The organism is Vibrio sp. SCSIO 43086, from assembly GCF_051132235.1.
Lineage (GTDB): Bacteria > Pseudomonadota > Gammaproteobacteria > Enterobacterales > Vibrionaceae > Vibrio > Vibrio diabolicus.
Map to the genome: position 1 here is coordinate 2471374 of NZ_CP072677.1, position 57671 is coordinate 2529044.

Genomic DNA, 57671 nt, shown 5'->3' on the forward strand with positions numbered 1-57671 from the left:
CTGACGAGCAACCGTCCCTGTCTGCTTACGCTCATGGCTGATGGTGGTATCAAGCTCAAAGTTACGCGTGGATTCTTTACGCACCGAACCCTGTCCCATGACAGAACCGTCTTTCATCTGAGCCACATCTTGCGGAATAGAGGCATCCGCTGGAGGCTGATTACTTAACGCCCCCGGAATACCCGCTACCATATTGCCGTTATTGTAATCTTCTAATGCGTACTCACTGCGGGTTGCAGGGGTATTGGGATCAAAGCGTTTGCGAGTTTGTTCAACCGCGCTGAAATCCATTTGGATATCGACCTGCGCCGTGTAGTTGCCATAACCTAAAATAGGTAATAGCACTGAATCAATTTTTTCACGCAGCGCTTGTTCCTGGCTACGCTCTAATTCTTGCTCTTTGCGTCGCGCAGCAGAAGCAGGGTCTTGAGAGCCTGAACTGAGCAAACGACCATGCTGATCTGTGACGGTAATGCGGGAAGTTTTCATTCCCGGAACGGCACTCGCCACCATGTCGACGATAGAATCAACTTCTTGCTGTTTGAGGTTCGTACCAGTCGACAGTGTCAAAAATACGGACGCTGATGCTTCTTGGTTATGACGCACAAAAACACTGTGCTTTGGTAGCGCCAATAAGACTCGCGCTTTACGAACTTGCTTCATTTCCTCAATCGCTTGAGCCAACTGACGTTCTCGACTGAGTTTAAGGCGCTCTTGCTCTAAACGTTGTGATACGCCAAAGCCCATATCTTGCAGCAAAATATCATCGCCCGCCTCTGTGGCTTGGTTTACGCCCGAGCGAACCATGCCAAGTTTGATCGAGTTGTATTCGCTCGATTCAACAGAAATGGTATTACCATCAAGCTTGTAATTGATTTTTTGCTGGTCCAGATAATCCAAAACGGGGATCAACTCTTCGGTCTCATACGCTCCAAGCGGGCGCATCTCCGGCTCTTTGACCCAAAAGAACAGCATCACGATCAATGCAACACAGATGGAGATTGACAGCACAAGTACAACTTGACGAAGTAAATCAAGGTCACCCACTGCCATATCAAATTTTGACGCACTGCGCTCCTCTAGATCTGGATTTTGACTCTCCACATCTACGTCGGAACTTGCTACCAGTGCACCATCTGAGCCGCCTTCAGTGACGGTTAAATCTGTAGACTTGTCTGCCACACTTATTACCTAAATTACACTGGCATGTTCATGAGGTCTTTATACGCCTCAACGAGTTTATTGCGAATTTGAACCGTCGCATCAAAAGCGACACTAGACTTGTTACGAGCAATCATAACGTCAGAAAGGGAAACATCGGCATCACCACGATCAAAACGGGTTTGTAAGTCACCGGATGCTTTTTGAAGTGTGTTCACGTTATTGATGGCTTTAGTTAGGAGATCATTAAAATCTGCTCCAACTTTCGCCCCACTTGCAGTAGGAGCAGTATTGGTTGCTTCTACCATCATGGCGCGCATTTCTGCCTGAATACCATCAACTTTCATTAGCACCTCTAAGCCAAAAGATTGACTATTAACAAAACTGATTATTAACACAGCAATTAACGTGCCATAAGACATTAGTTAGCGGTTTGCTTACACTTTTTGTCTTATGGCGATTGCACATGTTAATTTGGGATATCTATACCAGCATCACGCATTTTGGCAAGTTTGTAGCGCAAGGTTCGTGGGCTTATGCCCAGTTTCTCCGCCATTTCTTTGCGTCGGCCGTTACACTCCACCAAGGTTTCCAAAATAATGGCGTATTCTTGGTCACGCAGCTCGCTGCCCAAGCCTTCCCCGCCAGATACCGGACGGTTCACACTCTCAGGTTGAGCGACTGGCTTAACATTAGGTACCACCATCTCTGCATTTTGCACCACATGCTGCAAGCTATTGGCATCTTGCCAATCCACCCCTTCTAGTAAAATGTGCTCAGCGTCGATATCACCATTCTCACTTAAGATAAGAGCTCGTTGCACCACGTTATCCAGCTCACGAACGTTACCTGGCCAAGGGTATTGCAGCAGTTTTTCTACCGCAACGGCTGAAAATTGAGGCACTGGCATCCCCATCTTGCTGCAATGACGCTCAGCAAGATGCTTGGCAAGTGGCGCAATATCGCCTTTGCGTTCGTTCAGTGCTGGCCACGCAATTGGGAACACATTCAGGCGGTAGTATAAATCTTCACGGAAGTTGCCGTCTGAGACGTACTGCTTGAGATCACGGTTACTGGTCGCGAGCACGCGTACATCCAGCTTGATGCTCTTACGACTGCCAAGGCGCTCCACTTCACGCTCTTGCAAAACACGTAATAGTTTCGCTTGCAGGTTTAAGTCCATTTCGCTGATTTCATCCAGCAAGATTGTGCCGCCTTGCGCTTGTTCAAACTTACCCGGACACGCTTGAACAGCGCCAGTGAACGCGCCTTTCTCATAACCAAATAGTGTCGCTTCCAGCATGTTGTCTGGAATCGCCGCACAGTTGATAGCAACAAATGGACCATCTTTACGGTTTGATGCGTTGTGAATATAACGCGACATCACTTCTTTACCTGAGCCACTCGGACCTAGCACCATAACATTCGCATCTGTACGTGCCACTTTATCGGCCAATGCAAGTAGGCGCAGACTTTTTTCATCTGCCACGACCGCGTCACCATTGTCATCGCTTTTGATCGGTGCATATCGACTGACCATGTTCAGCAATACTTCTGGTGCAAATGGTTTCGCCATGTAGTCAATCGCGCCGTCTTTCATTGCCGACACGGCATCCTCAATGTTGGCGTACGCCGTCATTAACAGTACTGGTAAGTTAGGCCAATTCTGCTTGATGTTTTTGAGCAGAGCCAACCCGCCCATACCTGCCATTTGCACGTCAGAAACGACGATATCGACAGTATTCGATTTGAGTTTTAGTAGTGCGTCTTCCGCACAGTCAGCTTCTAACCACTCATACCCTGCCAGAGCCAGAGTATCCACTAGGGCTTCACGAAGACCTTCATCGTCTTCTACGATCAGCACTTTGCTTTGCGCCATTCTGATTCTCCAGTAATTGTTATTACCAGAAGCTGCTTACTGCGCTTCTGGTTGCACTCGCTCTAGCGGAATGCACATGGTAAAGCAGGCTCCATCACCCTGCTCTGAAATAAGTTCCAATCGACCGTCATGGGCACGGCAAACCATTTGAACAACAGCCAGCCCTAACCCGGTTCCTTGAGAACGCGTGGTAAAAAATGGCTCCATAATTTTGGCTTGTAGTTCTTCAGGTACACCCGGTCCGCTGTCTTGCACTGAAATGCGCAACTCACCATTTACCGGGCGGAAAAAAATATCGACTTGCGACTCTTTACCAGACATCTGAATCGCATTCATGACAAGGTTGCTCAACGCGGATGCAATCGCATTCGCATTGCCTAGCAACTCAGTTTGTTCTTCTTCCACTTCTAGGCAGTAATCAATACCATTATTTTTTAGCGCGGTTTCGACCATCGGCTGATATTCCGCCACCAACTGAGCAATCGTAAATGGCTTAATGACTTTATTATCACCACCTTTAGCAAAAAGCAGCATATCATTAACCTGCTTTTCCAAATCGTGCAGTCGATCCATTAATTTGGTTTGAAAGCGATCCCTTGTCGCTGGTGGAAGGTTTGGCGCTCCCAAATTGGATGCATATAGCATGGCGCTCGATAGCGGCGTTCTTACCTGATGAGCAAGCGACGCTACCATACGCCCTAACGACGACAAGCGTTGTAAATCACTCACACGAGCTTGAAGTAAGCGAGTTTCGGTTAAATCGGTAATCAGGATCAATTGACCTGTCGTAGAAGCTGAAATGGCTAATCGAACTTTACGACCATTCCGCAGGGAAACTTCGTGACCATCATCCTCACGAGGATCAAACACCGCCTGAATAATGTTGAACCATTTTTCATTAACCAGTGGAATCTCAAGAATTCGGTGCGCCTCTGGGTTTGCTTCACGCACTATGCCGTACGTGTCGAGCAGAATCACTCCAGCAGGCATCACATCAAGCACCTGCTTATAGCGCTCAACCTGATTTTCTACGGAATCTAAATGGGATTGGTTGGTGTTGTTATCCATTACTGCCTGTCGAAATATCGCCGCTAAAACTAAAATAGCTTGGTAAGCAATTAGCGTACCAAGCTATTTTTTATATTTATCATGACGTTAAGTCATCGACAATAAGTTGACACCCTCAGATAACGGTTTTTGGTGTCAGAAAAACGATGCTAAATAGCCCAAATGATTTAGATATCGTCTTAAATCTCAACGCTGCCTAGCGTTGTAAGTTGTACTTACGCATTTTTTCCACCAACGTTGTGCGTCGCATACCCAGCATATCAGCGGCTCGTGCCACGACCCCACCTTGTGCTTCTAACGCTTGGCTGATCATATTAACTTCTAAATCAGCCAACAGCTCTTTCAGATTTACACCTTCAGGCGGCAGCGCTTGCGGAGCGTTCATGCTGTGGTCAAGATCGTCTTGATCATCAAAGCTAAAGTCTTCTGAGAAGATGTCTTGGAACACATCACGCTCTTGTTCTTCAACGGAAATAAACGGATTACTTTCTGGTTGGAACTCCGGGATATCACTGTAGCGATATTTGGTTGGTAAGTGGTTTACATCGACCAAGCTATTTGGGTACAGAATGATCATTCGCTCAACAAGGTTGGCTAACTCACGCACGTTACCCGGCCAGTTGTGCTCCATCAATGAATTGATCGCACGAGGGGTAAAACAGATAGGCTGGCCACCCTCCGCTTCCAGACGCGTCATCAACTCTTGCAGCAGCAATGGAATATCTTGTTTGCGCTCTTTCAGCGCAGGCATCTCGATTGGAAACACGTTCAAACGATAGAACAAGTCTTCTCGGAACGTGCCTTCTTCAATCATACTTTCTAGATTACGGTGTGTTGCCGCGACAACTCGAACATTGACCTTGATGGTGCTATTGCCACCCACGCGTTCGAAGCAGCGCTCTTGCAATACGCGAAGTAACTTCACTTGCATCGACATCGGCATATCGCCAATCTCATCAAGAAAGATCGTGCCACCGTCTGCGAGCTCAAATCGACCTTTACGCGCCGTTAACGCACCAGTAAACGCGCCTTTTTCGTGGCCAAACAATTCACTTTCTAGAAGCTCAGGCGGTATTGCACCACAGTTAATGGGCACAAAGGCACCACTGCTGTAGGACGAATGATAGTGAATGTTACGCGCAACGACTTCTTTACCAGTACCAGATTCACCCAAGATCAACACGTTTGCCTCAGTGTCTGAGACTTGCTCGATCAGGTGACGAACTTCTTGAATACCTCTGCTTTGACCAACTAAGCTGCGAAAAAGCGTGTTTTTTCGTGCACTGGCAACGACATTGACCCCTTTTCGACCCAGAAAGTCTTTGCAGTGGCGTAACGCCTCACTAAGCTGTGGGTAATTAAGAGGTAGTTCTAGCTCACCTACAAAATTTGGAAGATCATCCACGGGCAACGGAAATCGGCCCATGACTAAAAGTGGGATGTGGTAGGCGCTGTTTAAATGAGAGATAACCGTATTCGCCGCTTGACCTGCTGGAATGTTACCAACAATACAGCACGACCATACGCTAGACCAATCAACATCGCTGAGCTGATCAGAACTGACCGCTTCGCAATTTTCTCCAACAAATTCCAATATATTGCTTAAATTTAAACGACTTGATGCGTCATCATCAATTACAAGCAGCTTTGCCAAACCTTGCATAAGTAAGAATGATTGCCTTTATTTTAGGTGCGTTGCGGCCAAACCTTGATTTGCGCAATTGGGTGCTAAAAGAAGGCAGAACCACCACACTCAATTTACGATAGACAAAATAGGAAAATCAGCAACAAAAAAAGCCATTAGGGCTACTAATGGCTTCTATTTTATTTGAATATAAAAATAAGGCAACCAAGCAATAAAGAGGTGTGAGCTTGATAGAAACTTTGCTACACAACTCGTTGCGCAATTGACAAATATATTCCTCTAATATCTTAACGCGTTGTTTTGGTTATTAAATACCGACTTCAGCTGCTGTAAGATTATGAAACTCTGTAGGGATTTGGTCCCAAGCGGATTTGATCTCACGGATAATGTCGATAACGTCGTCGATCAGTTGAGGATCATTTTGATGGTTAGCAGCTGAAATTTGCGTGATCATAAACTCATAGAGTGAATCTAAGTTTGAAGCAATATCACCACCGTCATCCATCGATAGACAGCTACGTAGCGCAATGATGATGTCTAGCGCTTTACCTAAACGCTCACCTTTTGCTGGAATATTGCCTGCTTGCATGGCCGCTTTACCTTGAATAAGGCGCTCAATCGCACCAGCCATAAGCATTTGAATGACTTTGTGCGGAGAAGCCGCGCTTAGCTGGCTGTCGACTGATACCTTTTTGTATGCTTGCAAAGAACCGCGCATAGTAATCCTCTTTTAAATAAATTTTTTGTACTGCTGAAGCGAACGCTGGCCATAACGAAACTTATGAAGTTCTTTTCCGACCTTTGACGTTTCCGATTGCATCAGCTCGACAATTCTTTTGGTACGAGTAAGCAACGCTTGCCACTCTGCATCCTGCTTAACCAAAGGATTTTGATGAATAATTGGTAACAGGTTTTGCAATAACCGTTCCCTGATATCGACCAAGCGAAGAATTTCTTCAGTATTAAAGTCGACTTTTTCCAATTCTTGCGTAATTAGTTGATCTATATCACTAATATCTATGAGTTCTTTTTGCATTTATTAACCCAGCGCACTCATTAAGGCACCTAACTGACCTTGCATTTTGCCAGTCGCATCTTGCATGGCGGTAAACTTCGCGTGAGTGCGCTTTTCTAGGCTTTCCATGCGGCGATCTAATGCCGCTTGATCATCACTCAAACGATAATTTTGTTCTGTGAGACTTTTTTCTCGAGTACGAATGCTGCCTGTAATGCCTGTAATACCATGAATCGCGTCTTCGACTCGTTTAGCAAAACCTGTGTTGCCACCGAAGAACTTTTCTAGCTCGTTGAAGTTGTTGTTCAACTGACGATCCAACATGTCATAGTTGATTTCTAGGGTGCCTTGACGCGTGGTAGTAATGCCAAATTCAGTTAATGACTTTAGGTTTTCAGGCGCTTTATCAATTTGAGTGGAAAATACCGATTTTAATCGTGAGTCTGCGCTGCGTACGGTACTGTCACCCGACAACGGGCCTTTTTGACCAGTAACCGGATCCACACTCGCCAACGCTTGAGACGTTTGATAAAACGAGTTGTACGCCGCAACAAAGTTTTCGATGTCGTTACGCACACTCTGACGGTCGTATTCGACGCCAATTTCAGCAGGTGGCTTGTTCGGTTCTGATTTGCCTTTAAGCGTTAAATCAACACCTTCTATGGCATCTTCAATCACATTGTTGTGACTAGAAAGCTTTGCTACTCCATCAAGCAGAACTTCTGAATCTTGCCCTGCTTGTACCTCTGTCATACCAAGGTATTCTTCAAAAGCAGATTGCGCTTTTGCGATTTTCGCTTCTGCTTCATCAATTTTGTCTAAACGTTCACGTTCTTGAGGATCCAGCTTAGCGCGATGAATTTGTTTCGCTTGCTCTTCGGTCAATTCACCACGTTCAACTTTTGCGTCTAGCGCTTGTTTTTCACTCGCAATTTTTTGCTCAATTTCAGCTTTTTCTTGCTCAAGAAGCTGCTTGGCCTCTTTCGTCGTAACGTAAGAGTCGGTTAATGTGCCTGATGCCGCATTGCTCCAACCCGGAACATCTGGTGCCTTCTCTATTGCTTTCTCGTCGAGTTCGAGCTCTGGCTCTTCATAAGAATCCAGCAAAGTGCCTGACGCAGTTTCTGTCCACCCTGGAATTCGGTCTTCAGGGCGCAAACTTGCGCGTCGGTTGGCTTCATCAATCGCTTCCTGCCCAGCTTTAGCAGCTTCTGCACCCGCAGCAGAGATTGGCTCTTGGGAGCCATCATCTTGTCCATTTTCTGCCGCTTTTTGCTCTTCTGGAGGTAGAGGATTGCCGTTTGCATCCAGTTCCACTGGTTGCTCTGGGAATTGAAGAGGACCTAACACTTCTTCCGCCGCTGAACGAGCTTCTTCAAGCGCGTTAACACGGTCTTCAAGTGTTTGATATTCGAAATATTTTAGAGGGTTGCCTTTGTCGGCCTCCACACTGACTCTGATTTGATGATCCTTACCAGAGAGATTTGAGGCAAGGATAAGGCGTGGTCCTTCAACGTCGTTAATGAGAGATGCTCGAACACCGGGGTTGTCTTTTGAGCCGTTGATGCCGCGTACGACATCTGTGAGCTTGGAGCTCGAACGAACGTTCACGTTGAAGGTGTCATCACCAAGCGAAATCTGCAGCTTACCAGGGCCAAACTTTGCGTCTTCTGGCAGTACGTCAGAAGCGACTTTGTGGCTCTGGGCAAGCTGCAACACATCGATAGCATATTTGCCAGCGATAGCATCTGTAGTTGCAGTAGCAGATACGATATTGTCGTCTGTCGTTTCAACAGTACGAACGGCAAACGCTTTCTCTTGACGAAAGTTCGCCATGAGGTTTTTCATCGTATCCAGTGATTCTCTGAGTCGCCCGTAGGCACTGATACTGGCATTAATTGTCGTGCGCTCGTTGTCAATGCGTTGCTGCTTTGGTACGCGTTCGGCATCCACAATTTTGCTGACCATGGAATTGATATCCATGCCGCCAGACATCCCCAAAGGGCCTAAACTCATCAAATCACCTCTAAAAACGACTTACACTTTTTCAGTCAACAACCCGCTGTTGGCTGTGTGCTCAGCTAGGCGACGCAATACCACTAGCATTTCTTCATCAGGAATTTGACGAATCACGTCGCCCGTTTTGGCTTCGTAAATCGTCACCACATCTCTCCCGGATTCCTCATCCACTCGAAACGCGACTCCTTTGTTTATGGACGTCACAAACTCATTCATTTGCGCGACCAATTTTTCACGTTCTTCTTTGTTCAGCTCTTGACGGCTCTCTGCCATCTCGATCGCTGCTTGAACAGAGAAGTCGTATTCGGTGTCTTTCGCTTTTTGCGGCGAAACCTCACCATTTGAATTTGCTGGGCTAGACGTGCCTATATCATTGCCATTTTTATTTGCAAACTTTGTGCCACTTGGCGTGCCGTAAGGCTGGATGTTCGATGCGTAGGAGGATATATCCATTACAATCTCCCTTCCACCTTATGGGCTAACGATAGAACCTATCGCTTTGGTGCCCCAGCACTAAGGTGTTTACCTCAGGCTGGGTCAACCACTTAGCCCAACAAGCTTAGCGCTGCAGATGGAGACTGCTTCGCTTGAGCCAGGATTGAAGTACTTGCTTGCTGAAGAATTTGCGACTTAGTCATCGCAGTGGTTTCTTTCGCGTAATCAGTATCTTTAATACGGCTGTTAGACGCATTAACGTTCTCGTTAATGTTGTCTAGGTTGCTGATTGCGTGGTTGAAGCGGTTTTGGAAAGCACCAAGTGACGCACGTTGGCTGTCTACTGACTTCAGGGCACCGTCGATAACAGCCACAGCTTCTTGAGAGCCTGCTACTGTTGTTACGTCGATGTCTTTCACTGTTACGTCTTTCGGACCGCCAAAGCCGATCTCGTCCGCTAGGTTGCCAGAGAACTCAACATCACCTTGAACTTTTTGAGAAGAAGCAAATACTTGTAGCTTGCCATCTTCACCAACAGACGCTTTTACATCATCGTTTTGACCGTTGATGTACGTTGCTAGCTGCTCAATGTCGTCGCCTTGTTTTGCGCTGATCGATAGCTCTTTCTCTTCACCTTGTTTGTTGGTGTAGCTCATTTTGAACTCAGTTTTCTCACCAACAGTCCAAGATGCATCTTTACCCTCTTCTGCTGCGTAGCTCTTGCCACCCATTGCAGAAGTGTCTGAGCGCAAGCTACCCATAGACAGCATCACTGCTTCACCTGAGTCTGCACCGATTTGGAAAGATTGCGTACCGTATGTACCGTTCAGCAACTTGTTACCACCGAAAGAGGTAGTTTCAGCAATACGGTTTAGCTCGTCATTTAGCGCTGTTACTTCTTCTTGGATCGCAACACGTTCTGCTTTTGAGTTAGAACCGTTCGCAGATTGAAGCGATAGGTCACGCATACGTTGTAGGATGTTGGTAGATTCATTCATTGCACCTTCAGCAACCTGTGCAATAGAAATACCGTCGTTTGCGTTTTTCACCGCCATGTCTAGGCCACGGCTTTGTGCATTCAAGCGGTTTGAAATCTGTAGACCTGCAGCATCGTCTTTCGCGCTATTGATTTTATAACCCGAAGACAAACGCTCCATTGATTTTTGTTGACCGTCAGCTGCCTGGTTTAGGTAACGCTGTGCAGTCATCGCAGAAACGTTAGTATTAACGTTAATCGCCATAATTGATCTCCTTAAGGCTTTAGTGAATGTACCGTCGTGTCTCTCACCTCACTTAGGTACATCTCATTTCTCTCAGTCCCTTTAACGGCGACCGATGAATATCCTTTAGAAGAAATTTTCAATTTTTTGCGATTATTTTCTTTGGCTTACTGAAATGTTACGAAGCTCTAATGTCGTGATTCGCAGAAATTCTGAGTCCCAAAAAGACAGAAAAAAACCCAGCCGAAGCTGGGTTTACTCGCTCATCTCTCACCACGAGCCAATGAGGTTCTCGTCTTAGGTTTGAAATTAACCTAGCAGACTTAGCGCTGAGTTTGGCGCTTGTTTCGCTTGCGCAAGGATTGAGCTTGACGCTTGCGATAGAATTTGTGACTTGGTCATTTGAGTCGTTTCTTTCGCGAAGTCAGTATCTTTGATACGGCTCTTCGACGCATTCACGTTCTCGTTGATGTTGTCCAAGTTGCTGATTGCATGGTTGAAACGGTTCTGGAATGCACCCAGCTCTGCGCGGTGGCTGTCGACGTATTTCAGTGCCGCATCGATGATAGCCACAGATTCTTGTGCGCCACCAACTGAGGTTACGTCGATAGTATCTACCGTTACTTTTTTACCTTCGCCCAAACCTAGCTCGCCAGATAGGCCGCCTGAAAACTCGACTTCGCCTTCGACTTTGTTGTTGCCAGCAAAGATTTGCAGTTTACCGTCTTGGTCTACTGAGGCTTTCACTAGGTCAGTTTGACCGTTAATGTAAGTCGCAAGCTCTTCGATATCGTCACCTGCTTTTGCGCTGATGTTGATTTCTTGCTCTTGACCGTAGCTGTCCGTTAGGTTGATTTTTAGGTCGTTCTTACCTTCAGCAACGTTCCAGTCTTTACCTTTACCACTTTCAGCTTGGTAGCTCACACCGCCCATCATTTTGTTGTCTGAACGCATGTCTTTTAGCTCAAGCATCACGGCTTCACCGTTATCCGCACCGATTTGGAACGATTTCGCACCGTGTGTGCCGTTTAGTAGCTTGTTACCACCGAAAGACGTGGTTTCTGCGATGCGGTTTAGTTCGTCGTTTAGCGCGGTCACTTCTTCTTGAATCGCCACACGCTCTGATTTCGAGTTTGAACCGTTTGCTGATTGTAGAGACAAATCACGCATACGTTGAAGAATGTTAGTGGTCTCGTTCATTGCACCTTCAGCGGTTTGTGCAATTGAGATACCGTCGTTCGCGTTGCGAACCGCCACATCCAAACCACGGCTTTGTACGTTCAAACGGTTCGAAATTTGTAGACCCGCAGCGTCATCTTTTGCGCTGTTGATTTTGAACCCCGAAGACAAACGCTCCATAGAAGTTTGTTGAGCTGAGTTTGCGTTGTTTAGGTAACGCTGAGCGGTCATCGCTGATACGTTAGTGTTTACATTCACTGCCATGGTGATTTCTCCAATTGATTTTCCGGTATAGCGGTTTCCGACGTCTCGGAAAACCAAGTAGTTCTCTCAAAGTTACTTTTATTAACGGCGCTCAAACTGATTTCTTTAGGGAATTTTTTGGATTTTTTTGGAAAAAGTTCATTTGGAGAAGGAATCGTGATGAAGCAGATAAAAAAGCAAAAAAACGTCAAATTTTCGCTAAAGCTTCTTTTCGAGTTGTCGATACAGGCAGGTTTTACGTTAAATTCGAGCGAGGTCGATCATTAGCCAAGTAAGGTTAATGCTAGGTTTGGCGCTTGTTTTGCTTGTGCAAGAATAGAAGTACTGACCTGCTGCAAGATCTGCTGCTTCACCATTTGCGTGGTTTCTTTCGCGTAGTCAGTGTCTTGGATACGACTGTTGGAAGCGGCTAAGTTTTCGTGGATGTTATCCAGATTATTGATCGCGTGATTAAAGCGGTTTTGATACGCGCCTAACTCAGCACGATGGCTATCAACGTACTTCATCGCAGTATCTAGGACGGCCACGGCTTGTTGCGCACCACCGACAGACGTAATGTCGATGTTATCAACCGCATCGTAACCTTTTAGCTGTAACCCCAGCTCACTCGCTAAGTCACCTGAAAACGATAAAGTGCCTGAAGTTTCTTCTCCAGCCATAAATAGCTGTAACTGACCTTCTTCATTCACCGATGCCGTGACTTTGTCAGTTTGACCATTGATATAAGTCGCAAGCTCTTCGATATCATCGCCAGCTTTGGCATTAATTTGAATGGTTTCCGTCTCACCAAAACGATTCGTAAATGACATACTAAGATCATTCGCACCGTCTTTTACTTTCCAATCAGAGCTTGCACGTCCGTTTGCAATGTAACTAAAGCCGCCCATATCAATGCCATCACTGCGCATCGACTTTAATTCAACTTGCACAGCTTCACCTGACGCTGCACCGATTTGAAATGCCGACTTACCAAAGCTGCCATTGAGCAGTTTACGCCCACCAAAGGAGGTCGTTTCGGCAATGCGGTTTAGCTCATCGTTAAGTGCCGTCACTTCTTCTTGCAGTGCAGTGCGTTCCGCTTTGCTGTTTGAACCATTGGCTGACTGTAGCGACAAATCACGCATACGTTGCATGATATTGGTCACCTCATTCATCGCCCCTTCGGCGGTTTGCATGATGGAAATGCCGTCGTTCGCGTTACGTACCGCGACATCCAAACCACGCATTTGCGATTGCAGACGGTTGGAGATTTGCAGACCCGCAGCGTCATCCTTTGCGCTGTTAATACGCTTCCCTGAAGACAAACGCTCCATGGATTGGTTCAGCATATCCGTTGCACTGGTCAAATGACGCTGTGCGACAAGTGCTGCCACATTGGTATTAACGGTGATCGCCACGAATAAAGGGTCCTAAAATTAAGGCTTTGAGTATTTATCGACCAAGTAACAGAAAAGTTTAGTGTTTTTTGAAAAGAGATTGGAATAGAAATAGAAAACAAAAGCCCTCCAATTGGAGGGCTTAAGAAATAAAGTCTGAGAGCTTACTTGATGGCTAGCTCTGCTAGCATTTCTTGCGAAGGCGCGAAGAAGTACGCACCAGTTACCGCTTTTGTGAAACGAAGCATTTGGTCTGTTTTACCATCTGTCACGCCGTACATACTTTCTAGCATCACTTTAATGTTATGAAGTGTATTGCAGTAAGAAATAAACAGCAGGCCATGAGGCCCTGTTACCGTCCCGTATGGCAAGCTATGACGAACAATCTTGAGACCTTTTCCTTCTTCTTTAATATCAACGCGACCAACGTGTGATGCAGCAGGAACGTCTTCTAGCTCGATAGAGTCTGGTTTGGTACGACCAATCACTTTTTCTTGCGCTTTGACATTCAAGCGATTCCAAGCGGCAAGGTTATGTTCAAAGCGTTGAGCCATGACATAACTACCTCCAGCAAATGGGCCCTCTTTTACTAGAGCCACATCAGCGCGAGCCTCCCCTTTCGGGTTTTCTGTCCCATCAATAAAGTCTGTCATATCACGAGCATCAAGGTAACGGTACCCATACGTTTCGTCCACAATGGTGACATCTTCTGCCGTCTCTTCTAGAAACTTACGCAGAACATAAAAGTGCAAGTCGTGACGAGTAGAGTGACAGTGAATCAGCACATCAACATCCGTTGCAGGCGCTACGATGTCTCCTTCGCCAAGTTGAGTAAAATCAATAAGCTCTTCTGGCGCGTCTACATTGAGGTGTTGCCAAAACGATTTTGTGAATGCGATTGAAAGGGTCAGCGCCGCGCCTGGCTGGGTAATATTTAACTCTTCCACTAACTTTGGTAGTGCTTTCAGCTTATCCAATACGTTTTCACGGTTTTGGTTCACTTTAAGTTGAGTGTACAGTGCAAATGGCCCTGCTTCTGGCACGATCGCCGTTTGAGCTTGTGACATTGAGGTTTCCTCTATACTTTGCCCCGGTGTGGGAAGTTATTGTTTTTAATTCTTCGAAGGCTGTTCTTCATTGCGCTCCAATTGTGGCACATGAAAACAGTCTTTTACCCATCTTCCATTTAGAAGATAGATCATAAACCAAGCTAATAAGGTAATGGTAAGGGCGTTTGCCCAGTTGAATACACCATGTTCCAGATACACATGATACATGGTCTGAGCCAGTTGGATACCGCACAAGATCAAAGTGATCTCTCGACCATAGCGAGTAATTCTGTTTACCCATCCTCTATCGGGGTGACGGAGCCCCATCAACCACATGAGAAGCAGGCTTGGAATGCCCATAGCCAAACCCAAATACAGCGTACTTGAGTCTGGATAAACAATAGCGAGTAGCTTACTGCCACTATCACGACTTACGCCTGCCATCGCAAACACAACCCATGAACGTACAAGAAACATCCATCCAAACCATAAAATAATCGGCGCTTTTAAAAATCCATGGGCGTCATATTGGTCAAACGAGTAGCGCACAACATCTTCTTCTTAATGTGATAAAACGCCACTTTAACCTATCATTTCAGAGTTGCAAGCCAGCAAAGATGAGAACTAAAGTTCATTTCATCATCTTACACAGGTAAACTAAACAAAGATTTACAATGACGTTGATGAGAAACATGAAAAAAAGAACTCCAGCTACCCCAGCGCCTTCTCAAGAAACTCAAGCCGAAGCGATGAGAATTGCCAAATCCACACAGAAACCGGGGCAAACCAAAGAGCAAACCAAGCTGATCGCTCAAGGTATCGAAAAAGGCATCGCTCAATATAAGAAGCAGCAAAAAGAGCGCAATCGTCAAGCCGATAAAGCAAAGAAAAAACAGCAACGTGAAAAGCAACGTCAGCATGAAGAAGCTATCGAACAAGACAACATCACCAACGATGCGCCAAACTATGCATCAAGCAAACTGCCTTGGATACTGCTCGCTCTGAGCTGGATTGGCTTTGCTGCTTACATAGTATTGGGGAAATAGCTGATGAGACGCCTGTTACTTGGACTTTTTGTCGTACTTCTCTCTGGTTGCACGATGCCTTCTCACCTTACTCATGCTCAAAGCCAAGATGTTCATATTCGCATTGACGCTCAGTTCAACCCTGATCGATGCGAATACAAAGGCGAAGTCACCGGAAGCGAGGGTCATTGGTATAACTACATTTTCATGACCAATGAAGCGATGATGCAAGGTGCAATGAATGATTTAAAAAACAATGCAGCGGCTATCGATGCGGATACCGTTTTTATGGTCTCCCCGCAAGATTTTATCACCTCATTTAGCGTGCTGGGCTCCGCTTACCGCTGCAATAGATGACGCCTGAATATGAAAAAAGCCAGCAATTGCTGGCTTATGCACGAAATCCAAGACTGCTAGCGATATCTCTCTCCCGCTCTAGAACCCATTGGCTATCAAAAGGCCCCCAATCTGAAAGTTGATAATAGCCGTCATTATGACGTCGGCCATCTTGAACGAATATGAGTTCAATGCCGATCCCAGGTAACGCCTTGAGTACATCTTGAATTGTACGACGAGGCCACCCCGTTTTTTCGATCAACTTTGGCACATTCGGCCTTTCTAGGTTTTCCACCAACAAGGCCAAATATAGCCGCCTTGCAAAAACAGGACTCAATTCCATTGACACCTCCTAAAATTGTGCTGATTCATTATTTCGTTTTTGCTCAGCGAGATGTTGCGTTTGATCAATAACTCGACTTTTCCATTTGATTTAGACGATTTTTTATTCGATTTATAGTGCATTCATCGTAAATAAGTTACGTAACATCAGTTATCTCAATCTATCTGAAAATATTTTCCACCGCATTTTGTCAGTTTGATTGCTTCTTGATAGGATGCTATAGCAGCCAAATCACTTAAGTGCGTCTTAACCGCGCCAGTGAAAAATAGAACAAAGAAAAAAGGAAACACTATGTCGATTACCATGTTTGGTATTCCCAACTGCGATACGATCAAAAAAGCCAAAAAATGGTTAGAAGCTGAGGATATTGCTTACGACTTCCATGACTACCGTAAGCAAGGCGTTGATGTAGCTATGGTAAGCGAATTTTGTCGCGCTTTAGGTTGGGAACAGGTGCTCAACAAACGTGGCACGACCTACCGCCAACTGACACAAGAACAAAAAGACACGCTTAACGAAGAAAACGCGATCGCTCTTTTGGTAGAAAATCCGGCGATGATCAAGCGCCCAATTTTAAAAGTGAATGATCAACTTCATATCGGTTTTAAAGCTGATCAATACGCTACCATTTTCAACTCTTAAATAAAGGAATACTCAAGGATGACAGACAGTCCAGTATTGGCACTTGCTAAAGATCTGATCAGTAGACAATCTGTAACGCCGGAAGACGCAGGTTGTCAGGATTTGATGATCGAGCGCTTAAAAGCACTCGGGTTTGAAATTGAAGTGATGGTATTTGAAGACACCACGAACTTCTGGGCTCGCCGTGGTTCAGAAGCGCCACTATTTGCGTTCGCTGGCCACACCGATGTGGTACCTGCTGGCAAACTGGAGCACTGGGATACACATCCGTTTGAACCAACTATTATTGATGGTTACCTACACGGTCGCGGTGCAGCGGACATGAAAGGGTCGCTAGCTGCTATGGTCGTTGCTGTCGAACGCTTCATTGAAGAAACCCCAGACCACAAAGGCTCAATCGGCTTTCTAATTACGTCGGATGAAGAAGGACCATTTATCAATGGTACAGTTCGTGTTGTAGAAACGTTGATGGCACGTGGCGAAAATATCGACATGTGTATCGTCGGTGAACCATCCAGTACCGAAGTAGTTGGCGATGTGGTGAAAAATGGACGTCGCGGTTCTATCACGGGCGATTTAACGGTAAAAGGAACACAAGGCCACGTGGCCTATCCTCACCTAGCCAATAACCCAGTGCACGAGTCTCTACTCGCGATTCATGAACTCGCAACAACCGAATGGGACAAAGGAAATGATTATTTCCCACCAACCAGCTTCCAGATCCCGAACGTATCGGCTGGCACTGGTGCGTCTAACGTCATTCCTGGCGAGTTCCATGTTCAGTTCAACCTACGTTTTAGTACTGAGCTTAACAATGACGCAATTGTTCAGCGTGTTACCGAAACACTAGACAAGCATGAGCTGGACTACGACCTAAAATGGACATTCAACGGCGACCCATTCCTGACTGATACAGGCGCGCTGCTAGATGCAGTTGTTGCTGCTGTTGCCGAAGTGAATGATACGAAGCCAGCACTACTTACAACTGGCGGTACGTCTGATGGTCGCTTTATCGCTCGAATGGGTGGTCAAGTCGTAGAGTTAGGCCCTGTTAATGCTACGATTCATAAAGTGAACGAATGCGTGAAAGTGGACGATCTAGAAAAGTTGACTGACATGTACGAGAACACGTTGAAACACCTGTTAGCGAAGTAATCAGCGAGAACACCATGACACCAGAGCAACTCACCGGCACCACAGATTCTCATCTGCAATCCACTTTAGTGGGTCAAAAAGCGTTTCTACTCCACCCTGAAGTAGCTGACGATCTGCTAAAGATGATTGAAGCGGCAACAGAAGCAGGTTTTAAAATGGAAATCGCCAGTGGTTTTCGTGACTTCAACCGCCAAAAAGCGATCTGGAACGGGAAGTTTTCTGGTGAGTTGCCAATTCTCGACGTCAACTCCCGCCCTTTAAACAAAGCAGAGTTAAATGACGAAGAGAAGTTGATGGCCATTTTGCGCTGGTCGGCACTGCCTGGAGGAAGTCGTCATCATTGGGGTTGCGATTTTGATGTCTATGCGCGCAATTTATTGCCTACTGACACCAAACTCAAGCTGGAGCCTTGGGAGTACCTTGAAGGCCACCAGCAAGCGTTCTACCAATGGTTAAAAGCCAACCTTGGTCGATTCGGCTTCTTCTTCCCTTATCAGCAAGATTTAGGTGGCGTTTCGATTGAGCCTTGGCACATTAGCCACCGCACTGTCGGGCAACAGTGCCTCGCGCAATTGACGCCTGATGTGCTCAGAAACCAGCTGATTCAGCAAAATCAGACCGACAACATTGCAGGGATTGACGTCATACTGAATAATTTGGATAACGTCGTTGCCAAATTTATTCACAATATCACGCCGCCGGAGGCTCTATGATAGAAATACTCACCAATCCTTGGGTCATTATCATTGTAGTGTTGAGCGTGGTCATTGGTAACATTGCCGCACTCAAATACACCGCAAAAATGAAGTTTGGTCAGATGGATAAAAGCCGTAAGAACGATTTAGATAAGCTGAACACGTTGGATAAACAGCGCTCCGCTGACGAGGAGAGCAATAAAGACGAGCCTCGTTAGTTAAACACCTACTTTATCCCGACACGCCGAATATAAGCATCAAAAAAGGGACCACTAGGTCCCTTTTCAATTATTGTGTAAACGTCTCGCGTTAAGTTCGCTTTGGTTACTGCTTCACCGTCGCAGCCAATACAGGCGCTAGTGATTTCAAAAACTCTTCTTCTACTGGCTTACCAGAGGAATCCGTAATATTGATAGACGTACGGTTGCCTAAATCACCAAGTAAGAATGTGTACTTACCAGCGTCTAACTCCACTGGTTTAACGCCGATATCATTCCAGAATTCATCATCCGGAGACGCATATTTCGCAGTGATTGTGCCCTGAGACTGGCTACGCTCTTCAATCTTAAAGCCCATCTTAGGTAGAATATTAGGCAGACGTTGCCAAAGCATGTTGTATTGCGCACGCGCGACAATCACAGGAAGCCCGCTGCGGTCTTTACCCATTGTAATTGGGATCTGTTTAACCAACTCTTGCGCTTTACGTTGTGCTTCTTCACGTACTTCTTGATCGTAGCGAGCGGTTACCAAGTTCGTCATGAACACATTGTAGCGCTCACGGTTGGTCGCCGTTACTTCTTTCACTTGATTGCCTTCACGCCAGTCAATAAGACTCACTTTAAAGCCGTGTCGACCATTTGCTTCAGCACGTACGATCTCATATCGGCTACCAATTTCCAGCTCTTCGTCTGGCGAATCCCACGTCACCCAACCTGTCTCGATACGAGAATCTGTTTGGCTTTCAACTGGAATCTCGTTGGCCGCGACCATGTTTTGTACCGTTTGCCAAACTTTATCTAGTTCATCTTTACGAAGTAGCCAAAGTGTCACTTCACCATCACTACTGCGGTCCAGACGTGCACCAGGAATAAGCTCTAGGACTTGTTGAGGTGGACGAATGTCGACATCTTTACCTACACCACCAGCATAGTTACCCTGAGGGATCTCATAGTTAGGGTAAAACTGAGGCTGTGCACCCTGTGGGACATTCCACTCGCCCAAATTGGGGGAGTTCAAATACTCGAAGTCATCTTTTGCTTGACGACGTTGATTGGCACCACCTGAACAGGCAGTCAATACGAATACAGCTAATGAACTTAACACTAACTGGCTTGAAAGCTTCATCTATACTCCTAAAACACCGAGGGCGCTTTGGCCCCCAGTATGAACTTCAATCCTAGTAACTCAATCTTAATAGCTCAATTTTAATAAATACCGGCGTCGGTTAACGCCTGTTCGACGATCGGCTGCGATTGTTCAGAAAGTGTGGTTAAAGGAAGACGCAAACCACCTTCTTCAATCAAACCAAGCTTTTGCGCTGCCCATTTTACTGGGATAGGGCTTGCTTCAATGAAAAGGTTTTTGTGTAGAGTCATCAAGCGTTGGTTAATCGCTTCTGCTTCTTCATACTTACCTTCGCTTGCCAAATGGAACATGTCTGCCATGTCTTTAGCTGCAATATTGTTTGTTACCGAGATAACACCATTGCCGCCAAGTTTCACAAAATCGAGACCCGTCGCATCATCGCCACTTAGTAAGATAAAATCTTCGCCACAAAGTTCACGGTGAATTGCAATTCGGTCCAAATCGCCCGTTGCATCTTTTAAAGCCACGATATTATCAAGCTTTGACAAGCGTGCCACTGTTTCTGGCTGCATATCAACAGCAGTACGGCCTGGTACGTTGTATAAAATTAGAGGCACATCACTCGCTTCAGCAATTGCCTTGTAGTGCAAGAACAAACCTTCTTGAGTTGGTTTGTTGTAATACGGTGTCACACTCAGGAAGCCAGCAATACCAGAATCAGCCAGTAATTTGCTAAATGTTACTGCCTCATGGGTTGCATTTGCACCCGTGCCAGCAATCACAGGGATGCGACCGTCGGCAAACTCAACAGTTTTATTAACGACCTTTACATGCTCTTCAATGGTCAGTGTCGCTGACTCACCTGTTGTGCCTACTGCCACAATACCGTCTGTACCCGCTTCAACGTGGTACTCTACTAGCTTTTGCAGACTGTCAAAGTCTACTTCGCCATCTGCTTTGAATGGCGTAATCAGCGCTACGATACTTCCTGAAAACATGTTTATCTCCCTCATTTAACTCTTTCTGCATGGTACTGTAATGCGATTGAAAAACACAAGAGCGTAAACTCGCTTACAAAGTACAAATGAATGAATAATTATCAGTTGTTAGAGGTCTAGCAACTTAATTGCTCTATTTGGTTTGATTAGCGGCAATATTGATAATCGTGTTGGGCTTTCGAGTGACTTTAGAATCTATCAGTGATTTAGAAAATACTGAAGTGCACAAGCCAGGAAAATATACTCTTGGGTTGCGCTCGCCAAGTCAGACCTGAGTGAATAAAAAGACCAAACAATACGCAAGCACATCATGCAAACGTTTTATTCCCCCAACTCCCTCGTTTACTGCTTGCCTCCGATCGTTCACCTCAAGAGCCAACCTGCTTTTTTGTAAACTAAAAAAAGAACTGACTCGATATTTCTCCGCAATATCTGTGCTAACATCTCTCTATTGAAGAAAGGACAAGAAGCTCATTTATGAAGCAACATCTGGTACTTACAGCAGTTGGAACGGACCGTCCAGGCATTTGTAACCAAGTCGTACACCTCGTTACTCAAGCCGGTTGTAACATAGTCGATAGCCGTATCGCTATCTTTGGAAGTGAATTTACGCTAATCATGCTCCTAACTGGGAACGCCAGCAGTGTGACTCGAGTAGAAACGCAATTGCCCCTACTTGGCCAAGAGCATGATCTGATTACGATTATGAAGCGTACGTCGGCGCACGAATTGCTCGACAACAGCTACACAATGGAAGTGTTTATTGAGTCTGAAGACCGCCCAGGTCTGACTGAAAAGTTTACTAAGTTCTTCGCGGATCAACAGATTGGTTTGGACTCTCTTAGCGCCCAAACTATCAGTAAGTCGAAAATTCAACTTGATGCCGACCAATTCCACATTGCGATTACCGCATCAGTAAGTGCGGATTGTAACTTAATGCAATTACAAGAAGATTTCGATGAACTTTGTCAGTCGCTCAACGTACAAGGTTCTCTGAATTTCATTAAAAACACACTATAAAGTAAAGGAAATCACCATGAATACGCTGACAGCAGGCTCGCCAGCGCCAGCCTTCTCTTTGCTCGACCAAGACGGAAATACCGTTTCTCTTGAAGACTTTAAAGGCAAGAAAGTACTTTTCTATTTTTACCCTAAGGCGATGACTCCGGGTTGTACTACACAAGCAAAAGGTCTTCGTGACATCAAAGCTGAACTCGATGCACACAACGTGGTGGTACTTGGCGTAAGCATCGACCCTGTAAAACGCCTAGGCAAATTCATCGAGCGTGATGATTTAAACTTCACCCTGCTTTCTGACGAAGATCATGCCGTTGCAGACCAATTTGGCGTTTGGGGCGAAAAGAAATTCATGGGTAAAGTATACGATGGTCTTCACCGCATTAGCTTCCTGATCAATGAAGAAGGCGTAATTGAACACGTGTTCAACAAGTTCAAAACCAAAGATCACCACGAAGTCGTATTAAATTACCTGAACGAAAACGCATAAGCGCGATCCGTTCTCAAATAACAAAAAGCCCAGCAAACTGCTGGGCTTTCTTTTGAGCATTGTACTTTGGTAACGCCTACTCTTGTTCGACTGGTTCGTTTTCTTCCGTACTTGGTAAGGCATGCCATACAGCTTTAACTAGTGTCGCCAACGGAATGGCGAAGAATACGCCCCAAAAACCCCACAAGCCACCGAAGACTAACACTGCCACAATGATGGCAACTGGGTGTAGATTTACCGCCTCAGAAAACAGAACAGGAACCAACACATTACCATCCAGCGCTTGGATAATACCGTAAGCAAGCAGCAACCAATAAAACGGAGGCGCAAGACCCCACTGGAACAGACCAACGATGGCGACAGGCACGGTTACAGCTGCCGCGCCGATATAAGGAATTAACACAGATAGACCGACAGCTACGGCAAGCAGCGCCGAATAGCGAAGATCTAAAATGGCAAAAGTCACGTAACTCACGCCACCCACGATTAAAATCTCGAGCACTTTTCCGCGAATGTAATTGGAGATCTGCTCGTTCATTTCATGCCAAACTTTATTCGCGAGCTTACGGTTTTTCGGCAAAACACCACTCGCGATTCTTAGCATCTCTTCTTTGTCTTTCAGTAAGAAGAAGATAAGTAGTGGCACTAAAATCAGGTATACCGCTAGCGTCGCAATACTGACTAATGACGCAAGTGAGCCTTTTACTACACTCTCACCAAGTCCCAACGCTTGGTTTTTGGCATTTGTCACCACGGTTTCTACAATTTCTAAGTTTGCTAACTCAGGGTGACGTTCTGGTAGCGTGACAATAAACTTTTGTAACCCGTTGTACATGTTTGGAATATCGTTAATTAGATTACCGACCTGAGTCCAAATCGTCGGAACCAAACCAAACAAAGCGATCAACATCAATCCGACGAACATTAAGATCACGATGATGACCGACAAAGTGCGCGGCACGCCCATGCGACACATTTTTACGACTGGCCATTCAAGTAAATAAGCCAAAACGATCGCGACAAGCAATGGCGCAATCAAATGCCCAAAGAAGTAAATGGTGATAAAACCAAACAGCAAGATCGCGACGAGACTTACTGCATGAGGGTCTGAGAAACGTCGTTTATACCAACGACTAACCATTTCAAACATCTTATGCGGATTCCTTATTGAATACAGTCAATGTGTAGTGCTCTGATGTAGATTGGCAATCAACTGAGTACCCTTGGGCACTGAGATAGTTCACAATGTCTCGTTTAGAGCTGTTATCCACCACTTGAATAACAAGTTGATGATACTGCTGCGTTTCTCCTTGAAAGACTTCAGCAGCGTGACGCTTTGCAAGTAACAGTGCCATAGGGCAACGTTGTTCACGCAAATCAAGTAACATGGATTCCATTGTATTGCTCTGCACTTATGATAGGGTTGTATTGTAACGGCTTTTTGAGCTGGTGCTAGCACTTCTGACATGATTTAACCACATGCTGAAATGACTCGGATATAAAATAATTTACGAAACCAATTCATTTATTTCCGGTCTTATTGCTAGCTTATATCCTCGCGGATAACCAAAACGCATGTGGCGCAGTTGAGAGGTTCTCAGCCTCTAACCACATGCTTATGTATTTTGGAGAACCTTTTAAACGTATGTTAAAACGCACTCGCTCGCTAGTTTGCTTATGTCTTGCAGCTGCAATCAGTTCGCCGACAACTTATGCCAATAGCATTGACTTGCCAGACATTGGTACGGCTGCTGGTGGTACGCTCTCAATAGACCAAGAGTTGATTTACGGCGACGCCTATATGCGTATGCTCAGAGCCAGTAAACCTATCGTTAATGATCCTGTTATCAATGAATATATTGACGCTCTCGGGCACAGACTAGTAGCCAATGCGAACGATGTGAAAACGCCGTTTCACTTCTTTATGATTCGCGACCGCAATATTAACGCGTTCGCGTTTTTTGGTGGTTACGTAGCGTTGCACTCTGGGTTGTTTCTTCATGCGCGTTCAGAAAGTGAGTTGGCCTCTGTTGTTGCTCACGAGATTGCGCACGTCACACAACGCCACCTTGCGCGCAGCATGGAAGAGCAAGCACGTCGCTCTCCGGCCACATTAGCTGCACTCGCTGGCGCATTACTGCTTTCGATTGCCTCACCAGAAGCGGGGATGGCTGCAATTACGGCGGCAACCGCAGGTAACATGCAAAGCCAAATCAACTACACTCGCGCAAATGAGAAAGAAGCGGACCGCTTTGGTATTTCGACACTGGCAAAAGCTGGTTTTGATGTTCAAGCAATGCCACGTTTTTTTGGCCGTCTTGCAGATGAATATCGTTATGCGAGTAAACCGCCGCCAATGCTACTGACTCACCCACTACCTGAAGATCGAATTACCGATAGCCGTGCACGAGCAAGGACCTATCCACCAATGCGTGTTGTGCCTTCAATAGACTATCACCTAGCGCGTGCGCGCATTGTGGCTCGTTACGCTGGCATTGATGGACAAGCTGCTTTGGGCTGGTTTGAACGAACTCAAAAGAAAGCCTCTGCGGACATCACACCTGCTTTTGACTATGGGCGAGCACTCGTACATTTAGACAGCAAACGCTTGTCTCAAGCGGAACCTATTTTGAAAAAGTTGCTGGAGCAGGACCCAAGTAACCCGTTCTACCTGGATGCTATGACGGATTTATATATCGAGAAGAAGCAGCCAGAAAAAGCAACCGATATGCTCCGTAAAGCGTTATCTCGGAACCCTCAAAATAAAGTATTGACCATTAACTATGCCAACGCGCTACTTGAGGACAATAAAAACGATCAAGCCACGCGAGTTCTTCAAAGATACACTCATGATTATCCTGAAGATACAAATGGCTGGCACCTAATATCGAAGAGCTACCACGCGCTAGGACGTAGTGATGAAGAGTTGGCTGCGCGAGCGGAAATTTTGGCGTTGCGAGCAAACTGGAATAAAGCGATTCAATATTATAGTGAAGCAAGTAAAATGGCCAAGTTGGGCAGCTTAGAGCAAGCTCGATACGATGCCCGTATTGACCAACTCATGATCCAAAGAGATCGATTCATGGCATTACAATAACGAAATGGAGAAAACCATGTCAGTCGTGATTTATCACAACCCTCGTTGCTCAAAGAGTCGTCAAACACTTGAACTGCTTGAGCAAAATGGTGTTACACCGGAAGTCGTCAAATACCTAGACACACCACTTAACGTAGATGAGCTAAAAGCGCTGTACGCACAGCTTGGCTTTTCATCTGTACGTGAAATGATGCGCACCAAAGAAAGCGAATACAAAGAACTTGGCCTAGGCGAAGACTCTGTTAGCGATGAGCAATTGTTCGAAGCAATGGCGAAAAATCCAAAATTATTTGAGCGTCCGGTGGTAGTTGCCAACGGCAAAGCGAAAATTGGTCGACCACCAGAGCAAGTGTTGGATATTCTATAAATGGATTGCCAGATCCTTATTTTGTATTTCAGCCGTCACGGCTCGACAAAACAACTGGCAAGACAGATAGCAAGAGGAGTCGAATCGACTCCTCAATGCCAAGCAATTTTGCGTACAGTTGAAGAATTGTCACCTCACTCACACTCCCCTTCTGATCCAATTGTTACTCTAGAGGAACTGAAAACGTGCGACGGTCTAGCGTTTGGCAGTCCCGTCTGGTTTGGCAACATGGCTGCGCCTTTAAAGCACTTCTGGGATCAGACTACATCTTTATGGGTCAGTGGTGACTTAATCGATAAGCCAGCTTGTGTCTTTACCTCTTCCTCTTCGATGCATGGTGGTCAAGAAACAACGTTACAAAGCATGATGACCCCTTTGTTGCATCACGGGATGATGGTTTTGGGCATTCCTTATGCCGAACCAGAGTTACACACTACGCAGTCCGGAGGCACTCCGTATGGCGCCAGCAGTGTAGGCCATGAGGCAACCCTCAGCAGTGAAGAGATTCGTCTGGCACAACAACTAGGCAAAAGGCTGGCAACTGCAGCGTTAAAACTAAAAGTCTGTTAGTAAAATCAAGGATAGTTAATCGATGTCTGACTCTTTAGACCAAACACCACTCGGTACACAGGCTAAAACCTATCGTTACCTAGCTTTATTTGGCAACTTAGCCTTATTAGCCTGGGTCGCAATTTGGCAGCTTGCGTTGTCCCCTCACCCTCACCTTAGCAGCACAACACTTGCTATTGCTTGGTGTATTCCGCTATTACTTCCGTTGCCTGGTATTTTGGCTGGTAAGCCTTACACTCATGCTTGGGCTAACTTTGTTCTTATGCTGTATTTCTTGCATGCGCTGACCATCCTTTATGTGGATGGTGGAGAACGTTGGCTTGCGGCAGTAGAGTTGCTCCTGACTTCACTCGGTTTCGCTGGCAATATTTTGTTTGCTAGAGCGAGAGGCAAAGAGCTAGGTCTTAAGTTGAAGCGCCTCTCTCAAGTAGAAAAAGAAGAAAAAGCGAAATTCAATAAATAACGCCAATCGCAATCAATCACTGAGCATTGGTTCGAATACGAATTTAGAAAACAAAAAGAGTCGCTATTGCGACTCTTTTTTACGCTTACCACATTGGTGTTTGATCCTTGCGCTTTACGCCTGGAAAGCTATCAATGCGATTACGATGCCGAGCGCCACTCGTAGATCAAGTCATACTGTTCTCGGACAGGCTCCACAATCATAGGCTGAGTTGGTTGCGTTTCGTCCTTTGCTTCCGCCGCGATATCCGCAGGCACTTCAGACTGCACTTTTTCTACCATAGCTGTATCTTTAGCTTCATTCATCGGAGCAATTGGCTCTGCTTCTTGAGTTAAAGCTGGGGCATCAACTTCACCCAAAGGATCTTCAAAAACCATTAATTGAGAAATAGAAGAAGCTTCTTTCTCAAAAGCTTGTTGAGATGCCAAAAGATGGATGTTGAGCGTCAGCTCATCACCTTGGACACGCTTAATTTCCGTACCCGCAACCGAATTAAGTTGTTTTAACGCATTCTCTAAACGGAAGAAGTCCGTGGCAGACGTTACATTAAGGACTTTCACCGCCAACGCTTTTGAAGATTTTCCAGATACTACCACTGCGCTCTTACTCGCGTAGTAGTCAGCGATGCCATCAACCATCTCAGCAATAGCATTGGCGCCTGATGCGGAACCGTTACGCGGAGAGCGCTGTGCTTCAACAATTCTCATTGGTGATTGATCGTATAACGTCCAGCGAATTTGTTCACCTTGAGCGCGCACAACTAAAACGGCATCCGCTGGGTAGCGCTGGCTCGCTTGGCCAATTGGCTCAATAAAGCCGCCCCAAAGATCAGAAACATTAACACCAGTTACATCATCAAAATCACCAACCGGGATCGTGATCGGCAAGCCTCTCGATTTCGCAGCACTGCGAAGTGCTACAGCGTTTGAAGAGTCGGAATGCTCCCAAGCAATATTACGATCGTATCCCTGTTCTTCCACCATCCAAACCAAAATATTGGCACGATTTGACGACCAAGATGGCAATTGAGCTTGTGTTAAAAGCGAGCTGATTTGGTCGCTGTTAAACAACATTTTTAAGCTCGCTTTTCCATCAACCTGCCCATAGCTCAGTTGGGAAATGTAACGCGCACTTGAACCAAGTGCCTTTTTTATCACTGGATTGCTTAAAGAAGATTGAGAACCGGTCGCTCGAACAATCACATCCTGCATACCTTGTTGACGAGCCAGAGACTCACCGTCGTTCTGCTCACTGTCGATAACCACTTCGGCACGATAGATATCCACCTGAGTTAATGCATATACTGGTAGGGACAACCAACCTATCAGTAAGAGAGCTAAATAGCGCATAGTTTTTATAATCCTCTGAACAAGAACCCGAATAATAAGCAACTATCAAATCTTGAGCAAGGTAAGTACTGAGTAAATTGTCTGTATTATGAGCAGCTTTGTTAACTCGGGTCTCAACGAGCACTCTAGTGTTGTTTTTCATAATAAACTCATTGCTTATCCAGCTATCTCAACGAGTTAGACTGTTCATTTTTCTTCGTCACGCAAGACTCGCAAAAGAGACCAATTTGCAAGCAACTAACTCTCAAAAATGCTATTTATGGGAAAGATTCAATCGAAAGTTTGATCCATGCAACGTTGCAAACGATTGCAGGATGATAGTATTCGCCGGATTTGTCTGCGTATCTTGAAAATAGGGAATTATTATGAAAAACGCGTTACAAGGCGCTCAAATGCTCTTTGTCGCTTTTGGTGCTTTGGTGCTTGTGCCGCTGTTAACTGGCCTTGATCCAAATGTCGCCCTCTTTGGTGCCGGTGTCGGTACTCTCCTCTTCCAATTAATGACTAAACGTTCTGTTCCCATCTTCCTTGCCTCTTCTTTTGCGTTTATTGCTCCTATTATGTTCGGTATCCAAACTTGGGGTATCGGCGCAACGATGGGCGGCTTAATGGCAGCGGGCCTGGTGTATGTGGCTCTAGGGGCGATGATCAAAGTGCGTGGTGTTGGATTTATCCATAAAATTCTCCCGCCTGTTGTCGTTGGCCCTGTGATCATGGTGATTGGTCTTGGCCTTGCTCCAACAGCAGTGAACATGGCGGTAGGTAAAACCGGTGATGGTGCTGCACAGCTTGTTAATGGTGATGCTGCGATCATCATCTCGGCGGTCTCACTGCTCACAACCATTGTACTAAGCGTGTTTGCAAAAGGCTTTTTGAAGCTCGTTCCAATTGTCGGTGGTATTCTTGCAGGTTACTCTGTTTCTCTATTCTACGGGGTGGTTGATTTCACTCCAGTAGTACAAGCGGCTTGGCTAGCTATGCCAAACTTCACCGCGCCAGAGTTCAACATAAACGCAATCTTGTTCATGATTCCTGTCGCTATCGCACCTGCGGTAGAGCACGTAGGTGACATGCTTGCTATCTCAAACGTTACAGGTAAAAACTACCTGAAAAAACCTGGTCTTCATCGCACAATCGCAGGTGACGGGGTGGCAACTATCGCAGCCTCGATGGTGGGTGCTCCACCAAACACCACTTACAGTGAAGTAACAGGAGCGGTAATGCTAACCAAAGCATTTAACCCTGTGATCATGACTTGGGCTGCGATCACTGCAATCGTACTTGCATTGGTAGGTAAGCTAGGTGCGGTTCTTCAAACAATTCCTGTGCCTGTCATGGGCGGCATCATGATTCTGCTTTTCGGCTCTATCGCCACGGTAGGACTTAATACACTGATCAAGAATAACGTTGATTTACATAAGTCTCGTAACCTAGTGATCGTTGCCGTAACACTTGTATTTGGTATTGGCGGTATGGCTTTCGGTATTGGCGAGTTCAGCCTACAAGGTGTGAGCCTATGCGGTATCGTGGCAATTATTCTTAACCTTGTGCTACCAAACGATTTAGGTGAAAACCACGTTGTAGATAACGCACAAATGGAAGAAGAGAACGCGAAATAGTGCGTCTGCGCAGCTTTACTGAGTGGCGCATTTTATTCTTCTCGTATTATAGATATAAAAAAGGCTTGGTTTTCACCAAGCCTTTTTTTTTTCTGTTCAGTCGTAGTAATACATTAAAGAATTACTTAGTACCGAAGATCTTATCACCTGCATCACCTAAACCCGGTACGATGTAGCCTTTGTCATTTAGCTTCTCATCGATGGCCGCAGTGTATAGCTCCACATCTGGGTGTGCTTTTTCTAGCGCTTCAATACCTTCTGGTGCAGCAACAAGTACCAACACTTTGATTTGGTTACAACCTTTCTCTTTTAGAAGATCAATCGTAGCAATCATAGAACCACCCGTTGCAAGCATTGGGTCAACAACAAGCGCAATACGCTCATCGATGTTAGAAGCAAGCTTGTTGAAGTAAGGAACTGGCTCAAGTGTTTCTTCATCACGGTAAATACCAACAACACTGATACGTGCGCTTGGCATGTGCTCAAGAACACCGTCCATCATGCCTAGACCTGCACGTAGGATTGGTACTACGGTTACTTTTTTACCTTTAATTTGGTCTACTTCTACCGGACCGTTCCAACCATCAATGGTCACTTTTTCTGTTTCAAAGTCTGACGTTGCTTCGTAAGTAAGTAGGCTACCGACCTCAGTCGCTAACTCACGAAAACGTTTTGTGCTGATGTCACCTTCTCTCATTAGACCAATTTTATGTTTTACTAGAGGGTGCTTTACTTCAACAACTTTCATGTCCATCTCCGGCTATAGTTGGCAATATTTAAACAAACCTTCAGATTATACATGATTTTTACAGGGATATCAGGATAAATCACTAAAGAAAAAAACAGACGCAAACGTTTGCTATCTATGTTTAAGCACTGTTAGAATAGCGCCGTTTTCATATCCAACTTAATACCGAGGACTTCCCTGTGAGTGGTAACAACTCTTCTCTTAGCTATAAAGACGCTGGTGTAGATATTGATGCAGGCAACGCGCTTGTGGATCGTATTAAGGGTGCGGTAAAACGTACTCGTCGCCCTGAAGTTATGGGTGGTATCGGTGGTTTTGGCGCGCTATGCGAATTGCCAACCAAATACAAACAACCTGTACTGGTTTCTGGTACTGATGGCGTAGGTACTAAGCTTCGCCTAGCACTGGATATGAACAAGCACGACACTATCGGCATCGATCTTGTTGCGATGTGTGTAAATGATCTTATCGTGCAAGGCGCAGAGCCACTGTTCTTCCTAGATTATTACGCAACAGGCAAACTAGACGTTGATACCGCAGCGGATGTTGTTTCAGGTATCGCTGAAGGGTGTGTTCAAGCAGGTTGCGCCCTAATTGGTGGCGAAACTGCGGAGATGCCTGGCATGTATGAAGGCGAAGACTACGACGTAGCTGGTTTCTGTGTTGGCGTAGTAGAAAAAGAAGACGTGATTGACGGCACGAAAGTCGCTGCTGGTGATGCACTTATCGCTGTTGGCTCAAGCGGCCCACACTCAAACGGTTACTCCCTTATCCGTAAAATCCTAGAAGTATCTGGTGCAGATAAGAACGAAGAACTAGCAGGTCGCACTATCGGTGAGCACCTACTAGAACCAACTAAGATTTACATCAAATCAGCACTTAAGATGATTGAGAAACACGACATCCATGCGATTTCTCATATCACTGGCGGTGGTTTCTGGGAAAACATCCCACGTGTGCTGCCTGAAGGCACAAAAGCAGTTATCGATGGTAACAGCTGGGAATGGCCAGTGATCTTCAAGTGGCTACAAGAGAAAGGCAACGTCGACACACACGAAATGTACCGTACATTCAACTGTGGTGTGGGTCTAATCGTCGCACTACCTAAAGACCAAGCGGAAGCCGCGGTTGCTCTTCTTCAAGAAGAAGGTGAAAACGCATGGGTGATTGGTCAAATCGCGCAAGCTGAAGCGAATGAAGAGCAAGTTGAAATCCAATAATTTGCAAATCGAGCTCACAAGATAAAAAGAATGAGGACACTAGATGACTAGGTCCTCATTTTGCTATCTAGAACAATAAAAACCATTCTATTAGTAGGTAGTTTAGAAGCTACATAACTCCAACCTACAATACCAAGGCACTCTCGACATCATGAAAAACCATACCCTAAAAAACATTGTGGTCCTCATCTCGGGTAACGGAAGTAACCTGCAAGCTATCTTGGAAGCTTGCGAAAACAGCATGCCAAACGCACGAGTGGCAGCCGTGTTCTCTAACAAAGCCGATGCTTTTGGTTTAGAACGTGCAAAAAAGTTTGATGTAGACGGTCACTTTGTCGACCCTAAAGCATTCGACTCGCGTGAAAGCTTTGATGCAGAGCTAATGAGTCAAATCGATGAATACCAACCAGACGTGATTATTCTGGCGGGCTACATGCGTATTCTGAGCAGCGAGTTTGTTTCTCATTACATGGGTAAGATGATCAATATCCACCCTTCTCTTCTACCAAAATATCCTGGGCTACACACACACCAGAGAGCAATAGATGCTGGCGACAAAGAACATGGTACGAGTGTGCACTTTGTAACGGAAGAGCTTGATGGTGGCCCTGTCATACTGCAAGCAAAAGTTCCTGTGTTCGAAGACGATGATGCTAGTGTACTTGCAGCGCGTGTTCAGGCTCAGGAACACCGAATCTACCCTATGGTGGCGAAGTGGTTAGTAGATGAGCGCTTAATCATGAAGGATGGTAAAGCCTATTTAGATGGCGCAGAGCTTGGCACACACGGCTACGCCTCCGATGAGTCGTCCTGAATACCAAACTCCAAACACAAAAGAGCAGCCTGAGAGCTGCCTTTTGTTATTTTGAAACATATAAACTTGATTCAAGAAAGCCGTAGTGAGACTAGAAACCTAAAACCCAACATTCTAAAAAATCCCATAACCACTTGAGTAACACGACACTCGGAAAGTAGATTCTGAGTCTGGTTCGTTCCTCACCGTTCAGAATAACGTGGTGTTTTATGAGAAATTTCTATCAGTTACATCTTTCCGGCAAGCCTTAGCGAGACTAGGAAGCTAGAAAGTATGAGAGTTCACCAGTATCCGCCCTCGGTTGAAAACGTATAAAAATAAAGCTCGCGATTAAGCGAGCTTTACGAGTTGTTCCGAATTAACCGCTATTCTAACGGCTCAGTTGGCGCCTGATTGCCCGGTTTCGCCGCTGCAAACGGCACATTCACCAGTTCAGAGGCATTGTTTTTCACTAGTTCACCTAGGTGAAACAAGCCGTACTCGCCAGGTTTCATCCGCTGCCAAGCTTCGTTACCCGTTAAAGGTTGAGTCGCGATCACAGAAACAATGTCATGTGGCGTTGTTTCTTCTTGGAAGTTAATTTCCACATCTTCATCAAGCAAAGCGGCTTTACCAAACGGTGCGCGTCTTGTGATCCAATACAAATGATTGGTGCAATACGTCATTACATACTCACCATCACTCAGAAGCATGTTAAATACACCCTTCTCTCTTAGCTCATCACAACATTTAGCAACATATAAGAATACCGATTCCATATCCTTTGGTGGCTCAGGATATCGATCTTCCATTTGCTTCAACAACCAGCAAAATGCCAGTTCACTATCTGTCTCACCGACAGGTCGATGTCGGCCCGTATGCAAGTCTTGGTAGCCAGAGAGCTGACCGTTGTGCGCAAACGTCCAATACCTCCCCCACAGCTCACGTGTAAAAGGGTGAGTATTTTCTAAATTAACGCCGCCACGATTCGCCTGTCGGATATGGCTAACGACAGCGCGACTTTTGATGGGATAATTTTGCACTAACTCTGCAATTTGCGACTCACAACTTGGCTTGGGATCTTTGAAAGTTCGAAAACCTTTCCCTTCGTAGAAGGTAATTCCCCATCCGTCACGGTGTGGGCCAGTTCGACCTCCACGCTGCATGAGCCCGGTAAAACTGAAACAAATATCCGTCGGAACATTAGCGCTCATACCGAGCAATTCACACATGATTAAAAAAACTCCCTAACAACACAGCTCGAAAAGGTGGCTGTGAAACGACTATTCCATCTCTTTTTCAATCAACTGAATGATGATATGAATAATCTTAATATGAATTTCCTGAATACGATCCGCATAACCAAAGTGTGGCACGCGGATTTCAATATCGGCAAGCCCTGCCATTTTGCCGCCATCTTTGCCTGTTAGCGCAATCGTCTTCATGCCTTTCGCTTGCGCCGCTTCAATCGCTTTCAGGATGTTACCTGAGTTACCTGAAGTCGACAGACCAAACAGTACGTCACCTTTTCGGCCAACCGCTTCTACATAACGGGAAAACACGAAGTCATAACCAAAGTCATTACTCACGCAAGAAAGGTGGCTTGGATCTGAAATAGCAATACCAGCATAGCCAGGACGGTTTTCTCGGTAACGGCCTGTTAACTCTTCGGCAAAGTGCATCGAATCACAGTGAGAACCACCGTTACCACATGACAGTACTTTACCATCTTGCTTGAATGAGTCAGCAATCATTTTCGCCGCTGCTTCGATTTGCGCAATGTTATGGTCATCGCTTAAAAATTTGTTGAGCACTTCAGCAGCTTCGTTTAATTCACTTCTAATCAGATCATGGTACATAAGACGTTCTCTTTATTATTTCGGCTTCAGTCAGTCCTAGATTCACTGAGCAAATTGTTCTGATACCAATTTGGTATCGGACATTTCATAAACCTGAACTCGGGTTTGATTACTCTGAGTTTACCCACAAACGAGAATTAGTGTCGATAGTGAACCAACAGATTTAGATTGGTGATGGTAATAAACTTGTCAACTTGCTCATGAAACCATCACTCAAATCGCAACTTTAGAACTTTAACTCTACTTAGATCACTTTTTATCCAATCTTATGTTTTACATTTCCTTAATATTTTGATTACACTTAAACCAACTGGTTAGACCTCTTACCTAACATACAGACGTACAACACTTATAAAGTCTGAAAAGGAAAATACATATGGACATCTTGCTCTCAATCATCACGATGACGGTCGTGCTAGGCATTACGCTCTACCACCGCATGTCTCTCGTGAAATCTATTAGTTTACTCACAGCAGCTATGTTAGCGCTCACAGTAATAGGCGCGGTTGGCGTTACTGGTTGGGCTATTTACGTTCTTGCTGCCGCTGTATTCGCGGTTCCTGGCGTACGTCAGTCTTTGATAAGCCGCAAAGCATTAGCGCTTTTCAAGAAAGTGCTGCCAGCTATGTCTCAAACCGAAAAAGAAGCGTTAGACGCAGGTACCGTCTGGTGGGAAGCCGAGCTATTTAAAGGCAAACCAGAGTGGCAAAAGCTTCACGCAATTCAAGCACCTAAATTAAGTGCAGAAGAACAAGCCTTTTTAGACGGTCCAGTGAATGAAGTGTGTGCCATGGTGAGCGATTTCCAAGTGACTCACGAACTCGCGGACTTACCGCCAGAAGTATGGCAATACCTGAAAGATCACAAATTCTTCGCCATGATCATTAAGAAAAAGTACGGTGGTCTTGAGTTCTCAGCATACGCTCAATCACTAGTACTACAAAAACTAACGGGTGTTTCTGGCGTTCTATCGTCTACCGTTGGTGTTCCTAACTCTTTGGGTCCTGGTGAGCTACTGCAACACTACGGTACTGAAGATCAGAAAAACCATTACTTACCGCGCCTAGCTGAAGGTAAGGAAATCCCTTGTTTCGCTCTAACAAGTCCAGAAGCGGGCTCTGACGCTGGATCTATTCCAGATTACGGTGTGGTCTGTAAAGGCGAATGGGAAGGAAAAGAAGTACTGGGTATGCGCCTGACTTGGAACAAGCGCTACATCACCCTAGCGCCAGTCGCAACGGTACTAGGCTTAGCATTTAAACTTCGCGATCCTGAAGGTTTGCTAGGCGACAAAGAAGATCTTGGCATCACTTGTGCGCTTATCCCAACTGATGTCAAAGGTGTTGAGATTGGTAACCGACACTTCCCGCTCAATGTGCCATTCCAAAATGGTCCAACGCGCGGTAAAGACATCTTTGTTCCTATCGATTTCATTATCGGTGGTGAAAAAATGGCGGGCCAAGGTTGGCGTATGCTGGTTGAGTGTCTATCGGTTGGTCGTGGTATCACGCTACCTTCAAACTCAACAGGTGGCATCAAAACTGCCGCAATGGCCACAGGTGCTTACTCACGCATTCGTCGCCAGTTCAAACAGCCAATCGGCCACATGGAAGGGGTTGAAGAGCCATTAGCGCGTCTAGGTGGTAACGCCTACGTAATGGACGCGGCAAGCAACTTAACCGTGGCAGGTATCGACTTAGGTGAAAAGCCTTCGGTTATCTCAGCTATCGTGAAGTACCACTGTACGCACCGTGGACAACAAAGCATCATCGACGCAATGGACATCGTAGGCGGTAAAGGTATCTGTATGGGACCTTCTAACTTCCTAGCGCGTGGTTACCAAGGTGCGCCAATCGCGGTAACGGTTGAGGGTGCAAACATCCTAACTCGTTCAATGATCATCTTTGGTCAAGGTGCGATTCGCTGTCACCCTTACGTTCTTGAAGAAATGAACGCAGCGTACTCTGATGCCAGTGACTCTGTAGAGAAGTTTGATAAAGCGCTTGCTGGTCACGTGAGCTTTACAATGAGTAACCTCGTGCGCAGTATCTGGTTTGGTTTAAGTGACGGTTTAGGTTCTTCATCACCAACCAAAGATGCGACAAAACGTTACTACCAACAATTGAACCGTTACAGTGCAAACCTTGCTCTGTTATCGGATATCTCAATGGCAGTGCTAGGTGGCTCTTTGAAGCGTAAAGAGCGTCTATCAGCGCGTCTTGGTGACATTCTAAGCCAGCTATATTTGAGCTCTGCGACGTTGAAACGTTTTGAGCAAGATGGCCGCCCAGTCGAAGATTTACCATTAGTACACTGGGGTCTACAAGACAGTTTGAAACAAGCGGAAGTGGCGGTAGACGAATTCTTAGCAAACTTCCCGAACAAAGTGATTGGTCGTGCACTGCGCGTGTTAATCATGCCATTTGGTCGCGTACGCAAAGCACCAAGCGATAAACTAGACAGCAAAGTGGCGCGCATTCTACAAACGCCAAGTGCAACACGTTCACGCATTGGTCGAGGTCAGTACCTAGAGCCAACAGAACACAACGCAGCAGGTAAGATTGAGCTTGCGCTGTCAGTCATTCTTCAAGCAGAGCCAGTGTTCGACAAAGTATGTAAAGCGCAAGGCAAACGTCGTCCATTCCTACGTTTGGATATGATTGCTCAAGAAGGGCTAGAGCAAGGCTTTATCACGCAAGAAGAAGCCGACCTACTAAGAGAAGCTGAACAGCATCGTCTGGATACTATCAACGTTGATGACTTTGAGCCGGAATTGCTCGCAGCAAAGCCGCTATACCCTCAGATGGATAGCGTTGCCTAACTCTCTAATCTGAAACCATAAAACGGGAGTGACAACTCCCGTTTTTTATTGCTACCAGAATAGCCTTCATAACACCTCACACCACGAAGAACCTCTGCGCAAGCGCAATAAAATCCACGCACTCCGAACCTTCCCCCGATTTCCAGTGATAACTAACTCACAGACGTTCCAAGCAAGCGGTGTATACTTTTAAGTAACTCACTCACATATATGGTAAATCCGTTGGCTAAAATATTATTCGCACAGTGGTTCCCTGGGCTTGTTCAGCTTAAGCATTATCAAAAAGAATGGTTTGTTAACGACTTTAGAGCCGCCTTTTCTGTTGTCGCGGTTGCCCTGCCAGTTGCCATAGCTTATGCACAGCTAACCGGTGTATCTGCAATTGTCGGTCTGTACTCGTGTGTACTGCCAATGTTGGTATACGCCATGATGGGCACATCTCGACAACTCATTGTCGGACCTGATGCAGCAACCTGTGCAGTGATTGCCGCCGTTGTTACGCCGCTTGCCGCGGGTGATCCTACAAAACATTGGCAGTTAGTCATGACCATGACAGCGATGACTGGTATTTGGTGTGTACTGGCCAGTCGTTTCAAGTTAGGGGTGTTTGCAGACTTCCTTTCTCGCCCGATTCTTTTGGGTCTACTCAACGGTGTCGCTCTAACAATTATCGTTGGTCAGTTTGCCAAAGTGGTCGGTTTGAAATACGAACAACGTTATTTGCTGGAACGCTTATGGGAGGCTCCACAACGATTAACCGAGCTTCATTGGCCTACCGTAACTCTGAGTATCGTGACGGTTGTCGTTTATTTACTCACCAAACGCTACCGACCAACTTGGCCTGCTGCCATGCTGGCGATACTCGTGACTACCGCGTCAGTTTGGTTTTTCCATTTACAAGAGATGGGCGTATCCGTAGTTGGGCTCACTCAAGGTGGTTTCCCTCAGTTTCAAACGCCGGAGTTTGAGCTAGGTGAAGTTCGTGAGCTAGTGGTCCCGGCGCTCAACCTTGCGATTGTCAGCTTTGTTAGCATGATGCTCACCGCGCGCAGTTTCGCCGCTAAAAACGGTTATGATATTGATGCAAATAAAGAGTTTCAGGCGTTGGGCTTTGCCAACATTGCCTCAGCGTTTTCGCAAGGTTTCGCGATAAGCGGCGCTGACTCACGCACAGCGGTAAATGATGCAAATGGCGGTAAATCTCAATTAGTTTCGATTGTCGCCGCAATCACCATTGCCATTATTGCGGTATTTATTTATGAGCCTTTACAGTTTATTCCCATCGCATCACTTGGTGTCGTGTTGATCATCGCATCCTTGTCTCTGCTCGATCTCAAAGCCATTTGGAAATTAAAATCTCGTGACAAAGATGCGTTCTATCTAGCAATCATCACTTTTATTTCTGTTTTGATCGTAGGCGTAATACCGGGGATCACTTTGGCGGTACTGCTAGGGCTGTTTCAATTTTTACGTATTGTCATGCGACCGAGTGATCAGCTACTTGGCTTGGATGAAAAAGGCACCATTCGGACCATCGACGACTCAGGAAAAGCTTCGCCTATTCCAGGAATGGTGATTTACCGCTTTAACTCGCCGCTGACTTACTTCAACGCACCTTACTTTAAACGCCGAGTGTTAGAGCAAGTAGAACATCACAAAGACGCAAGTTGCGTTGTCATCGACGCCGTATCGAGCTTTACTCACTTGGATCTCAGTGTGATGGCAACACTGGCAGATATTCACAATACTTTAAAAAAGAGAGGCGTACGCTTAATCCTCGCAGGAAGGAAACGACGCTTACGTCAATGGTGTGAGCTTACTGGTATCAGCACCAGTGAAGGAGGCATCTTACTGCGAGCCGATATGTACCTTGCCATTAAACTTAGTGGCTGTTACATCAGTGCTGTGGGTGAGGGACAAATTCCTACTGTTCAAAAAGAGCCTGATTTAGAGCAGCCACCCAAACCAATTCCAGAAGTGGCTTAAGTAGAAATTTAATATAGAAAACAGGAAATTAAACTCCTGTTTTCTATTGCTTATTTGCACAGCTGAATACGTGTTACACCTTCGGCTTAAAATTTTTTGTCATCCCTTGGCTTTTAGGAGCCACCAGCCTATAACCAAGCTTTTCGTAAAAGACCGGTTCATCAGCAATCATAGAAACGTAAGAGCCTTCAAGTGCAACAGAAGAAAGATAACCGTCGATGTATTCCATGACTTTTCTACCTAAACCGTTACCTTGATAATCAGAATCAACGGCAACGTCGACAATTTCGAAGTTGCACGCCCCGTCACCAACAATCCGGCCCATTGCAATGAGCTTTCCTTCATCCCGGACAGATACGCCATATAACGAATTGGGTAGACCAATTTCAGCAGCTTTCAACGATTTGGGTGATAGCCCGGCTTTGACGCGCATATCACAGTATTCTTTCGGGCTTGGCACGTGCTCTTCATATCTTATTGTCATTATGTACGACTCCTTTGTATCACCTTGGAGCTTACATAACCAAACTGTATAAATAAACAGTTAAAATTGGAAAGATGTTCCCATTAAGCACACAAAGTATCGGGTCTAGAAAATAAGCCACCGACAACTCTGACGCCATAATAGATATAAGTCGCTCTGAAGCTGGACATTCCTTTTTCTAAACATGTTTCTCTCAGCAACATATCCGCATGCTTTCGAGCACTTTGTGGCAACACCTCTTCCCTCATGAGTTGGTAAAGAGCATCATGAACTAAAGAGGCTTTCATAATGTTTTTTGTGTCTAACGCCGGCCCACTCGCTCCATCCCATGCGTAGCCCTTTTTAATCGTTAACACGCCTTGTTTGGACAAACTAAGAAAAGGGCTGTCATACACCTGACTAACTGAAATGTGAGTCTCAATCTTTTCTTCAGAATGGAGAGTGTATTTATACTTCTGACGCTTTTTGTATTTCATAACCTAACCGCCTAACTAACTTGAGTGGGAGGAACGGGGATAACTCTCAAATTAGAGTTTCTCAGAGAGTTTTTTCAAGTAGGACTTTGCAAGATCATGGTTATCTCTGCTCAACCACTTAATACAATCAAAGAGTTCCCAAATCAGGCCTTGATCACCACTGGTATAAACTGGGAAATCTTCATGTTTTGGCGCAGGTTCATCAGTAACCATGCCAGCAGTCACATCAGCTTTATCAAATAAAACCTTAAATGGCTTAGAAAGTTTGAAAGGCTCACAGATATCTAAACAATGAATCTCCGCACTGGTTAGGTCATTAAAAATATATTTTTTGAAGCACGCATTTTCGTTGTGCTCTCCCTCAAGACGATAAAAAATGTCTTTATTTGCTTCAAAGTGGGTAAAGCAAGGCTCTGAGGCTTTATGGAAGTTGTTTTGAGTAAAGACAACAACATCAGCGTCCGAAATACGGTCACCTTTTCCTGATGACAATGAACCAAGCAATACCGCAGCAACAACGTCTTTTTCAGAATAAAAGGCATCATAAGCAGACTCAACCAAGGCCTTTTGTCGTGGTAGATGTTCTAGTTCTAACGCTCCAATTGTCATAACTCACTCCGTCGATACGCACTAAAATCAAGTCGAAACGTAAAGAGTATCATGCGAGCTTTATTATGATTAATCAACGTTAAATCATGGTGTTACTTTAAAATAAAATGATTAATGACCATGAGAAACATCAAATTCTGTCTCAAACTTAAACTGAAAAAAAAACGGAGCCGATTGGCTCCGTTTCTAGGTTTACGTGTTACTACTATTTCTTTGGCACCTCTAACTGCATCTCTGGCATGGCATCGCGCTTCGCTTTAATTTTGCGCCAGACTATCCATGCAATGATCACAATCAGCAGCATTATCACATTACCCACCGCGATAATAATCATGCTGCGCTTACGCTCAGCCTCCCGCTCAGCGATAATTTGCTTTTCCATTTCAATACGGCGCTGCTCGGCTAATTCAGCTTCTTTTGCAATTCGAGCGGCTTCTAGATCAACGTCATCAACAACACTGAAAGTTTGCTCTGGAATAGGAAACACCAGTGGACGTTGCGTCGCAAAATCAGTGGCAAAGATCTCGCCGCGCCATGCGTATTTACCAAGCTCAGCGTCGTTATTGAGGTTCAGCGTGGTTCTCATTCCATCTTTAGAAACCTGGCCTTGGCTGTAGCTAACAAAGCCATCGGGTGCATCTTGTTCCACCGTGACTGCGATTGAGCCTGGCGCGATCATACCTTGCTCACCACTCAGCACCAATTGGTGTGGTTTGTCAGGATTGCGCGCCTGAATAAAAGTACGAGAAATGGGGTTCGGATAAACCAAGATGACTTGCTCTTGCGCTCGTAAGAATACGCCATTACCAGAGGTGATTCGCGCACGGTACTTACCGGGCTCAACATCTATTGGTAGTTGGACAGTGAACACACCATCCCCTGCTTTTTCATCCAAGCCGCGGCCATCATCAGCAAACTCACCCACAACCATCGGCACTGGACGTGCTTCTTTGATCAACTCATCTTCATTTTCGACAAACTTGGTAAATGTCACGCGTAGATTCACGCGGTCAAGGAAGTCGCGCAGTACAAGAGGTTTGTCGTCGGAGGTTAGGCGAGCTGTAAACTTAAGCGCTTCCCCATTATATAACCGGTTTGGGAACACATCCGTGCTGAGCTTTAAGTGAGAAATTAAGCGGATGTTATTTTTAGGAGTGACTTTCCCCACAGCCTGCCATGGGCCTGGCATAGGGTTGTCAACGGAGATAATATCGAGTGAAGCTTCTTGGTACCAACGTACATTGTCGTAGGCGTCCCAAGCATAGTACTTTTTACCGTCAGGGCGGACTAAAACAACTGGCTGAGAACTTTGCTCACGATAAACTAAAAAAGTGATCTGCTCGATGGTTGGATCCACTCGAAAGCGATTGTCTAACAAAGACATAGCAGATTCACTCGATGCACTCGAGAGACTACTCCATATCGCTAAAAACGCGACCAACAAAGCCCTCAGCATAGCTTCTCCTATTGATGCCAAATACAGTCGTTCACCAACTCTAATCTTTTTTGGTGAGCTTCTAGTTCATCGGCACTTGCGCGCAAAACCTTTAGCGCTTTTCTTCCTTCAATACGACGAATGGTTTCTACCCCACCCTCTTGTTTATTCGTGTTAAATTCTAGACTCGTTTGACCACCCGTCATAAAGAGGTAAACGTCGGCTAGAATCTCCGCATCGAGCAAAGCTCCGTGGAGTGTACGGTGCGAGTTATCAATACCGTAGCGTTCACATAAGATATCAAGGTTGTTTCGCTTGCCAGGGAAGATTTTCTTCGCCATAGCAAGGGTATCGGTCACCTTGCAGTAGTCGTCCGTTTTGCCGATGTTGGGATCGAGCATGCCAAACTCGTAATCCATAAAGCCCGTATCGAAGGGTGCGTTGTGGGCAACAAGTTCTGCGCCTTTAATAAACTCAAGAAACTCTTGGTGCACGCTCGCGTATTCCGGTTTATCAACCAAGAATTCATCCGTAATACCGTGAACTTCAACCGCTTCTGGTTGGATTTCACGATCGGGTTTTAAATAAACGTGGAAGTGACGACCAGTCAGCTTACGGTTGATGATCTCCACGGCACCGATTTCAATAATGCGGTGTCCCATGTAGTGAGGACCACCCTCGCGGTTCATACCTGTGGTTTCGGTATCGAGAACGACAATGCGGTTATATTCAGAATTGCTGCTGGTATTCATAAGGTTATGTATGTCAGACTATGCTTTATTAAATGTTTCGGCTAATAGTACCAAAAAATATGACCAAACACGTTGAGATTTTCACTGACGGTTCTTGTTTAGGTAACCCAGGACCAGGTGGTTATGGCATTGTATTGCGTTACAAAGACGTAGAAAAGACGCTTTCCAAAGGCTACACGTTAACCACCAACAACCGCATGGAAATGTTGGCGGCTGTCGTCGCGCTGCAGACGTTAAAACAACCTTGCAAAGTCACTTTAACGACTGACAGTCAATATGTGCGCCAAGGTATTACTCAGTGGATCCATAACTGGAAGAAGCGTGGTTGGAAAACAGCGGATAAAAAACCCGTGAAGAATGCCGATTTATGGCAAGCTCTAGACAAAGAAACTGCACGCCATCAAGTTGAATGGCACTGGGTAAAAGGCCACGCGGGCCATCGTGAGAACGAAATTTGTGATGAGCTAGCCCGTACCGCCGCAGAAAACCCAACCGAGGAAGATACCGGTTACCAACCCTCTTAACGAGATTCTTTCCTCATAGTATTGCCCTCTCGATTCATCACCCCTAGTGGTGTGAGCTTTTTCTTCAAACGCCAATGCGGTTTGATAGGCTTGAGAGGGTATGTTCGTTTCCTTGCCACAATGTAATACAAACTCCCTGCAGGTGACGCCCAATCACCGAGACTGTTTTCCAACCATGTCCACATCGTACGGTAACGCTTCATCGGAAACAGCGCGTAACGATCGCAATGAATCACTTGATAATTAAGTAACCCTAACCAGTCGTTGATGCGGTTCGACGTAAACATTCGTCCACTCCAAGGCAAATTATGTTTACGCCATGGAAGCAAACTCGCTAATCCAGTCAAGCTTAGTGGGTTAAATCCAGTGATTATCAAATAACCATCATCCATCATCACTCTATCGACTTCCCGTAGCAAACGGTGTGGATCGCTTGCATAGTCGAGCTGATGAGCGAGTATCACAACATCAAAGCTTTTTTCCAAAAAGGGCAATTCGTAACCATCTGCAATCACATTATGCAACGGGTTCTGGATATCTACGTTGACTTGGTGTTGAATGTTAAAATTACAGCTGGTTAGCTCACAGCTCAACCCGCCCAGTTTGAGCATATGGTAACCGAAGAGTTTCGGACACCATTCATCAAGTCGGGTCTGGATTGACTCAAGCACCCACGGACCGTTGTTCATTGCTGACCAAGTCGACGGGTGTGGTATAGTTTTGTTGCTGAGTGCTGGTTTCATTAACCACCTGACTAAAATGGGTGACGGAGAACGAATCGTGTTAGAGATCAAAAGCATACCCGCATTTAATGATAATTACATCTGGCTGATACAAAATAGCGATAAGCGTTGCGCAGTCGTTGATCCGGGCGATGCGAAGCCAGTGTTAGAATACTTGCAGGCTAACGAATTAACTTTAGAAGCGATTTTAATTACGCACCACCACAACGATCACATTGGTGGCGTTCCAGACTTAGTGCGTGCCTTTCCTGAAGTCGCCGTTGTGGGCCCGAAATCTGAGCCAATTCCAACCCTAACCACCCCCATGGAAGAAGGCGACAAACTGGAGTTATTTGGCGAAATCTTTTTGGTGCTAGGTTTACCAGGCCATACCTTAGGTCATATCGGTTACGTTGGAGACGGAAAACTGTTTTGCGGTGACGTGTTGTTTTCCGCAGGCTGCGGTCGTATTTTTGAGGGTACGCCAGAGCAAATGTTTGAGTCACTAAACAAGCTAACGTCTCTACCAGAAGAAACTCAAGTCTTCTGCGCGCATGAATACACCGCGAGTAACGTGGCGTTTGCTTTAGCGGTTGAGCCTGATAATGAGCAGCTCCGTCAATATCGCGATGATGTAAACCGACTGCGAGCCCTAAACATTCCGACACTTCCAACAACAATACGCAAAGAAAAGTGGATTAATCCGTTCTTGCGAACCACCAATCCTGACGTGGTTCAATCTGTTGCTAGTCGTATTAAAAATAGCGATCCATGCTCGGTTTTTACTGCTTTGCGTGAGTGGAAGAACGAATTTTAACCATTTTCTGCTTGTAAGTTTGCAAGACCCCAGTATTATCAGGGGCTGATTTTTCGAGAAGCGCCACTGGCGCTTCTCTTACGTTTGGGGTTGATATAAATCTATTTGAATTTCTCCCCATTGCATAATTTAGAAGCTCTTTGCCTCTATTAATTAGTTAGTGTTTAAAAGATGTCTATTATCTTGCGACTGCCACGCACATTGTGTTGCGCGACAGGCAGGTGAAGATAAAAAGGCCCTAAATAGGCTGAATCCATGCGTTTGAAGTATACCTGGGCGTTGGCGTTGTTATTATCTGGCTGTCAATTGACTCAGTCAGACTCAACGTCTTCTACACCAGAAACCAATAAATCTGAGCAGACTGCAAAACAAAATGCAGCGAAGGCTCAACCGGGCAACACATCGTCTTTAGCAAAAAAATCCGCTAACGACGCGCCTAAAATTCTTTCCCCTCAGGAACAAGAAGATGTATGGCAACGTATCGCCATGCAACTTGAAATGGATATCCCAAACCATAAGAAAGTGGACTACTACCGTACGTGGTATCTAAAGCACCCGAATCACCTTTACACGGTGTCTAAGCGTGCGACTCCTTTTCTATACATGATCACAAAACGTATCGAAGAGCGTGGACTCCCAATGGAGCTTGCTTTGCTTCCTGTGGTGGAAAGCTCATTCGATGCCTTTGCCTACTCACACGGTAGCGCGGCTGGATTGTGGCAATTTGTCCCTGGCACCGGAAAGATGATGGGACTAGAGCAAAACTACTGGTATGACGGTCGCCGAGATGTGGCAGCAGCAACGGATGCCGCACTGGACTACCTTGTACAACTAAACGAGCGTTTTGATGGTAGCTGGGAGCATGCAATTGCCGCTTACAATAGTGGTGGTGGCCGTGTTTCTAGCGCAATTCGTAAGAATAAAAAGCTCGGTAAACCTATCGATTTCTTCTCATTGGACTTACCAAAAGAGACCAGCAGTTACGTACCTAAGCTGCTAGCCTTGGCTGACGTCATCGCAAACCAAGACAAGTACGGGCTTAATATTCCTGCGATTCCAAACAAGCCTGTTCTAACGCTTGTCGATCCGAAAGAACAGCTTGATCTAGCCATTGCTGCAGATTATGCCGGCATTGGTGTGAAAGAGTTACAAAGTTACAACCCTGCATACAACCAATGGTCGACTGCGCCTGAAGGTCCGCACCAACTTTTGATTCCGGTAGAGAAAAAAGAGACTTTTCTCACTAAGGTGGAGAAAAACCGTGGTAAAGGGATGAAGGTCGCTCGCTACAAGGTGAAGTCTGGTGACTCTTTAAGTGTGCTAGCTAATAAATACGGCACAACCACAAAAGTGATTCGACGTGCAAACGGCCTGTCGAATAACAATATTCGTATTGGTCAATACCTACTGATTCCGACGTCAACAAAAGACGATGCGAAATACGCACTAACGGCACAAAATCGATTAAGCAAGACTCAATCACGTGCTCGTGGACAACTCAAGCTCACTCATGTCGTTCAGTCTGGAGAAAGTTTGTGGTCAATCGCACGTGAAAATAAAGTGTCGTATAAATCGTTAGCAAAATGGAATGGCATGGGCCCTAAAGATCCATTGCGCGTTGGTCAAAAGCTCGTGATTTGGAAGGACTCAGACAAAGGTGCTGTGATTCGTACCGTTTTCTACAACGTTCGCTCTGGTGACACCATTAGCGGCATTGCAAGCAAGTTCAAAGTAAAAACAAACGACATCGTGAAATGGAACTCGCTACACAAGAAAAAATACTTACAACCAGGTCAAAAACTTAAGTTGTACGTTGACGTAACGAAGGTAAGTGTATGAACCCATCAAGCAACCCACTTGTGATGCTGTTGGACATTTTTCGTTCTCCAACATCTTGCTTTCTAGCACTTTACCAACGCGGCGGATGGGGATGGCAACCGTTCATCTTCTTGATGCTTAGTCCGTTTTTATTCTGGGGCGCTTACTTTTCGAATGTCGATTTCACGTGGCTCAGTGACCAACTTGCCGAGCAGTTTCAGCAAATCGACCCAAAGCAGATTGAGCTATTAGAGCCAAACACGCTAATGGCAAGTGCGATCATCAATGATGTATTCAACCGCTTTGCCACCTTACTGTTGCTTGCGCTTTGGTTCTTTCTTGCAACGAAGGCAAGCAAGCAACAATATGGTTACTGGAAGTGGTTTGCCGCGTCGTGTGCAATCTTATTCCCAGCAGTACTAGGCGATATAGCAAGCTACGCGAGCCTATTGCTCAAGCATGGCCAGGTGATGACTTACGCAGCAGATTTAAACAGCCTCAATGGTCTATTAAAACTGCCACTCACCAACGAGTGGTCGCATTTTGCCAGCTCACTACCACTACTGCTGCCTTGGTACATTGTACTGGGCTACGGTGTTGTGCTTACTTGGACTGAGTTTGAACGTGGGCAAGCCTTGGTGATTGCAAGCCTGCCATGGGTATTCTTCTACGTTATTTGGGCGCTTTATATTGTAGTGACCTAAGCTAGTCATCTAACGTAAATGACAGTAACAATGGGTTATGATCGGAAGCGTCGCTCTGCGGCGCTTTCGCGTATTTGAGGGTCAGTCCTCGGTAAAATACGTGATCCAACGGTAATCCCGTTATAAATTGGACTCGATGATCAGGCGAGAACGTCACTTCTTGCAAGTCCGCGGCTTTTAAGGTCTGTCGCATCGCATTAACGCGAGATTCACTCCAACTATTGAAGTCTCCAGCGAATAGGATCGGCCCTGTATGATGCTTTAAAAGCATTTCAAGAGCCGTTAACTGAGAGACATACTCTTGCGTGCCAACCGTGAAGTTAATTGCATGTACATTCACCACAGCGAGTCTCTCGCCATTGCTTAATTGATATTGGCTGTATAGTGCAGACTTGGGTAAACGCAGCCAAGGCTCTTTAGACGTATAAGCACAAGCTTTTTCTGGTTGCCCTTGAGCGATACTAATCACACCCGCACCGCTGCCCAGCGCCTTAAAGGCACTCACTTGGTTGCTGACCCAGTTGCCATCCACCAACCATTGCTTAAAAGATGGTGTCATGCTGGCTTCTTGCAATAACAGCAGCTGCTTATCAGCAGAGAATTCATTGAGTGCGCTTTGCCAATTATTCCGGTTCTGTTTGTAGATATTCCAGACAAGTACATTGATTTCACCGCCCTGATCCAGAGCTTTTGAGCCGCTAAATTCGATACACCTAATATCCTGCGTCAGCTCTGAACCTGTTTGAGTAATGATTTGCGGCTGATCTGGTACGGTGAAAATAACCTGGAAGCCGACCAATACCGCCATAATAAGAAAAGCTAACGCCAGAAAAAAACGCTTAAACATACGACAAACCTGAATATACGCACCCTAAAACTGGAACAACCAACCTCGGGTTATTTGATTTCACTGAAAGTAAAAAACAAAAAAGGAGCCACTTGGCTCCCTTTTAGCATAATAAATACGAGACAGGTAACAAGAAACCTTAGATCGCGTCTTCGTCTTCTTCACCAGTACGGATACGAACCACACGTTCAACATCAGTAACAAAGATTTTACCATCACCAATTTTGCCGGTTTGCGCGGTTTCAATGATCGTCTCTACGCATTTATCAGCCACATCTTCCGTTACAACGATTTCGAGCTTCACTTTAGGCAGAAAGTCCACCATGTACTCTGCACCACGGTAAAGCTCGGTGTGACCTTTTTGGCGACCAAAGCCTTTCACTTCAGAGACGGTCATCCCTGTAATGCCAACTTCAGCTAGCGCTTCTCGAACATCATCCAATTTAAATGGCTTGATAATCGCTTCAATTTTTTTCATGTTCATCCCTTAAGCTTCAATCGATTGCGCTTATTATCGTTTAGCGTTTCGCAACATTCAATGTTTGTCTCTGATCCACCAGCGAAAATCCAGATTGAGCAAATTAACATAGCGAATATCGTGAGTTGATAAAACCCCAGTGAGGACTGCTCAATGCCCAATCGTCCAAGCTTTTTCAGACTCGCGTTTACTTCAAACTTGCGTAGTAAGCCGCTAGATTAGCGATGTCTTCATCAGACAACAGTGAAGCTTGAGCTTGCATAACAGCAGCAAGACCACCTGTTCGCTCTTTGTTTTTATAGGCTTTAATTGAACTGATAATGTATTGCTCGTTTTGCCCTTTCAGGTTTGGGTAACCCGGAATGACAGCAATGCCGTCGGCGCCATGACATGCTGCGCATACTCCTGCCTTTGCTTGACCAGCTGTGGCATCTCCCGCTGCTAGAGCATGACCACAGAACATGGTTAGCGCCACCATTGCGCCCATGATTGTTTTTTTCATTGCTTCACCTAATCAATTATTATTTAAGGATTTTTATATTTTATAATCGGCATTGTGGCATGAATTTTCATTACCTGCGCCAAATAAGTTCACAATCTTGACCATTAAACGCCTGATCAACGAACAGCTCTGCCACAGCAACGACTCGGTCTTGATACATCAAAATCGGAATTTGACGACGCAGCCAGCTTGGCACATTGTATTCTTGGAACAACTTCTTCAGTTTTCGACTGTGATTACGCGTGGTTGGATGCGCTGATAAGCCTTCCGGATTAAAGGTCACGCGAAGCAATTCTGGCTGACTCGGAAGCGCAATCGTTGCGTTGCTAGAACTCGTCGTTAAGGTCAGCTCCCCTAGCCGCTCTGGAAGCGATAAAACGGTATCGACTTGAATCGTACTTTGCCACTCAGTGACGTCAGCGATTTCCGTTACCCAATAGAGACGATTTCGAAAACGGCGCACTTCACCTTGTTTAAGTTGTAGTTTGGGGTTGGCATCTTGCTGAGCTAATGCGACTTCATTCCAGATAAGATTGAGTTGTACCTGAGTCGGCATACTAGTATTAAGCTTAGCCAGCCACATACGAATCAAGCGCGCACGCGCTAATTCACTGTGCTTAGCCAGTTCTTCAATACTCAAACTTAGATCCGTTTGTAAAGCGCGTTCAAACACCGCGCTCAATAGTTCATCCAATAGCGCTTCTTGTTGAGCACATAAGCTTGCACTGCGCTGAACCGCTTGATGGATACTCGGCCAGCGACCAGACAATTCAGGAATAACACAATGACGAAGAAAGTTACGATCATAACGGGTATCTTGGTTGCTTTCGTCTTCCACCCACTCCAAGCCTAATTTAGTAGCCGCGTCTTCGATGGTCTTCCGCTTGATAGTAAGCAATGGTCGAACTAGGGATCCACTAGAAAACGGCATACTCTCCGCCATCGAAGATAACCCTTTTGGCCCGCTGCCTCGTTTAAGAGCAAGGAGAAAAGTCTCTAGTTGATCATCAGCATGTTGGCCGGTCAACAGTATATCGCCTTCTTGAATGTACTTAGTTAAGGCTTGATAGCGAGCTTCACGAGCAAGAAGTTCAATACTTTCACCATTGCTGATGTCTAAGCTCACTCGCTCAATCGAGCATGATATGCCCACTTGTTTTGCCCAAAGTAAGCATTTATCGGCCCAATCATCGGCATTCGAGCTCAAACCATGGTGCACATACACAGCGTGACACTCTATCGAATGCGCTTGTTGATAGCGACTGAGTAATTCGAGTAAAAGACGTGAATCCACTCCTCCGCTAAACGCCAAGACAACCTTAGTGCCTGATTGATAGTAGCGGCCGAGAACTTGAGCAAAATGCGGGTAAAGCGATTCCATAAGCGATCCGATAGGTACAAAAAAGGCTGGACTCTCATCCAACCCTTTCTATTTTAACTGTTATCACTTGAGATATCAGCTAACGCTTAATAGCAATCACCGAAATTAACAGTAACCGTAGCTCATTAGGCGCTGGTAACGACGTTCACGTAGCGTCTCTTCATCCAATTGCTCTAGATCTTCTAGTTGACGAAGTAGTGTCGCTTTCATATTCGCTGCCATTTGAACATGATCGCGATGAGCGCCGCCTAGTGGCTCTTCAATGATTTCGTCGATCAGTTCAAGCTCTTTAAGACGCGGAGCAGTTAGACCCATCGCTTCTGCCGCTTGCGGTGCTTTGTCAGAATCACGCCATAAGATTGAAGCACAACCTTCAGGAGAGATTACTGAGTACGTAGAGTACTGAAGCATGTTCACGTAGTCGCCTACACCAATTGCTAGTGCGCCGCCTGAACCACCTTCACCAACAACGTTACAGATTACTGGCACTTTAAGACCAGACATCACTTTTAGGTTTTTCGCGATAGCTTCAGATTGACCACGCTCTTCTGCGCCCACACCTGGATACGCACCAGCCGTGTCGATAAATGTGATGATTGGCATATTGAAACGCTCTGCCATTTCCATCAAACGTAGAGCTTTACGGTAACCTTCTGGTTTTGGCATACCAAAGTTACGTTTCACTTTCTCTTTGGTTTCACGACCTTTTTGATGACCGATGATCATCACAGGGCGGCCTTCAAGGCGAGCCATGCCACCCACAATCGCTTTATCGTCTGCAAACGCGCGGTCACCCGCTAATTCATCAAACTCCTCAAAAGCATGTTGGATGTAATCCAGCGTGTAAGGACGTAGTGGGTGACGAGCCAGTTGAGCTGTTTCCCATGCGCCTAGGTCGCTGAAGGTTTTTTTCTTCAGCTCTAAGCTTTTCTTCTCAAGCTGTTCGATTTCTTTATCCAGGTCAATTGCAGAATCACCACCGTGACGAGAGACATCACGTAATGCTTCAATTTTCGCTTCTAGTTCTGCAATTGGCTTTTCAAATTCAAGAAAGTTTAGGCTCATCTATGAATCCTTGTTTACTCAGCGTCTAACATATTGCGCTGAATTTTTAGTTAAATTCGAGTTCTACCTGGCTTTTGCCAAGTAACTGTTTTAAATCGTCGAGTAATGTATCACTTGGCGTTACTCGCCACTCGGTGCCCAATGTTAACCGCGCTCTGGCGTCGGCACGCTGGTAGTATACATTGACGGGTACGGTTCCGGCTTTGTGCGGTTCTAAAATACGGCTGAACTGCTCAAAAAACTGATCGTTGATCTGAGTTGCATCGATCGATACCGACAAACCACGAGCGTATTTCTCGCGCGCACTGCCGAGATCCATAACTTCACGCGCCGACATTTTAAGGCCACCGTTGAAGTCATCAAAGCTGACCTGTCCAGAAACAACCAAAATTCTGTCTTTTTCGAGAAGTTCAGCGTATCGATCCAGTGCATCTGAGAACAACATCACTTCCATGCGACCACTTCGGTCATCCAGTGTCATAATGCCAATTCGTGTACCACGCTTAGTCGTCATTACGCGAGCGGCAATAACCAAACCAGCCACCGTGACAGATTGGTCGCGACGCGTAGGCGTTGCGTCTTTTAGTCGACAACTGGTGTATTTGTTTAGTTCCTTTACGTAGGCGTTAATTGGGTGCCCTGTCAAATATAGACCTAGGGTATCACGCTCGCCCTCTAACCACACTTTTTCTGGCCAAGGCGGAACTTGTGTATACTTGTGCTCTACTTCTTCAGGCGCATCCGTTAGCACACCAAACATATCCGTTTGACCAAACGCCTCAGCTTGGTGATGTTGACTTGCTGCTTTTACCGCATCATTGAGTGACGCCATCATCGCCGCGCGGTGTGGGCCAAGTCGATCCAACGCACCCGCGTAGATCAGCTTCTCTATCACTCGTTTATTGACGCGTTTTAGATCAACTCGAGCACAGAAATCAAATAGGTCTTTAAAGTGACCACCTTTATTTCTCGCCTCAAGAATCGCATCGATAGGACCTTCACCTACCCCTTTTATCGCACCAATACCGTAAACAATTGCGCCATTTTCATCAACATTAAAGCGATATAGGCCAGAGTTGATGTCTGGTGGCAACACGGTGAGCTTCATACGGAAACACTCATCGACCAAGCCAACGACTTTTTCCGTGTTATCCATATCGGCTGTCATTACCGCAGCCATAAATTCGGCAGGATAATGTGTTTTCAGCCAAAGAGTCTGATAAGAAACCAATGCATAAGCAGCAGAGTGCGATTTGTTAAAACCATAACCAGCGAACTTCTCTACCAAGTCGAAGATTTTCATCGCCAACTCGCCATCGATACCGTTCTTTATCGCACCTTCTTCAAAGATAGCACGTTGTTTTGCCATCTCTTCTGGCTTTTTCTTACCCATTGCACGACGGAGCATGTCCGCACCACCTAGCGTGTAACCCGCTAAGATCTGCGCAATCTGCATTACCTGCTCTTGGTACAAGATGATGCCGTAGGTTGGATCAAGCGTCTCTTTTAGCGACTCGTGTTGCCACTTTTCATCTGGATAAGAGATCGCCTCTCGGCCATGTTTACGGTCGATAAAGTTATCTACCATGCCCGATTGCAAAGGACCCGGACGGAAGAGTGCTACCAAAGCGATAATGTCTTCGAAACAGTCTGGCTGAAGTCGTTTGATCAGCTCTTTCATGCCTCGAGATTCAAGCTGGAATACTGCTGTCGTTTCAGAGTTTTGCAACAAACGGAAAGAGGCAGGGTCTTCTAACGGTATGGATTCAATTTGAACCGGCTCCTTACCTTCTCGCTCTAGACGTGGGTTAATCAGCCCTAACGCCCAGTCAATAATGGTTAAGGTACGTAAACCCAAGAAGTCAAACTTAACTAGGCCAGCGGTCTCAACATCGTTTTTATCAAATTGAGTAACCGGAAAGTGACCTTCAGCGTCTGCATAAATTGGTGCAAAATCGGTAATTGTTGTAGGTGAAATTACAACGCCACCAGCGTGTTTACCGGCGTTTCGCGTACAACCTTCCAAAATATGACACATGTCGATGAGTTCTTTAACTTCCTCATCGGCCTCATACAATTCAGGTAGCGCAGGTTCAGCTTTAAACGCCTTATCTAGCGTCATGCCTGGATCGGGCGGGATCAGCTTTGAAATACGATCAACAAAACCAAATGGATGACCCAATACGCGGCCAACGTCACGGATTACCGCTTTTGCCGCCATGGTACCAAACGTGATGATCTGAGACACCGCGTCGCGACCGTACATTTCCGCAACGTGGTCAATAACCTGGTCACGTTTATCCATACAGAAATCGACGTCGAAATCGGGCATCGAGACACGTTCTGGGTTCAAGAAACGTTCGAACAGCAAGTCGTATTCTAATGGATCCAGGTCGGTGATTTTTAATGCGTAAGCCACCAAAGAGCCGGCACCGGAACCACGTCCAGGACCTACAGGAATTCCATTATCTTTTGACCACTGGATGAACTCCATTACGATCAAGAAGTAACCAGGGAATCCCATTTGGTTGATAACATCTAGCTCTATCTGAAGACGTTCATCATATTCAGGGCGACGACGTTTCCTCTCTTCCTCATCTGGAAATAGGAACTCTAAACGCTCTTCCAAGCCCTCTCGGGATTTCATGACTAAGAACTCAGTCTCTTTCATCCCTTCAGTTGGGAAGGCTGGTAGGAAGTACTCCCCTAAGCGCACAGTCACGTTACAACGCTTCGCTATCTCGACACTGTTTTCTAACGCTTCAGGAATATCAGCAAACAGCTCGCACATTTCTTCTTCTGTACGAAGATATTGCTGCGGACTGTAGTTTTTTGGCCTACGCGGATCTTCTAATGTGTAACCATCGTGAATCGCTACGCGTATTTCATGAGCATCAAATAGGTCTGGACTCAGGAATACAACTTCATTGGTCGCCACTACTGGCAAGTCTTGCTGCTCTGCCAATTCAACTGCAAAGTGAAGATAAGTCTCTTCATCTGGACGACCGGTACGAAGTAACTCAAGATAAAAGCGATCTGGAAAATGCTGTTTATAAAAATCAACACACCCTTGCACTATTTGACGGTTGCCTTTCAAAAGGCCGCGACCAATTTCCCCGCTTTTACCGCCGGATAATACAATCAGGCCTTCAGACATTTCAGCCAACCAGGCTTTATCAATCACCGGGTGGTGTTGAACATGTCCACGTAAGTACGCTTTTGATATCAATAACGTCAGGTTCTTATAACCTACATTATCCGCCGCAAGCAAAGTCACTTGTGTCAGCTCTTCACCAAACTCGTCCGACTGCATTTTAAAGTCAGCACCGATGATCGGTTTAACACCACTGCTATGTGCCGTACCGTAAAACTTCACCAAACCACATAGGTTGGTAAAGTCGGTCAACGCCATTGCGGGCATGCCGAGTTCAGCAACTTTCTTTACGATTGGCGGAACTTTGTTGAGGCCATCCACCATCGAGAAGTCACTATGAACACGCAGGTGGATGAATTTGGGATCTGACATTAACAGGTACCGTGTAACTCTATTTTGTTGGGGATTCTAACCTAAAGAGGTTGGGTTTATAACACCAATTAGATCGTTTGATTATTCTATGCCTAACGCTTTTTTTACTGGCTTGAAACTCTTTCGGTGTTCACTGATCACTCCGTGTTGCTCAATCGCTTCAAAGTGCGCTTTAGTTGGATAACCTTTGTGCTTGGCGAAGCCAAATTGTGGATGAAGTTTATCCAACTCTTCCATCTCTTGGTCACGCACGACTTTGGCAATAATGGAAGCCGCACTTATTTCGGCAACGCGTAGATCGCCTTTTACTACAGCTTGAGCATCCATTGGCAGCTCTGGACAACGGTTACCATCAATCAACACCAAATCAGGTTGAACCTTTAACCCCGCCACTGCACGCTGCATCGCAACCATGGTCGCCTGCAAAATATTCAGTTGATCAATTTCTTCAGGAGAACAGCGCCCGACCGCCCACGCCAATGCTTTTTCTTTAATTTCAGGAAGCAGCGCCATGCGTTTCTTTTCGGTCAATTTTTTTGAATCGTTCAACCCTTCAATAGGATTGTTAGGATCAAGGATAACCGCAGCGGTGACGACGTCTCCCACCAAAGGGCCACGTCCTACCTCGTCGACTCCGGCCACAAGCTGATAACCTTGCGGATATTCAAACGGAGGGAGTTCAACTTTGGTTTTGGTCGCTTTTGGTTTAACAGCCATGATAAATCTCTATTTTTCAATCAGTTTTAGAACCGCGTTTGCGGCTTGTTGGTCCGCATCTTTACGGATCCAATGATGCATTTCCGTAAACTTATCTAACATCGGTTTATTGTCGCTTTCCAATAAGCGAGAAACCTCAGTAAACAAATTGTCTGGTGTGCACTCATCTTGTAGATATTCTTTGACGAGCTCATCATCCGCTAAGATATTCGGCAATGACACATACTTCGTTTTCAATAGACGTTTAGCTAAGAAAGCAGTAAATGCATTCACACGATAACCCACCACCATTGGACGCTTGAGAAGCATACACTCCAACGCTACGGTACCAGAGGCCAGCATCACGGCATCGGATGCGGTGATGACGTTGCGTGCGGTGTCATCAACTAACTTGAAGTCCAACTCTGGTGCGAATTCTTTCCAGGCTTGTTCAAACTGCTCACGGCGTTTTTGATTAACAAGCGCGACAACAAACCCCAGTTCTGGAAATTTTTTATGGAGTAACTTGCAGGTTTCAATAAATGGCTCAGAGAGCATTTTTAACTCGCTACCACGACTGCCTGGCAGGACAGCAAGCCACTTTTTATCTTGTTCTAAACCAAGCAACTCACGTGCAGGCGCTTGTTCTGATTCTAGTGGGATGGAATCAGCCAAGGTATGACCAATGAACTCGCAAGGTACATTAAATTTGTCGTAGAACGCTTTCTCAAACGGAAGAAATGCTAGCACCAAGTTCGTTGCCGCTTCTATTTTAAAGATGCGCTTCTGACGCCAAGCCCAAACAGACGGACTCACGTAATGAACGGTTTTAATGCCCGCTTGCTTGAGGTCAAGCTCTAGGCGTAAGTTGAAGTCAGGAGCATCGATCCCGATGAAAACATCAGGCGGATTCTGAGTAAAATACTGAACGAGCTCAGCTTTCACTTTAAGAAGTCTCGGTAAGCGGCCTAAAACCTCGACTAATCCCATCACCGCAAGCTCTTCCATATCAAACAGAGACTCGCAACCTTGGGCTATCATTTTCGGACCGCCAATGCCTACGAACTCTGCGTCTGGATATTGTTGCTTTACTGCTTTGATAAAGCCTTCACCTAGCGTATCGCCAGACAATTCTCCGGCAATGATGCCAATACGTAATGGTCTTTCCATATCTACTTCGCTATTTTTCCTGTGCGCTATGGATAACGGTTTGCCTTATCCATAAAACACAAAAAGATCGTAACCTCAAATTCGGTCACGATCTTTTTATTTATTGGTTCATTCGCCAATTAACGAATAATGCCACGTTCCGTCGTTTCCAGAATATCTGAGAAACGCTTCACAGCCGGCCACTCTTGAGCCATTTCAGCTAGAATAGGCTTCACTTCTTCTAGCGTCTTACCTGAACGGTAGATTTCTTTATACGCTTTTTGTAGCGCACGAATCTCTGGTTTCTCAAAACCATTACGCTTCAAGCCAACAAGGTTCAAGCCGAAAGGTGTTGCGTGGTTACCTTGCGCGAGTACGTAAGCTGGGACATCTTGCACCACTGCTGAACAGCCGCCAATGTACGCGTAAGCGCCCACTGTACAAAACGGGTGAATCGCAGACAGTGCCATCACACCGG

General features: G+C 45.7%; 59 protein-coding genes (2 of these 59 only partly in view). 21 read left to right on the forward strand and 38 right to left on the reverse strand.

Annotation, left to right across the window (positions count from 1 at the left end; translation table 11 throughout):
- The 14 genes from fliF to J8Z23_RS11805 form a co-directional block, all read right to left on the reverse strand.
- Positions 1-1182, reverse strand: the 5' portion of a protein-coding gene (gene fliF, locus J8Z23_RS11740) for a flagellar basal-body MS-ring/collar protein FliF (protein WP_006741698.1). Its footprint begins 561 nt before the window's first position; 1182 of the gene's 1743 nt are visible here — the first part of the coding sequence; its start codon is at positions 1180-1182; the stop codon falls past the left edge of the window.
- Between the two features lie 14 nt (positions 1183-1196).
- Positions 1197-1508, reverse strand: coding sequence for a flagellar hook-basal body complex protein FliE (fliE, locus tag J8Z23_RS11745; protein ID WP_012841525.1), 312 nt, complete (start codon positions 1506-1508; stop codon positions 1197-1199).
- Between the two features lie 122 nt (positions 1509-1630).
- Positions 1631-3040: a sigma-54-dependent transcriptional regulator gene (locus J8Z23_RS11750; RefSeq protein WP_301659724.1), complete on the reverse strand. Its 1410-nt coding sequence runs from the start codon at positions 3038-3040 to the stop codon at positions 1631-1633.
- Positions 3041-3076: 36 nt separating this feature from the next.
- Entirely contained in the window at positions 3077-4108 is a 1032-nt protein-coding gene (locus tag J8Z23_RS11755) for a sensor histidine kinase (protein ID WP_046875535.1), read from the reverse strand.
- A gap of 196 nt (positions 4109-4304) precedes the next feature.
- Positions 4305-5771: a sigma-54 dependent transcriptional regulator gene (locus tag J8Z23_RS11760; RefSeq protein ID WP_006741695.1), complete on the reverse strand. Its 1467-nt coding sequence runs from the start codon at positions 5769-5771 to the stop codon at positions 4305-4307.
- A 289-nt stretch (positions 5772-6060) separates the two neighbouring features.
- Positions 6061-6471 carry a flagellar export chaperone FliS gene (gene fliS, locus J8Z23_RS11765; protein WP_012841524.1) on the reverse strand — a complete coding sequence of 137 codons (411 nt, stop codon included), beginning with the start codon at positions 6469-6471 and terminating at the stop codon, positions 6061-6063.
- 12 nt (positions 6472-6483) lie between these two features.
- Positions 6484-6789, reverse strand: a complete 306-nt coding sequence (locus tag J8Z23_RS11770) for a flagellar protein FliT (RefSeq protein WP_152811792.1) — start codon at positions 6787-6789, stop codon at positions 6484-6486.
- A gap of 3 nt (positions 6790-6792) precedes the next feature.
- Complete coding sequence (gene fliD / locus J8Z23_RS11775; RefSeq protein WP_395206296.1) at positions 6793-8784, reverse strand: flagellar filament capping protein FliD; 1992 nt, start codon at positions 8782-8784, stop codon at positions 6793-6795.
- A 21-nt stretch (positions 8785-8805) separates the two neighbouring features.
- A complete protein-coding gene (flaG, locus tag J8Z23_RS11780; protein ID WP_047008849.1) occupies positions 8806-9240 on the reverse strand; it encodes a flagellar protein FlaG in 435 nt (144 codons plus the stop codon).
- Positions 9241-9332: 92 nt separating this feature from the next.
- Complete coding sequence (locus tag J8Z23_RS11785; RefSeq protein WP_006741693.1) at positions 9333-10463, reverse strand: flagellin; 1131 nt, start codon at positions 10461-10463, stop codon at positions 9333-9335.
- A 288-nt stretch (positions 10464-10751) separates the two neighbouring features.
- Entirely contained in the window at positions 10752-11885 is a 1134-nt protein-coding gene (locus tag J8Z23_RS11790; RefSeq protein ID WP_005393103.1) for a flagellin, read from the reverse strand.
- A gap of 263 nt (positions 11886-12148) precedes the next feature.
- Positions 12149-13282, reverse strand: coding sequence for a flagellin (locus J8Z23_RS11795; protein WP_046875529.1), 1134 nt, complete (start codon positions 13280-13282; stop codon positions 12149-12151).
- A gap of 143 nt (positions 13283-13425) precedes the next feature.
- Entirely contained in the window at positions 13426-14328 is a 903-nt protein-coding gene (locus tag J8Z23_RS11800) for a Dyp-type peroxidase (protein ID WP_048625862.1), read from the reverse strand.
- Between the two features lie 45 nt (positions 14329-14373).
- Complete coding sequence (locus J8Z23_RS11805; protein ID WP_012841521.1) at positions 14374-14859, reverse strand: DUF2919 domain-containing protein; 486 nt, start codon at positions 14857-14859, stop codon at positions 14374-14376.
- Positions 14860-15002: 143 nt separating this feature from the next.
- On the opposite strand from J8Z23_RS11805, the gene J8Z23_RS11810 reads away from it, so the two are divergent.
- Positions 15003-15356, forward strand: coding sequence for a DUF2956 domain-containing protein (locus J8Z23_RS11810; protein WP_139060392.1), 354 nt, complete (start codon positions 15003-15005; stop codon positions 15354-15356).
- A gap of 3 nt (positions 15357-15359) precedes the next feature.
- The gene (locus J8Z23_RS11815) at positions 15360-15692 is read left to right on the forward strand and encodes a DUF4156 domain-containing protein (protein WP_434633642.1); all 333 of its coding nucleotides are present in this window, start codon (positions 15360-15362) and stop codon (positions 15690-15692) included.
- A gap of 34 nt (positions 15693-15726) precedes the next feature.
- Here J8Z23_RS11815 and J8Z23_RS11820 read toward each other — a convergent pair whose 3' ends face one another.
- Positions 15727-16014, reverse strand: a complete 288-nt coding sequence (locus J8Z23_RS11820; RefSeq protein ID WP_005380433.1) for a winged helix-turn-helix domain-containing protein — start codon at positions 16012-16014, stop codon at positions 15727-15729.
- Between the two features lie 291 nt (positions 16015-16305).
- Between J8Z23_RS11820 and J8Z23_RS11825 the strand changes: the two genes are divergently transcribed.
- The 4 genes from J8Z23_RS11825 to J8Z23_RS11840 are packed head-to-tail and all read left to right on the forward strand — an operon-like array spanning position 16306 to position 18724.
- Positions 16306-16656, forward strand: a complete 351-nt coding sequence (locus J8Z23_RS11825; RefSeq protein WP_047008853.1) for an ArsC family reductase — start codon at positions 16306-16308, stop codon at positions 16654-16656.
- Positions 16657-16674: 18 nt separating this feature from the next.
- Entirely contained in the window at positions 16675-17811 is a 1137-nt protein-coding gene (dapE, locus tag J8Z23_RS11830; protein WP_257896885.1) for a succinyl-diaminopimelate desuccinylase, read from the forward strand.
- 14 nt (positions 17812-17825) lie between these two features.
- Positions 17826-18524 carry a M15 family metallopeptidase gene (locus tag J8Z23_RS11835; RefSeq protein ID WP_182034642.1) on the forward strand — a complete coding sequence of 233 codons (699 nt, stop codon included), beginning with the start codon at positions 17826-17828 and terminating at the stop codon, positions 18522-18524.
- Positions 18521-18724 carry a DUF2897 family protein gene (locus tag J8Z23_RS11840; RefSeq protein ID WP_012841517.1) on the forward strand — a complete coding sequence of 68 codons (204 nt, stop codon included), beginning with the start codon at positions 18521-18523 and terminating at the stop codon, positions 18722-18724. Before J8Z23_RS11835 ends, J8Z23_RS11840 begins: the two co-directional genes overlap by 4 nt.
- A gap of 106 nt (positions 18725-18830) precedes the next feature.
- Here J8Z23_RS11840 and bamC read toward each other — a convergent pair whose 3' ends face one another.
- Positions 18831-19850 (reverse strand): outer membrane protein assembly factor BamC, encoded by a 1020-nt coding sequence (gene bamC / locus J8Z23_RS11845; RefSeq protein WP_006741687.1) that lies wholly within the window; start codon positions 19848-19850, stop codon positions 18831-18833.
- Between the two features lie 80 nt (positions 19851-19930).
- Positions 19931-20809: a 4-hydroxy-tetrahydrodipicolinate synthase gene (gene dapA, locus J8Z23_RS11850; RefSeq protein ID WP_176320057.1), complete on the reverse strand. Its 879-nt coding sequence runs from the start codon at positions 20807-20809 to the stop codon at positions 19931-19933.
- Positions 20810-21286: 477 nt separating this feature from the next.
- On the opposite strand from dapA, the gene J8Z23_RS11855 reads away from it, so the two are divergent.
- Together J8Z23_RS11855 and bcp are read left to right on the forward strand one after the other, a co-directional pair.
- On the forward strand, positions 21287-21829 hold the full coding sequence (locus J8Z23_RS11855) for a glycine cleavage system protein R (protein WP_012841515.1): 543 nt from the start codon (positions 21287-21289) through the stop codon (positions 21827-21829).
- A gap of 16 nt (positions 21830-21845) precedes the next feature.
- Positions 21846-22316, forward strand: coding sequence for a thioredoxin-dependent thiol peroxidase (gene bcp / locus J8Z23_RS11860; RefSeq protein WP_005380418.1), 471 nt, complete (start codon positions 21846-21848; stop codon positions 22314-22316).
- Between the two features lie 76 nt (positions 22317-22392).
- Here bcp and J8Z23_RS11865 read toward each other — a convergent pair whose 3' ends face one another.
- A complete protein-coding gene (locus tag J8Z23_RS11865) occupies positions 22393-23466 on the reverse strand; it encodes an AI-2E family transporter (RefSeq protein ID WP_006741685.1) in 1074 nt (357 codons plus the stop codon).
- A 1-nt stretch (position 23467) separates the two neighbouring features.
- A complete protein-coding gene (locus J8Z23_RS11870; protein WP_046875522.1) occupies positions 23468-23704 on the reverse strand; it encodes a sulfurtransferase TusA family protein in 237 nt (78 codons plus the stop codon).
- Between the two features lie 257 nt (positions 23705-23961).
- Here J8Z23_RS11870 and J8Z23_RS11875 point away from each other — a divergent pair, with 257 nt between their 5' ends.
- The 4 genes from J8Z23_RS11875 to J8Z23_RS11890 are packed head-to-tail and all read left to right on the forward strand — an operon-like array spanning position 23962 to position 26813.
- Complete coding sequence (locus tag J8Z23_RS11875) at positions 23962-25413, forward strand: beta-barrel assembly-enhancing protease (protein ID WP_046875521.1); 1452 nt, start codon at positions 23962-23964, stop codon at positions 25411-25413.
- Between the two features lie 16 nt (positions 25414-25429).
- The gene (arsC, locus tag J8Z23_RS11880; RefSeq protein WP_005380410.1) at positions 25430-25780 is read left to right on the forward strand and encodes an arsenate reductase (glutaredoxin); all 351 of its coding nucleotides are present in this window, start codon (positions 25430-25432) and stop codon (positions 25778-25780) included.
- Positions 25781-26350 carry an NAD(P)H:quinone oxidoreductase gene (gene wrbA / locus J8Z23_RS11885; RefSeq protein ID WP_012841512.1) on the forward strand — a complete coding sequence of 190 codons (570 nt, stop codon included), beginning with the start codon at positions 25781-25783 and terminating at the stop codon, positions 26348-26350.
- 22 nt (positions 26351-26372) lie between these two features.
- Positions 26373-26813 carry a DUF2069 domain-containing protein gene (locus tag J8Z23_RS11890; RefSeq protein ID WP_012841511.1) on the forward strand — a complete coding sequence of 147 codons (441 nt, stop codon included), beginning with the start codon at positions 26373-26375 and terminating at the stop codon, positions 26811-26813.
- A gap of 140 nt (positions 26814-26953) precedes the next feature.
- Here the strand turns inward: J8Z23_RS11890 and J8Z23_RS11895 are convergent, their stop codons facing one another.
- The gene (locus J8Z23_RS11895; RefSeq protein WP_237284080.1) at positions 26954-28162 is read right to left on the reverse strand and encodes a DUF2066 domain-containing protein; all 1209 of its coding nucleotides are present in this window, start codon (positions 28160-28162) and stop codon (positions 26954-26956) included.
- A 365-nt stretch (positions 28163-28527) separates the two neighbouring features.
- Here J8Z23_RS11895 and J8Z23_RS11900 point away from each other — a divergent pair, with 365 nt between their 5' ends.
- Positions 28528-29781 carry a uracil-xanthine permease family protein gene (locus tag J8Z23_RS11900; RefSeq protein WP_256950347.1) on the forward strand — a complete coding sequence of 418 codons (1254 nt, stop codon included), beginning with the start codon at positions 28528-28530 and terminating at the stop codon, positions 29779-29781.
- 121 nt (positions 29782-29902) lie between these two features.
- On the opposite strand, the gene upp is transcribed toward J8Z23_RS11900, so the two are convergent.
- Entirely contained in the window at positions 29903-30529 is a 627-nt protein-coding gene (upp, locus tag J8Z23_RS11905) for a uracil phosphoribosyltransferase (RefSeq protein WP_041852906.1), read from the reverse strand.
- Between the two features lie 179 nt (positions 30530-30708).
- Here upp and purM point away from each other — a divergent pair, with 179 nt between their 5' ends.
- Complete coding sequence (purM, locus tag J8Z23_RS11910; protein ID WP_054867197.1) at positions 30709-31749, forward strand: phosphoribosylformylglycinamidine cyclo-ligase; 1041 nt, start codon at positions 30709-30711, stop codon at positions 31747-31749.
- A gap of 151 nt (positions 31750-31900) precedes the next feature.
- Complete coding sequence (gene purN, locus J8Z23_RS11915; protein WP_182037256.1) at positions 31901-32563, forward strand: phosphoribosylglycinamide formyltransferase; 663 nt, start codon at positions 31901-31903, stop codon at positions 32561-32563.
- A 365-nt stretch (positions 32564-32928) separates the two neighbouring features.
- Here the strand turns inward: purN and J8Z23_RS11920 are convergent, their stop codons facing one another.
- Positions 32929-33774, reverse strand: a complete 846-nt coding sequence (locus J8Z23_RS11920; RefSeq protein ID WP_006741678.1) for a class II glutamine amidotransferase — start codon at positions 33772-33774, stop codon at positions 32929-32931.
- 51 nt (positions 33775-33825) lie between these two features.
- On the reverse strand, positions 33826-34401 hold the full coding sequence (gene lpcA / locus J8Z23_RS11925) for a D-sedoheptulose 7-phosphate isomerase (RefSeq protein ID WP_005380392.1): 576 nt from the start codon (positions 34399-34401) through the stop codon (positions 33826-33828).
- Positions 34402-34777: 376 nt separating this feature from the next.
- On the opposite strand from lpcA, the gene fadE reads away from it, so the two are divergent.
- Together fadE and J8Z23_RS11935 are read left to right on the forward strand one after the other, a co-directional pair.
- Positions 34778-37222, forward strand: coding sequence for an acyl-CoA dehydrogenase FadE (fadE, locus tag J8Z23_RS11930; protein ID WP_046875515.1), 2445 nt, complete (start codon positions 34778-34780; stop codon positions 37220-37222).
- Positions 37223-37432: 210 nt separating this feature from the next.
- A complete protein-coding gene (locus J8Z23_RS11935) occupies positions 37433-39208 on the forward strand; it encodes a SulP family inorganic anion transporter (protein WP_046875514.1) in 1776 nt (591 codons plus the stop codon).
- Positions 39209-39281: 73 nt separating this feature from the next.
- On the opposite strand, the gene J8Z23_RS11940 is transcribed toward J8Z23_RS11935, so the two are convergent.
- From J8Z23_RS11940 to dnaQ, 5 genes are all read right to left on the reverse strand, one after another.
- On the reverse strand, positions 39282-39692 hold the full coding sequence (locus J8Z23_RS11940; protein ID WP_434633661.1) for a GNAT family N-acetyltransferase: 411 nt from the start codon (positions 39690-39692) through the stop codon (positions 39282-39284).
- 83 nt (positions 39693-39775) lie between these two features.
- On the reverse strand, positions 39776-40168 hold the full coding sequence (locus tag J8Z23_RS11945; RefSeq protein WP_434633664.1) for a DUF1353 domain-containing protein: 393 nt from the start codon (positions 40166-40168) through the stop codon (positions 39776-39778).
- 51 nt (positions 40169-40219) lie between these two features.
- Complete coding sequence (locus J8Z23_RS11950; protein ID WP_203347016.1) at positions 40220-40777, reverse strand: hypothetical protein; 558 nt, start codon at positions 40775-40777, stop codon at positions 40220-40222.
- 205 nt (positions 40778-40982) lie between these two features.
- Positions 40983-42233, reverse strand: coding sequence for a TIGR03503 family protein (locus J8Z23_RS11955; RefSeq protein WP_434633668.1), 1251 nt, complete (start codon positions 42231-42233; stop codon positions 40983-40985).
- Positions 42234-42241: 8 nt separating this feature from the next.
- Complete coding sequence (gene dnaQ / locus J8Z23_RS11960) at positions 42242-42964, reverse strand: DNA polymerase III subunit epsilon (protein WP_434633671.1); 723 nt, start codon at positions 42962-42964, stop codon at positions 42242-42244.
- Between the two features lie 59 nt (positions 42965-43023).
- Between dnaQ and rnhA the strand changes: the two genes are divergently transcribed.
- Positions 43024-43488 (forward strand): ribonuclease HI, encoded by a 465-nt coding sequence (rnhA, locus tag J8Z23_RS11965; RefSeq protein ID WP_012841509.1) that lies wholly within the window; start codon positions 43024-43026, stop codon positions 43486-43488.
- Here the strand turns inward: rnhA and J8Z23_RS11970 are convergent.
- Positions 43485-44231, reverse strand: coding sequence for a class I SAM-dependent methyltransferase (locus J8Z23_RS11970; RefSeq protein ID WP_434633673.1), 747 nt, complete (start codon positions 44229-44231; stop codon positions 43485-43487). The two genes, rnhA and J8Z23_RS11970, sit on opposite strands and share 4 nt — an antisense overlap.
- Before the next feature lie 37 nt (positions 44232-44268).
- On the opposite strand from J8Z23_RS11970, the gene gloB reads away from it, so the two are divergent.
- The 3 genes from gloB (at position 44269) to J8Z23_RS11985 (ending at position 47549) form a co-directional block, all read left to right on the forward strand.
- Positions 44269-45027, forward strand: a complete 759-nt coding sequence (gloB, locus tag J8Z23_RS11975) for a hydroxyacylglutathione hydrolase (protein ID WP_006741673.1) — start codon at positions 44269-44271, stop codon at positions 45025-45027.
- Between the two features lie 255 nt (positions 45028-45282).
- Complete coding sequence (locus tag J8Z23_RS11980) at positions 45283-46866, forward strand: lytic transglycosylase (protein WP_258614106.1); 1584 nt, start codon at positions 45283-45285, stop codon at positions 46864-46866.
- Positions 46863-47549, forward strand: a complete 687-nt coding sequence (locus tag J8Z23_RS11985) for a YIP1 family protein (RefSeq protein WP_237308245.1) — start codon at positions 46863-46865, stop codon at positions 47547-47549. The genes J8Z23_RS11980 and J8Z23_RS11985 overlap by 4 nt, the downstream gene beginning before the upstream one ends.
- Position 47550: 1 nt before the next feature.
- Here J8Z23_RS11985 and J8Z23_RS11990 read toward each other — a convergent pair whose 3' ends face one another.
- The 9 genes from J8Z23_RS11990 to lpxA form a co-directional block, all read right to left on the reverse strand.
- On the reverse strand, positions 47551-48396 hold the full coding sequence (locus tag J8Z23_RS11990; RefSeq protein WP_237308246.1) for an endonuclease/exonuclease/phosphatase family protein: 846 nt from the start codon (positions 48394-48396) through the stop codon (positions 47551-47553).
- Positions 48397-48535: 139 nt separating this feature from the next.
- Positions 48536-48874 carry a nitrogen regulatory protein P-II gene (gene glnB, locus J8Z23_RS11995; RefSeq protein WP_005436810.1) on the reverse strand — a complete coding sequence of 113 codons (339 nt, stop codon included), beginning with the start codon at positions 48872-48874 and terminating at the stop codon, positions 48536-48538.
- A 187-nt stretch (positions 48875-49061) separates the two neighbouring features.
- Positions 49062-49376 carry a c-type cytochrome gene (locus tag J8Z23_RS12000; RefSeq protein WP_256935674.1) on the reverse strand — a complete coding sequence of 105 codons (315 nt, stop codon included), beginning with the start codon at positions 49374-49376 and terminating at the stop codon, positions 49062-49064.
- Between the two features lie 70 nt (positions 49377-49446).
- Complete coding sequence (gene tilS, locus J8Z23_RS12005) at positions 49447-50757, reverse strand: tRNA lysidine(34) synthetase TilS (protein WP_301659732.1); 1311 nt, start codon at positions 50755-50757, stop codon at positions 49447-49449.
- Between the two features lie 105 nt (positions 50758-50862).
- Positions 50863-51822 (reverse strand): acetyl-CoA carboxylase carboxyl transferase subunit alpha, encoded by a 960-nt coding sequence (accA, locus tag J8Z23_RS12010; protein ID WP_005380365.1) that lies wholly within the window; start codon positions 51820-51822, stop codon positions 50863-50865.
- 46 nt (positions 51823-51868) lie between these two features.
- Entirely contained in the window at positions 51869-55348 is a 3480-nt protein-coding gene (gene dnaE / locus J8Z23_RS12015; RefSeq protein ID WP_047008875.1) for a DNA polymerase III subunit alpha, read from the reverse strand.
- An 81-nt stretch (positions 55349-55429) separates the two neighbouring features.
- Complete coding sequence (gene rnhB / locus J8Z23_RS12020) at positions 55430-56065, reverse strand: ribonuclease HII (RefSeq protein ID WP_253643887.1); 636 nt, start codon at positions 56063-56065, stop codon at positions 55430-55432.
- Positions 56066-56074: 9 nt separating this feature from the next.
- Positions 56075-57214 (reverse strand): lipid-A-disaccharide synthase, encoded by a 1140-nt coding sequence (gene lpxB / locus J8Z23_RS12025; RefSeq protein ID WP_301659733.1) that lies wholly within the window; start codon positions 57212-57214, stop codon positions 56075-56077.
- A 119-nt stretch (positions 57215-57333) separates the two neighbouring features.
- On the reverse strand, positions 57334-57671 hold the 3' portion of the coding sequence (gene lpxA / locus J8Z23_RS12030; protein WP_005380357.1) for an acyl-ACP--UDP-N-acetylglucosamine O-acyltransferase. Its footprint extends 451 nt past the window's final position; only the last 338 of its 789 coding nucleotides appear in the window; its start codon lies off the right edge, out of view; its stop codon occupies positions 57334-57336.

Bases quoted from the DNA above. Each gene is read 5' to 3' on its own strand.
- wrbA (WP_012841512.1), top strand. From the start codon at position 25,781: ATGGATTGCCAGATCCTTATTTTGTATTTCAGCCGTCACGGCTCGACA.
- J8Z23_RS11900 (WP_256950347.1), top strand. From the start codon at position 28,528: ATGAAAAACGCGTTACAAGGCGCTCAAATGCTCTTTGTCGCTTTTGGT.
- tilS (WP_301659732.1), bottom strand. From the start codon at position 50,757: ATGGAATCGCTTTACCCGCATTTTGCTCAAGTTCTCGGCCGCTACTAT.
- glnB (WP_005436810.1), bottom strand. From the start codon at position 48,874: ATGAAAAAAATTGAAGCGATTATCAAGCCATTTAAATTGGATGATGTT.
- fliD (WP_395206296.1), bottom strand. From the start codon at position 8,784: ATGAGTTTAGGCCCTTTGGGGATGTCTGGCGGCATGGATATCAATTCC.
- J8Z23_RS11840 (WP_012841517.1), top strand. From the start codon at position 18,521: ATGATAGAAATACTCACCAATCCTTGGGTCATTATCATTGTAGTGTTG.
- rnhB (WP_253643887.1), bottom strand. From the start codon at position 56,065: ATGGCTGTTAAACCAAAAGCGACCAAAACCAAAGTTGAACTCCCTCCG.
- J8Z23_RS11790 (WP_005393103.1), bottom strand. From the start codon at position 11,885: ATGGCAGTGAATGTAAACACTAACGTATCAGCGATGACCGCTCAGCGT.
- J8Z23_RS11855 (WP_012841515.1), top strand. From the start codon at position 21,287: ATGAAGCAACATCTGGTACTTACAGCAGTTGGAACGGACCGTCCAGGC.
- bcp (WP_005380418.1), top strand. From the start codon at position 21,846: ATGAATACGCTGACAGCAGGCTCGCCAGCGCCAGCCTTCTCTTTGCTC.
- J8Z23_RS11940 (WP_434633661.1), bottom strand. From the start codon at position 39,692: ATGACAATAAGATATGAAGAGCACGTGCCAAGCCCGAAAGAATACTGT.
- J8Z23_RS11770 (WP_152811792.1), bottom strand. From the start codon at position 6,789: ATGCAAAAAGAACTCATAGATATTAGTGATATAGATCAACTAATTACG.
- rnhA (WP_012841509.1), top strand. From the start codon at position 43,024: ATGACCAAACACGTTGAGATTTTCACTGACGGTTCTTGTTTAGGTAAC.
- J8Z23_RS11895 (WP_237284080.1), bottom strand. From the start codon at position 28,162: ATGCGCTATTTAGCTCTCTTACTGATAGGTTGGTTGTCCCTACCAGTA.
- J8Z23_RS11800 (WP_048625862.1), bottom strand. From the start codon at position 14,328: ATGTCACAAGCTCAAACGGCGATCGTGCCAGAAGCAGGGCCATTTGCA.
- J8Z23_RS11945 (WP_434633664.1), bottom strand. From the start codon at position 40,168: ATGAAATACAAAAAGCGTCAGAAGTATAAATACACTCTCCATTCTGAA.
- J8Z23_RS11810 (WP_139060392.1), top strand. From the start codon at position 15,003: ATGAAAAAAAGAACTCCAGCTACCCCAGCGCCTTCTCAAGAAACTCAA.
- J8Z23_RS11920 (WP_006741678.1), bottom strand. From the start codon at position 33,774: ATGTGTGAATTGCTCGGTATGAGCGCTAATGTTCCGACGGATATTTGT.
- fliS (WP_012841524.1), bottom strand. From the start codon at position 6,471: ATGCGCGGTTCTTTGCAAGCATACAAAAAGGTATCAGTCGACAGCCAG.
- J8Z23_RS11935 (WP_046875514.1), top strand. From the start codon at position 37,433: ATGGTAAATCCGTTGGCTAAAATATTATTCGCACAGTGGTTCCCTGGG.
- dnaE (WP_047008875.1), bottom strand. From the start codon at position 55,348: ATGTCAGATCCCAAATTCATCCACCTGCGTGTTCATAGTGACTTCTCG.
- flaG (WP_047008849.1), bottom strand. From the start codon at position 9,240: ATGGATATATCCTCCTACGCATCGAACATCCAGCCTTACGGCACGCCA.
- J8Z23_RS11785 (WP_006741693.1), bottom strand. From the start codon at position 10,463: ATGGCGATTAACGTTAATACTAACGTTTCTGCGATGACTGCACAGCGT.
- J8Z23_RS11815 (WP_434633642.1), top strand. From the start codon at position 15,360: ATGAGACGCCTGTTACTTGGACTTTTTGTCGTACTTCTCTCTGGTTGC.
- lpcA (WP_005380392.1), bottom strand. From the start codon at position 34,401: ATGTACCATGATCTGATTAGAAGTGAATTAAACGAAGCTGCTGAAGTG.
- J8Z23_RS11955 (WP_434633668.1), bottom strand. From the start codon at position 42,233: ATGCTGAGGGCTTTGTTGGTCGCGTTTTTAGCGATATGGAGTAGTCTC.
- J8Z23_RS11990 (WP_237308246.1), bottom strand. From the start codon at position 48,396: ATGTTTAAGCGTTTTTTTCTGGCGTTAGCTTTTCTTATTATGGCGGTA.
- J8Z23_RS11755 (WP_046875535.1), bottom strand. From the start codon at position 4,108: ATGGATAACAACACCAACCAATCCCATTTAGATTCCGTAGAAAATCAG.
- J8Z23_RS11820 (WP_005380433.1), bottom strand. From the start codon at position 16,014: ATGGAATTGAGTCCTGTTTTTGCAAGGCGGCTATATTTGGCCTTGTTG.
- dnaQ (WP_434633671.1), bottom strand. From the start codon at position 42,964: ATGAATACCAGCAGCAATTCTGAATATAACCGCATTGTCGTTCTCGAT.
- J8Z23_RS11750 (WP_301659724.1), bottom strand. From the start codon at position 3,040: ATGGCGCAAAGCAAAGTGCTGATCGTAGAAGACGATGAAGGTCTTCGT.
- accA (WP_005380365.1), bottom strand. From the start codon at position 51,822: ATGAGCCTAAACTTTCTTGAATTTGAAAAGCCAATTGCAGAACTAGAA.
- J8Z23_RS11875 (WP_046875521.1), top strand. From the start codon at position 23,962: ATGTTAAAACGCACTCGCTCGCTAGTTTGCTTATGTCTTGCAGCTGCA.
- purN (WP_182037256.1), top strand. From the start codon at position 31,901: ATGAAAAACCATACCCTAAAAAACATTGTGGTCCTCATCTCGGGTAAC.
- J8Z23_RS11890 (WP_012841511.1), top strand. From the start codon at position 26,373: ATGTCTGACTCTTTAGACCAAACACCACTCGGTACACAGGCTAAAACC.
- arsC (WP_005380410.1), top strand. From the start codon at position 25,430: ATGTCAGTCGTGATTTATCACAACCCTCGTTGCTCAAAGAGTCGTCAA.
- J8Z23_RS11980 (WP_258614106.1), top strand. From the start codon at position 45,283: ATGCGTTTGAAGTATACCTGGGCGTTGGCGTTGTTATTATCTGGCTGT.
- upp (WP_041852906.1), bottom strand. From the start codon at position 30,529: ATGAAAGTTGTTGAAGTAAAGCACCCTCTAGTAAAACATAAAATTGGT.
- fadE (WP_046875515.1), top strand. From the start codon at position 34,778: ATGGACATCTTGCTCTCAATCATCACGATGACGGTCGTGCTAGGCATT.
- J8Z23_RS11870 (WP_046875522.1), bottom strand. From the start codon at position 23,704: ATGTTACTTGATTTGCGTGAACAACGTTGCCCTATGGCACTGTTACTT.
- J8Z23_RS11760 (WP_006741695.1), bottom strand. From the start codon at position 5,771: ATGCAAGGTTTGGCAAAGCTGCTTGTAATTGATGATGACGCATCAAGT.
- J8Z23_RS11825 (WP_047008853.1), top strand. From the start codon at position 16,306: ATGTCGATTACCATGTTTGGTATTCCCAACTGCGATACGATCAAAAAA.
- J8Z23_RS11950 (WP_203347016.1), bottom strand. From the start codon at position 40,777: ATGACAATTGGAGCGTTAGAACTAGAACATCTACCACGACAAAAGGCC.
- fliE (WP_012841525.1), bottom strand. From the start codon at position 1,508: ATGAAAGTTGATGGTATTCAGGCAGAAATGCGCGCCATGATGGTAGAA.
- J8Z23_RS11865 (WP_006741685.1), bottom strand. From the start codon at position 23,466: ATGTTTGAAATGGTTAGTCGTTGGTATAAACGACGTTTCTCAGACCCT.
- bamC (WP_006741687.1), bottom strand. From the start codon at position 19,850: ATGAAGCTTTCAAGCCAGTTAGTGTTAAGTTCATTAGCTGTATTCGTA.
- J8Z23_RS11985 (WP_237308245.1), top strand. From the start codon at position 46,863: ATGAACCCATCAAGCAACCCACTTGTGATGCTGTTGGACATTTTTCGT.
- J8Z23_RS11970 (WP_434633673.1), bottom strand. From the start codon at position 44,231: ATGAAACCAGCACTCAGCAACAAAACTATACCACACCCGTCGACTTGG.
- dapE (WP_257896885.1), top strand. From the start codon at position 16,675: ATGACAGACAGTCCAGTATTGGCACTTGCTAAAGATCTGATCAGTAGA.
- dapA (WP_176320057.1), bottom strand. From the start codon at position 20,809: ATGTTTTCAGGAAGTATCGTAGCGCTGATTACGCCATTCAAAGCAGAT.
- lpxB (WP_301659733.1), bottom strand. From the start codon at position 57,214: ATGGAAAGACCATTACGTATTGGCATCATTGCCGGAGAATTGTCTGGC.
- J8Z23_RS11835 (WP_182034642.1), top strand. From the start codon at position 17,826: ATGACACCAGAGCAACTCACCGGCACCACAGATTCTCATCTGCAATCC.
- J8Z23_RS12000 (WP_256935674.1), bottom strand. From the start codon at position 49,376: ATGAAAAAAACAATCATGGGCGCAATGGTGGCGCTAACCATGTTCTGT.